Raw genomic sequence first — 55351 nt, 5'->3', positions numbered from 1 at the left:
ATGCACTATGATCTTGGATACTTCGACCTGGAGCAGAAAACCCTGCAACCCCTCGACAACCCGTTCGGCACGAGGTTGTCACCCATGTCTTAGGTACGACCCGTTACCTATGTCTCCGGGCTGGACACAGGAATGAAATGGAGCGGGTGAAGGGAATCGAACCCTCGTATTCAGCTTGGAAGGCTGCTGCTCTACCATTGAGCTACACCCGCGCTGGCGTTGACCTAACACGCCGTGCAGGCGGCCTCAACCCGCCCCGCCGCCCTGGTCCGAACATCCTGGGGAGCGGTCCATCGGCCGGTCCGGGGCCTTAACAGGGCCCGATTCGCCGCCTATATTGATGTTTCCATCAACAAAGAAAGGAGGTGATCCAGTGTCTTATACCAAGCGCTGTCACCTCGCTGGGATCGCCCGCTAGGCCTGTTTGAAGGTCTGGCTCCGGGCGCTCTCAGGCCTGGACCAGCGAGCACAAGAGTTGGAGCGCGGCGGGAGCCATCCCGCCGCGTTTTTTCATTTGCTTTGATGATTTGCCGGGCGGCTCGCCGAAGAAGTCAGAAACCGCAGAGATTGACGAAACGCGGGCGGCGGCGGTCTTCGACGATGCGCTCGCCGCCATTGATGGCCGAACTGCCGTAGTAGCGGTGATGGCCGGTGACGTCGTGCCAATCGCCCGCTTGCGATGACGCCGGCTGCGGTGCACGCAATCTGGCGGCATCGCAGATGATCGTGGCAGGCTGGCGTCGCATGACCGTCTCCTTGAATGGTGTGCGTTGGCTCGCGTTCTGCCCATCAGTCGAGAGCCCGCCACCTCTCGTTCAAGGGCAATCCGATATATCGTGTTTCCGGAATGTTTCGTGGGCCGCCGGAATGTCGGGACCGGGCGCGGCAAAACGTCCTCGGGAAGCAGCCAATCCGGCCGCCGCATAAAGGAGAAAGCGATGCTCTACGCCATGCTGGCCTACCACGTCGAAGCCGAGGTCACGTCCTGGACGGCGGAGGAGGACGCGGCCCTGATGACCGAACTGCTGGCCGTGCATGACCGGCTGAACGCGAAGAAGCTGCTCGGGCCGGCGGCACGGCTGGGCGCGACGGCAGAAGCCCGCACCTTGCGAGGTCCGGGCGCCGGAATGGTCATCGACGGGCCGTTTGCCGAAACGAAAGAGCAGTTGCTGGGTCTATATGTGCTGAATTGCGCCGACGAGGAGGAAGCGATTGGCATTGCGCGCGACCTGCACCGGGTCAATCCGTCCGCCGTCTACGAAATCCGCCCGATCAGGCTTTATCTCCCCGGAGAATCCTTGCCGGAAACCGCGGCAGAAGGCGGTTAGCCCGATCGCGGCGATCATCGAGAATCGTGATCAGCAGAACGACCGCGATCAAGGGCGATCAGCCATTCGAACATGATGTGCTCTCCTGCCCGCTTCGTCGCGGTGGCCGGCGGGAGTGCAAGGGGGCGGCTTGCCGCCAGGGGAACAAAAGCGGTTTCGTTGACACAACCGATCGACGGCGTACGCTTGTCGCATCACGTTGTGCGGGAACCTGCTCGGGCCTGCCGCCAGCTATCGATCACGCTGCCGTCAATTTGTTGGCGCTTGATCTAGATCACGTTGAGGGCCTCCCATAGGTCTCGAAATCTGGCTGCACTCTTTGTAACGGAGTTCATCCGATGCAAACCATGCTCCGAATGCTGATTGCTCTTGTCCTGGCGCTTACGTCATTGGGCGCGATCACCGAGCGGGTGCGCGATCCAGGCGTGACCGACACTGAAATTCGCATCGGCAACGTTATGCCCTATAGCGGGAGTTTGGAGGTCTTCGGCGCGATTGGAAAAGCCGAAGCTGCGTATTTTGAGATGATCAACGAGCGCGGCGGGATCAACGGCCGCAAGGTGCGCTTCATCTCATATGACGACAAATCCGATCCATCGACGGCTCTAAGCCTCACGCGCGACCTCATCGAGAAAGACGACGTGCTCTTGATGTTCGGTTCGTTCGGAACGCCGGGGAATTTTGCCGTTCGCGCATACTTGAACGAAAGGCAAATTCCCCAACTCTTTGTCGCCTCCGGAGACGATCATCTGAGCGATCCATCGCTGTTTCCGTGGACAATGGGCTGGCAGCCCTCCATTCGCGAAGAGGGACGCATCTACGCCAACTACATCCACGCGTTCTACCCCGGAAAAAGAATCGTAGCCCTTTGGCAGAACGATCATTTCGGTCGAGAACTGTTCAAGGGGTTGGAAGACGGGCTCGGTGACATTGCCCGGATGATCAGGGTCGACATCGCCTACGATATCGCAGACGAGCATCTGGACACGCACGTATCGATCTTGAAGCGATCAGGAGCCGAAATTTTCGTATTCGCAGGGGTGCCGGAAAACGCAGCGAAAGTCGCCCGAATAGCGGCGGATCTCAATTGGCACCCGGTGTTCATCTTGAACCATATGGCGTCATCGATCGCGACGGCGCCAAAGCCCGCCGGCCAGGAAAGATCCTTGGGCGTCATTACAGCCACTTTCTTGAAGGATGCGAATGATCCGGCCTGGAAGGACGAGCAAGCCGCCAAGGACTGGCAGACATTTGTTGAGAAATATAATCGGGCCGGCGGCACAGACGACAGTAACGCCGTGTTCGGCTACGCCGCCGCCGAGACATTGGCCCAGGTGCTCAAGCAATGCGGCAACGACCTGTCTCGCGAGAACGTCATGAAGCAGGCAGCGGCCCTGAAAGACTATCAAGGCTCCATGTTGTTGCCCGGGATCAAAATCAGCACGGGACCTTGGAACTTCCGGCCGATCAAACACCTGCGGCTCATTCAATTCGACGGCCGCACCTGGCAGCCGATCGGCGACGTGCTCGAAACGGCTTTCTCCAACGCGCAGAAGTAGGTGGTGTGTGTTTGAGCGGGCGGGCGGTGGGAGAGTTGAAGGTGGATGGCTTGCCTTGCCGTAGCTCGCGTATGGACGGCACCAGTCCGTCTACGCCTTCGCTGCGCGGCCGGTGACGTCGTCCACATTGGCAACCAGCTCGCGGACGGGGCCAAGATCGAAGATCCGGTCAAGACCGCATTCGCGGCGGCGAAGCCCACTCTGGACGCACTGGCGAAGCTCCGGCCGGCCCGAGATTGGCTCGCCGAGTGCAAAAGCGGGACCCGCACCACAATCGCCAGCTTTTCGATCTGCGGCGCAGCGATCTCTATGAATTTGTCGATGCGGCGAACGAGCGTCTGGGCATCGTGCCGGAAACCGGGGTGCTCAAGAAGGCAAAGAGCTGTTCTATGATGCGGAGCATGTCCCGGCGCCTCCCGGATAGTATGCGCTTGCGTTCGGCGCGATGCTGGCGGCTGCACCGAACACCAAGACCGTCTCGCCGGCATACTCGTTCGGCCTGATCGACTCGATTCTGTACGATGAGGAGCTGCGGGAAGGCCACAGCGCCGGCTTCAATTGCGCGGTAGTTGTTTCAGCCATCCGTCAGTTGCGGAGGGACCAGAGCTTTATTCCAGCGCCGGCTGAAGTCCTGCAGGCATGCCTTCAGCACCGGCGTGTGTTTCTCATCTGCAGTGGACTGTCGATGTGCTAATATGGGCTCGAACGAATGCTGAAGAGCTGATCGTCGAAGACAAAAGACGGTTCGAAGAGGATTTCGGACCATGGGATAACGAGCCTATCGAACCACGGCTTCCCGGCTGACGGCCTCCAGACTATCCAGCGGACGGCTCGGACTGCCCGTTCTAGGTTGCGGTCCCCAGCGCAACTCAGTTCGTCGGGAGTTTGGGTAAGCCTACCGAAGGGATCGGACTTGAAAGCCCAGGTTTTGGTAAATTTGGTGGTAGCAGAGTTTGCAGGGTCGGTAGAACCGGCGGCTTAGCACTTGGCCTTCGCAAGACGCGAGGCGTGCTTTGAGGATTGATACTTCTCACAAACGTTTCTACTTGCTTGTCGACTTCGGCCTTCGTGAATTGCCGTTCATACTTGGTGCCGTCGTACTCGAGAAAAATCGTGAACGGCACAAAGTCGTTCATAAATTTAGCTAAAGGCACGCCGTCTGCTCCGGGCAGCGTCACAGCGTTTTCAAAGGTTACGATGTCAAAGTCGGCATATCCGGGGATGCCATAGGTTTCCTGCGGGAGTGTCGGTATCCAAGAATGAGAGAAGCAAACTTTCAATTTTTCCTCATCTTGATCTTGCCCCAGCACAAAGATTGGAATCTGGGCATTGGTCAGATCAGAGCGCATATAACCGCTAAAGTGCTTGATGGGTTGGCTTGAAGTATTTCGGCCGTGCGCGCTAAATCCAGTTACACGTACTTCCCCGTTTCCCACCTTGTTCATGCTCAGGAACCAGCCGGCGCTCCGAGCCGTCTGTTCGAGGTTCCAGACGACATTTCCAATGGGGGTCGGTGAGACTGTTTGTCCTCGGCCGACAGACGCTCCAAAGAAATAGACGGATGCAAGAACCACCGTCGTCAACATGCTCAGCACTACCGGCGCTGCGCTGGACGTGACCGCGACGCCTATCCGAGCTGAGAGGATTTCTAACTTTGCCCAATATACGCCTACGAGCAGAATGACGATGGCAAGGGCGGCATAGACGCCACCTGGAAAATAGTGCCCATCCGCGATATTTTCGGTGGCCTTGATCGCGAATGGCGTCAGCAGACCCGTCGTCAGCAGCCCGCGAAGGGCCGGGCCGAACCTGTCAGGGTAGTCAGGGCGATTGTCTGGCATAATCTTCGAGGAGCCGGGTAAATACGATGCTTTCTCATTTTAGCCTGTAGAACAGGTCGGTTCCAAGCTCGTCTCGCCGCAAAGTTGTAGATAGCCGACGCGGCGCCGCGAGCTAGGCCTTCCATGAGTGCATGAGTCGCGGACGCCTCGCTCGATTATTCTTCTGCGTGACCACCACCTCGCTCCGGCGGCCCGGGTCAACATCCGGGTCAATACCGGCTTGCCCATCCCGACGGCCCGCCCGTACCCGCATCGGCGAGGGCGCGGGTGCGCTCTCTACGCCACGGCAGCCTTCGCTACGGTGGGCTTGCCGAGCCGTAGCTCGCGGAGCGAGCGAAGGAGAGATGAGAATTCGGATGACGCGTTGGGAAAAGCGGCTTGCCGAGCCGTAGCTCGCGGCCACAGCCCGCCTTCGCCCGTTGGGCTTCGGCGTGGCAGCCTTCTCTCGCTTCGCGAGCGAAGGCTGGTGGGGAAGGAAGGACTCGAACCTTCGAAGCCATGAGGCGGCTGATTTACAGTCAGCTCCCTTTGCCACTCGGGACACTTCCCCGTCCGCCAGCGTCGCCGAACCGGCCGCCCGAGTGGCGGAGGACCGGACCATGGATGACGCTGAGGCCGAAAGCCTGTTTCGAACCGGCTTCGACCGGCGCGTTTATGGGCGAAGCGGGATAGCAAAGTCAACCAACGGAGCCTGCCAAAAACGCATCTGATGAGGCCAAATTGCCATATTCGGGTCCCCGTGACACAAGCTCCCCATGAGCGATCGCGACCGAAAACCGCCGTTCCGCCGTGGCGGCGGTAAACCCTTCGAAAAAGGGCGGAAATTCGCCCGTCCGCCGGGCCGGGACCGGGATTCGAGCCCTGACGGGCCGGTGATTCTTTATGGCTGGCACACGGTTTCGGCGGCCCTGGCCAACCCGGAACGGCAGATCCGAAAGCTGTTCCTGACCGAAAACGCCGCAAAGCGCCTGGCGGACGAGAATATCGACACCCGCGTTCCCCCCGAAATCGTCCGCCCGAACGCAATCGACCAGCGGCTCGGCCCCGACGCCGTGCATCAGGGGCTATTGGCGGAGGCCGAGCCCCTGCCCTCGCCTGATATCGATACGCTGGCTCAGGAAGGCATCGTGCTGGTGCTCGACCAGATCACCGATCCGCACAATGTCGGCGCAATCATGCGCTCGGCGGCGGCATTTGCGGTGAAAGCGATCATCACCACGGCCCGGCACAGCCCGGAGGCCACCGGCGTACTGGCGAAATCCGCCTCCGGCGCGCTGGAGCTGGTACCGCTGGTGACCGTGCAGAACCTTGCCCGCGCGCTCAACGAGTTGAACGACCGCGGCTTCATGACGGTTGGGCTGGACAGCGAGGGCAGCGAGGACCTCGGCGCGGTGACGCTGCAGCAGCCGCTGGCGCTGGTGCTGGGGGCCGAGGGCAAGGGCCTGCGGCAACTGACGCGCGAGACCTGCAGCGTGGTGGCGCGGCTCGACATGCCCGGCGAGATCAAGAGCCTGAACGTGTCGAACGCCGCGGTGCTGGCGCTCTATATCGGCGCGAGCCGGCTCGGCCTGATGAAATGAAAGGACAACGCCCGCCCGCAAATCAATGCGAACGGGCGCCGAAATCCTTCACCGATCGCGAGATCAGTAGTAGCGGCGCAGCACGCGCTGGCCGTGGTAATAACGCGCCGCGTAGCCATGGTGATGGCGGTGATAGTAGCGGTGCGCGCGATAGGGCCGATTGTAGCCATAGCCATAACCGGAGATCGAGCCTTCGCGATAGACCGGACGCGGCGCCCAGTTGCCGGGACCGGTATAGGTCGGGCCCTGGTTGACCCAATAATACTGCTGCTCCGGATCGGGCAGACGTTCACGGACCCAGCCGCCGCAGGGACTGCAGCCGGCATAAGCCGCGACCGGCGCGACATAGACCGGCTGTGCACAAGCGGTGTAACCGCAGGCCATCGCGGGCGCTGCGGCCATGACGGCAACTGCCGCGATCAATCCTTTAAGTATCTGACGCATTACTCTCTCCTGTCGATATTTTCGTTGGTTAGCGTGGAAAATGCTGCGGCCCTCGCCTTCGCTCCTGCGGCGCGTAGATGATCTCGGGCGGATTGACGGGGACGTTGGATTGCGCCGGCAGCGGCGCCGATTGCGCCGACCAGGATTGATGATAGCTCTCGGCCGGCTGCGGCAATCTGCGGTTCGCCGGCGGCTCGATTTCCAGCCGCCCGTAACCGGGCATGCGGCCGGCGCTCGGATAATAACGGCCGACGTGGGGCACGGGATCGACATAGCGGCCACCGTAGACGGTCGGCTCGACATGGGTGCCTTTGCCCAGCCCCCAATCGCCCTCGACCACCGCATAGGATGCATCGACGCCGTTAATGATGACGGGTACGCCGGGGCGGCCTGGAATCACGATCTCGAAGCCACCTCCGGCAAAGGCCGTCGACGTCATCGCCGCCAAAATTGCCAGTGTCGAGGCAACGCGCATCGCTTGGGATTCCGTTTTCATGGAGTCCCAATTTAATCCGACACGCCGTTTCAGGGGTTAAGGCGGCCGGCCAAACTGCCGGTAAGGCTAACGCGCCAGCATGGATCGCCGTTCAATTGCGAGAAAAGTCGCTATCCAAACGTTAACGCCGAGGTGGATCGGAAGGCCGACCACGGGATCGGCAGGGCGACCCCGGGGAGTTGGCGCCCGCTCGATTGTCATTTGCGCGGCAATGTCGCACCATCCCGCCTTCTCCCGCTTCCTCCGAACTCCAGCCGAAATGCCTGAAATGACGACCAAAACGCCCGCAAAGAACGTGCTGTGGATCATGTGCGACCAGCTTCGCTACGACTATCTCGGCTGCACCGGGCACTCCGTTCTGAAGACTCCAAACATCGACGCGATGGCCAAGCGCGGCGTTCTGTTCTCGAAGGCCTATGTGCAGTCACCGATCTGCGGCCCGTCGCGGATGTCGTTCTATACCGGCCGCTACATGCGCTCGCACGGCTCGCACTGGAACGGCTGGCCGCTGCGCATAGGCGAACCGACGCTCGGCGATCACTTGAAGAAGATCGGCGTCCGCAACGTGCTGGTCGGCAAAACGCATATGGCGCCGGATCTGGAGGGCCTGAAGAATCTCGGCATCCCCCAGGACTCGATCATCGGCGTGCATGTGTCGGAATGCGGGTTCGAACCCTATGAGCGCGACGACGGCCTGCATCCGACGGGGCGGCCGCGCCCGGCCTACGACAATTATTTGCGCCAGCACGGCTACGACGCCCCCAATCCGTGGGAGCACTGGGCCAATTCCGGCGCGGCCGAGGACGGGAGCCTGCAGAACGGCTGGCTGCTAGTGCACGCCGACAAGGCGGCACGCGTGCCGGACGAGCATTCGGAGACGCCCTACATGACGCGGCGCGCGATGGAGTTCATTGCGGAAGCCGAGGACGACGGAAGGCCATGGTGCCTGCATCTGTCCTACATCAAGCCGCACTGGCCCTATATCGCGCCGGAGCCCTACGCCAGCATGTACGGCCCACAGGACGTGCAGCCGGTGATCCGCTCGCAGGAGGAACGCGCCAACGCCCATCCGGTGTTCGCCGCCTATATGGACATGCGCTACTCCCGCAACATGTCGCGCAACGAGGCGCGCGAAAAGGTCATTCCGACCTATATGGGCCTGATCAAGCAGATCGACGACCAGATGGGCGTCCTGATGCAGTTCCTCGAAGCGCGCGGCCTGCTCGACACCACCATGATCGTGTTCACGTCGGACCATGGCGACTATCTCGGCGATCACTGGATGGGCGAGAAGGATCTGTTCCACGAGCAATCGGCCAGGATCCCGCTGATCGTGATCGATCCGTCAAGCGCCGCCGACAGCACGCGCGGCACCGTGAGCGATGCGCTGGTCGAAGCGATCGATCTGGCGCCGACCTTCATCGACTATTTCGGCAGCAATCCGCCGGACCACATTCTGGAAGGACGTTCGCTGCTGCCGCTATTGCATGGCGAGCGGCCGGCTGACTGGCGCAAGGTCGTGTTCTCCGAATACGACTACGCCATGCAGGACGTCCGCGTGATGCTGGGCCAGCCGATCGAGCGCTGCCGGCTGTTCATGGTGTTCGATGGCCGCTGGAAATTCATCCACGCCTCCGGCTTCCGGCCGATGCTCTACGACCTCGCAAACGACCCGCAGGAATTGACCGACCGCGGCGCCGACCCCGCCTGCGCCGATATCGTGGCGCGGCTGCAATCGGAGCTGTTCGACTGGGCGCTGCATCCGAAAATGCACGTCACCACGCCGAACGCGAAGATCGCGGCATATGCTGCCCAGCAATTGCAGGTGAAGAACGGTGTGCTGATCGGCATCTGGGATGAAGCGGAACTCGGCGCGATCAGGGAAAAGATCGGGATGAAGCCATAAAACTCGCGCCCTGCACGCATGATTGGTGTTGCGGCGGAGCCACGTCGTGTTGGTAAATTGCGGCTGCTCACGCCACATTTATTGCAGTTCCAAGCGCGCGGGCGCTACGGTCGCCCGGCGAAACACTCCGCAGCCATTCGAGGAGCGCAATGAAGCCATATCGCGACGACCCAGTATTTGTCGGCTGGTCATCCGTTCCCGGCCGGGCATCGTGGCTTCGACTGCACGCAATGGCGATCGCGGTCTTGCTGCTCCTGTCGGTCGGCGCAAGCCCCGCACAAGCGATGAGAAATTCCGCGTCGGCGGCTTCGACCGCTCATGTCTACCTGCTCCGCGGTGTGCTCAACATCTTTTCTCTGGGTCTCGATGACATTGCGGCACAGCTGCGGGCGCAGGGCATCCCGGTCACTGTCGCGAACTTCGCCTCGTGGTCGTCGCTCGCCGACGAAGCCGCCGCCGGATACAAAAGTGGCAGGATCAAGACGATCATTCTGGTCGGGCATTCCTCGGGCGCGACCGCATTGCCCGACATGGTCGCCAGGCTGGACCAGCTTGGCGCTCCGGTGAAGCTTGCAATCGGCCTGGATTCGGTGTTTCGCACCAAGCTCTCGGGGCGCGTGGGACGCTACGTAAACTTCTACATCGCCAACGGCAACGGCGAGCCGGTCGCAAAGACCGCGCAATTCCAGGGCAAGCTCGAGAACATCAATGTGCAGAACGTTCCTGGCGTCGGGCACATGTCCATCGAAAAGAACCAGATCATGCAGCGGAAGGTGATAAGCGAGATCGACGCTGTCGTCTTCGGCCGGTCTGTACCGGCTTCAGGGGTGCAGAAGCCGCGGCAGGCTGGAGCGGCAAGCGCACCGAGACCTGGCACGGCAAGCACCGCAGCGGTACGTTAGTAGCGGCGGTTCGAACGCCGTCGCCAAAGCGACGAGTGCCGCAATTCCGCCAATTCCCCAGCGATAGATCGCCCACAACGCGCTGGGTGGCGTGGCCCGCCGGCATTCATGGTCCGGCGCACCTTTACGTCTAGATCGCGAGCGGAATGTACATGAGAAATCCGACGCAGATTGCGGCCGTGGTGATCCGTACAGCCCTTTCCATTTGCATCTTCTCGACCATTTGCAATCTGGCACTCGCCGGTCCGGTCGCACGCTCGACCAATGCCGCCGCGACGACCCTCCCCGCCGCGGCGCCAGCCGCGACCCAGGCGCAGGCGCGCGTCTACCTGTTCCGCGGCGCGCTCGGGCCGATCTTTTCGCGCGGGATGGACCATCTGACCAAGCGCCTCGAACAAGCCGGCATCCGGGCTGACGTCTACGAATTCACCATTTGCCGGCTGATCGCAGATCAGGCTATCCGCGATTACCGTGACAATGCCGCTCCGGTCGTCCTGATCGGTCATTCGATGGGCGGACTTTGTGCCCTGACGTTCGCCGGGATACTGAAGTCCGAAAACATCCCGGTTAGCCTGGTGGTCACCATTGATCCGGCCCACGCCAGCCCGAAGGTGCCGCTGAACGTCGAGCGCTACATCAACATTTTCCTGTCCGACAGCGTATTGGGCGGCGGCGATGTGGTTGCGGAGCCGGGATACCGGGGTCACTACGCGAGCTTCGATTTGAAGGAGCATGAGGAAGTCACCCACATCAACATCGACAAGATGGATTCCGTCCACGAGCAATTGGTGACTGCAATTGCGCAACTTGCGACGACGCCTTTGCCAACCAGTGGAGAGGCGGTGCCGCTGCGCTACGTTGTTCCTCCCAATGCCCCAATCGAGCTGTGGGACAGCGGCACGCAGCAATTCGCCCGTTCGGGCGATACGTTGCAGAGGCTTGCAGCACTTAACCATGTGCCGCTGTGGTCACTTACCCAAGTCAATCAGTACTCGGAGAGTGCGCCGCTATCAGTTGGCCAGCGCGTCTTTGTTCCGCGCCGTCTCGTTCCGCCTGTCGCGACATCAGCGGCGACGCAACCGAAACGGTAGCCTGCGGGTCAGTGGGGCGGCAGGAACGGAATCAGCATCGGAACGCGACGGCAATACGATCCATAGGCATCCGCACCGAGTTCAGCCGTGAGGAAGCCTTCTTCCATGCGGGCCTTCAACGACATCCCGAGCGAGATCAGCACCGCACCCAGCATCGCGGTCACTGTTCCGACCGCGACACCCGTCACCAACATCCCAAAGATAAGCCCCGTATAGATCGGGTGGCGCACCAGCCCGTAGGGACCGGTATCAATGACCTGATGGCCTTCCTTGTGCGTGATTGCGTTCGACCAGAAACGTCCGAGATGAATTCTCGCCCACCATGTGAACGAGATCCCCGCAAGGACCAGGCACGCCAGCGCGTAGATGCCAACGCTGCCAAACTGCCAGAGCGGCTTTTCCCCCAGAACCTTGCCGGTCAATGGCAAGAAAAGAATTGCCCCTGCGAAAATGGGGAGCCGGTATTTGAGCGAATCCCAGGTCATCACGTGTTTCTTGGTTTGACCGGACCAGAACGACGCCAAAACCCAACTGACGACCCACAAAATCCAGATGACGGCGAGCAACTGTGTGGGCCAGGTAGTGGTCCAGCCACTCAAGGCGAAAGCGAACCATTGACCAGGATCGTGCAGCATGTTGCGGACCTTCAGTGAGCGATTGAATCAACCGCCAAACCGGCGCTCGATGTGAAGCGATCGAGCGCGACTACTCGGCGTTGAGCTCCATTCAGGCTGATGGTGGCCGGCATCGAGCAGATGCGCAATGGTTTCCCGCAACACAGGTTCGACGGCGCCCGGCGCATAGCCCAGCTCTCGTTGTGCTTTCTCGATCGACAAGGCCCCGGCCCGCAATGCGATACGAACGCCCTCGGCCGTACCGGACGGGGGCCGGCGCGTCACGTGATCGGCGATGAACTCCAGCGTTCCCGTGACCATTTCGGCGACCTTGCCGTTCACATGAATGCACCGGACGCGACGACCGCTGATCTCAGCCATGAGTTCGAGAACCTGTCTTAGCGGCATGCTTTCGCCGCCGAGAACGTAGCGATGTCCAGCCTGTCCGCGCTCCATGGCAAGGATCAGCCCTTCGGCGGCGTCGCGCACATCGACGAGGTTCACGACAAAATCAAGATGCAATTGAAGGCGTCGCTTGAGAAAATACCGGAGCATTGCCGTCGGCGGCGTAACGTTGTGATCGTAAGGGCCGACCGGCATGGTGGGACAGCCGATCACCACCGGGTATCCGGATGCGGCAGCCTGCATGGCGAATCGGTCGGCGAGCATTTTCGAGCGCGTATATGGACCCGGCATGTCGTCCGGCAAGAGCGCATCGTCAGCGACAGGAACCATCGATGGCGAGGCACGGAACAGAATGGATTCCGTCGAGCAGTGCAGGAAGCGTCTTATGCCGCGCTTTCGCGCCGTCTCAATGACGATTTCGGTGCCACCGTAATTGACGGTGAGAAAATCAGCTTTTCGCGGCAGCCACATCCCCGGCAGGCCGGCCAGGTGATAGACCTCGTCGACCCCGTCCATTGCTCGGTCCACCAGGTCACGATCAAGTACCGATCCACTGATATACTGAACCTGCGTCAAGGCGCGGGGTGGTGGCTGAAGATCGAGAACCCTCACCTGCCCACCTCGCACGATCAGCGCCGCGACGAGGTGCTTTCCGATGAACCCGCTGCCGCCTGTGACGAGTATGCGCGTCATGCTGCGGGTGCACTCAAGCTGAGCTATTTGAGATCACGATGTAGCACCTCGCGGTTGCCCTTGGATGATGATAGCGAGATCGCGCCGAAAGCCCAGCGCGATAAACAGCTTCGCCATGACAAACATTGGTCCGAGCAAAAGGTGGGTCGGATTGTCGACCAGCGCCGGCTGCCGCCGCTCGAACACGCGGTGCCCAACGATCTGCGATGCGACCCCAACGACAATCAGTATGGCCGTAAGTGACCACATGCCAGCAGTCGTCGCATGACTAACGATCACGGCAGCGACGGAGAGCAACACGATTGCAGCCCCAAGGATCGCGGCTCCGAGCGCGAAGTCGAGCAGGAACCAGTAGATGAGCACCGGTACAACGGCGATGGTCGCCGCGCTGGTCTGGAACCCGAATACGGTGATGGACCACAGGCTGAGCGGAAGAACAGCGGCCAGGAACAGGAACGCGATGCCGAACACATGCATCGCGCAATTCCAGGGGTCACGATGGTATTCAACGTACTCCGCAAGCTGCCGCCGAAAATATGAACTCATGCGGTGCTCTCCCTGCCGTCGGCAGCCGCGGCCAAACTGAATCAAACAAAAAAGCCGACACCCCTGCCTCGATAGCTAGAGTTAAACTTGGGAATCATCGTCAAGTCAAAGCGCAGCCACGGTGGTATTCCCGGCACATAGAGCGCGAAGACGCCGCAACGTAGACAAATCATGCAGTAATTCAGGCAACTAACAAGGTATATGGGCCCGTGGAACCGGCACATCTTGCGACAATTTTTCCAGCAAATGTTGCCGTTCAGCCAAGCGTCCACTGAGCACTGGCGCGATTGTTCCCACGAGAAGGGGGCGACGGCTCCAGGACCTATCCGGATTGAACCAACTCATCTGGGATCTCGGCGCGATCAGGGAGAAGATCGGAACGAAGCCTACTCCGACACTACATGCGCCTGCCGCCAGGCCGCCGGCGGCGTCCCTACCGTCCTGCGAAACGCACGATTGAAGGCGGCCTCGGAATCGTAGCCTACCGCCTCTGCCACGCGCGCGATCGGATCGCGCCCCGAAGCCAGCAGACCCGCCGCGAGTTGCATGCGCCAGCGCGTCAGATACTGCATCGGCGGTTGCCCGATGAGGTGGGTGAAGCGCTGCGCGAGCGTCGACCGTGACAGCCCCACCATCCTCGCGAGTTCATCCAACGTCCAGTCAGCCGCGGGCTTGCCATGCAGGAGATTCAGCGCCTGACCGACGTGTCGATCGCGCAGGCCGGCAAGCCAGCCGGTCTGTTCGGGACCAAGTGCTTCGATATGGCATCTGATCGCCTCGACGAAGAGCAGTTCGCCCAGTCGGGCAAGGACGCCCTCTCCGCCCGTCCGGCGCCCTTCCGTCTCTGCCCGTGCGGCATTGATCAGGAAAGCAAGGCTCGAATTGCCGCGATATGAACTTCCCCGCAGATGCAGGACCGCAGGCAGCGACTCCAGCAGCGGGTTGAAGGGACGCGTGTCGCAGCCGAGAAATCCGCACAGGATGCGCGCATCGGCGGGGCCGCTGTCGCCGAGGCGGATCCTGTGGGGAAGCTGATCGGCCGTCGGCTGATGATAGTAACTCAGATCAGGGATCGCCTGCATGCCTGGCGCACTGGAAAGCACATGGGCCGCGCCTTGCGGAAATGCGATGATGTCGCCCGCGTCGAGCCGTACGGAAGGCTCATTGATCAACCCGCCCCAGCAGCAGCCATCGACCACGACGTGATACTCGATGACATGCTGTGCCCCCGGCAGCACGGCAGAAGCGCAGGCGGATGATGCCGGCGCCGCGGCCACCCACGGTGCCCGGACGTCAAGATGGAAGAACATCGCACTGCTGAGACGTACGGCGCGCAGCACATCAGACAGAGCATCTGCCCCCATAGTCGCAGCTCCAATCGGACGCTCGGTCATGCTTTCCGGACGATCGGCAAAAAAATAGGAAGGATTCAGACGTTCAGTCAAGCCATCCGGCGGTCTGATCATTCGCCGGGCGCGCGCTTGGACCTATGTCTCCTCGCGCAAACCGGAGGTTGAAATGAATAAGATAGTTAGAGAATTAAACGAGCAGAAGCTGGAAGGTTTCGTTGCGCGGATACTGGATGATCTTGGCGCCACCATGATTGCGCCTTTGGTCCGCATCGGTGATGAACTCGGGCTATATAACGCGCTCGCCGAGACGGGGCCGGTGACGCCGCAAGAACTGGCGCGCCGCACCGGAACGGTCGAGCGCCTTGTGCGCGAATGGCTCAGCGCCCATGCAGCCGCCGGTTATCTGGACTATGACGCCACGACCAGGCGCTTTGTCATGAATCCCGAGCAGGCCATGGTCTTCGGAAACCCGGAAAGTCCGGTCTACATGCTGGGCTCATTCGAAGTCTGCCAGGCGGTGATGGTTGACCAACCCAAGGTGAGCAAGGCTTTCCGCAACGGCGGCGCCGCCGGCTATCACGAACGATGCAATTGCCTGTTCAGCGGAATGTCACGCTTCTTCGGCGTGAGCTACAAAGCCCATCTCGTGCAGGAATGGCTTCCCGCATTGGACGGTGTGATTGAAAAGCTCGATAGCGGTGCGCGGGTCGCCGATATCGGCTGCGGTCATGGCATCTCCACCATTCTCATGGCGAAAGCCTTCGAAAGATCCAGATTTGTCGGGGTCGACAACCACGAAGATTCTATCGCCTGCGCCCGCGACGCCGCGAAACGCGACGGCGTAGCAGCCAGGGCGGAATTTGATGTCGCCACGGCCAAGAACTTTGTGGGCAGCAACTTCGACCTGATCTGTTGCTTCGATGCGCTGCACGACCTTGGAGACCCCGTCGGCTCAGCGCGCCGGATTCTGGAGGCTCTCGCCCCCGACGGCACATTCATGGCGGTGGAGCCCCGTGCAGGAGACAGGCTGGAGGACAATATCAATCCGGTCGGCCGGCTCTATTATGCCGGCTCCACCATGATCTGTACGCCGGTTTCGCTGGCGCAGGAGGTCGGGCTCGCCCTTGGCGGGCAAGCGGGACCGGCCCGGTTGGAAGCGGTTCTGCGCGAAGCCGGATTTGGCCGCGTGCGGATCGCGGCCGAGACGCCCTTCAACATCGTTCTCGAAGCGCGGCGATAAGTACGAACGGTGCCGTTACTTTTTGAGCCACAAGCAGCACTTGCTCACCGGTGGCAAGGATATCTTTTCATGACGCAGGCATTACGAGCAAAACAAAGCAATCGAGAGCTTGGCCAAGCAGGCTGGATACTCGACTATTGGGTCGCCTCTTTGATCGCAGCGGTGGAGCGCGCCATACGTCATCGACGCGCGAAGCATCGCGCCAGGATGCGGGCCGCCAACCCGATCTCCGCAGCATCCGCACGTAACGTTGCGGGCGCGAGCGGCGATTCTAATTCGTGATCTTGTAGCCGGTAGCCTTCACGATCGGCTGCCAGAATGCGTGATCAGCCGCGAGCCTTTGCGTCAACTGCTCCGGCGTGGAGCCAACCGGAATCAGCATGACCGCGAGCAGCTTTTCCTTCACCTCGGACTTCGCCAACACCTCGGCGACGGCCGTGCTCAGCTTCTTTGCGAACTCTGGCGAGCTGCCGGCCGGCAGCCACATGCCGTACCAGCCGTCCGCTACCAGATTGACGCCGCTCTCCTTCAGAGTTGGGATGTCCGGCAAGAACGAAGAACGGGTCTCGCTGGCCACGGCGACAATCCGCAAACCTCCGGCGCGGTGCTGTGTGATCGTGTCGGAAACCGTGGTGATGCCAAACGGGAGGTGACCTGCAATCAGATCGTTGACCATCAGCGCCGTACCACGATACGGCACCTTGGTCATCGACAAGCCCAGCGCCTGCTCGAGCTGCCAGCCGGTGAAATGCGGGATGTTGCCGCTGCCCGGAGTGCCATAAGTCGCCTTGCCGGGATTCGCCTTCAACCAGGCCGCCAATTCCTTGAAGTCTTTGACTTCGATCGCGGGGCTCACGACCACGGCGAATTCGAAGCGGGTAAGTTGCGAGACCGGCACAAAATCCCTGGCGGAGTCGAAGCTCGGTTGGTTCTCCACCATGGGCAGCAGGTACATGGTCGGGCCAGTCGTCATCAGGATCGTGGTGCCGTCGGGATTCGCGCCCTTTACCGCCCGGATGCCGATCAGTCCGTCGCCGCCGGTGCGGTTCTCCACGATGAAATTGCGGTCAAGGAGCGCAGGCAGATATTGCGCCAGCTGGCGGCATAGCAGGTCGCCGCTGCCGCCGGCCGCAAACGGGAAGATGATTTTGGTCAGCGGGCCCGATTGCGCGAACGCCTTGCCCGTCATCGCTGCGAGCGAACATGCGGCGCTTCCGGCCAGAAAATTGCGGCGATCCATTGCTATCGTTCCTTACGCGAAAGCAGTTTCATAGACAGTCATAATTCCGATCGCGACGGTGGCAAGCCCCACCGCCCCCTGCAGGCCGCGATTGGCCCAGGTGAGCGAGCGGGCGGAGACCGCGAGCGGCACCGCGATCACCGTCGACAGCGCGCCCATGCCGATCATCGAGCCGACGCCGAACAGTGCGACGTAACCGAGGCCGACCGCCGGACTGGACGCCTGCGTGACCGCCAGCACCAGAAGCGCAGCCGAGCCTGCCATGCCGTGCATCAGCCCGACCAGTAGCGTGCGCCAGCGGAAGCCATGGTCGTGGGCATGGGCCGCACGGGCATGCGGGCTGGTTTCGCCGGCATGGCTGTGGGCATGGAAATGCACCGTGCCGTCGCCATGGCCGTGCCGGTGGAAATGCACCCGGTCGCGCCACAGACGCCACAGCACATGCGCCCCGAGGCCGACCAGCATGACACCGACGGCGGTCTCGATCGGCCGGGCAACGGTTTCGGGGATTGCGCGGCCGAGCAGGATGGCACAGCCTGCAAAGACGAACAGCGTCAGCGTATGGCCGAGCCCCCAGGTCAGGCCGTGCTTGACGATATCGGCCACATGGCTGCGGCGCGCGGCGATGCTGGAGACGGCGGCGATGTGATCGGCCTCGAGCGCATGCTGCATGCCCAGCAAAAACCCCAGCCCCAGAATTCCGAACATACGCCCCCTGCTACCCGCTGTATCAGTTGAAGTTCAGCTCAAGAATGAACTTCGATTTTGATTTCACGCGAACCGGTGCCCACGGATCAAGTCAGAGGCATGCTTCGTTTGAAAACGCCATGAAATACCAGTTGGAAGCCTTTGTCAGGTCAAGACTTCATCGAACAGGCTTTTCATCGACGCCCAGGAGCGGCGGTCGGCCTGTTCGTTGTACAAGGCGGCGCGCAGCATCGAGCCGTCGGCGGCGGGGTTGGTAAAACCGTGCAGCGTGTTGCCGTAGGCGATGACCTGCCAGTCCTTCACCCTGGCGGTGCGCATCTCGTTCTCGAAATCGGCGACCTGTTCCGGCGGCGCCAAGGGATCGTCGACGCCAGTGCAGACGAGTACGCTGGCCTTCACCAGCCCCGGTTGTGCCAGCATTTTGGTCGCCAGCACGCCGTGGAAACTGACCACCGCCTTCAGCTCAACGCCCTCGCGCGCCAGCTCCAGCACCACCGACCCGCCGAAGCAGAACCCGATCGCCGCCAGTCTTTGGCTATCGACCTGCGGCAACGCGGCGAGTGTTTCGAGCGCGGCGCGACCACGGGCGCGGAGTTTTTCCGGCTCAGCGCGAAGCCCACCGACCAGGGTCGCGACCTCCTGCAGGTTGGTCGCCTGCCGACGGTCGCCGAACATGTCGGCGGCGAACGCGACATAGCCGAGACCGGCGAGCCGGCGCGCACGCTCCATCGCGAATTCGCCGAGCCCGAGCCCTTCGTGAAATACGGCAACGCCCGGCCGTGGCCCGGCAGCGTTCTCGTCAAGCGCGAGATAACCGCGCAAACTGGTTTCGCCGCAGCGGTAATCGACGTCGCGCACCTGCATGAAATTCCATGATCCTTCAAATGATAGGCAGCCGGAACTTCACACCGGTTTGACGATTGCACAACCCTCGAATCGGAACACCCGATCACGCCTCCGGTGGGGCTCTGACCTGACCTTCGGAGCAATCACAATGACAAGATCAGCGATTCTCGGCGCCGCGGCGATCCTTGCGTCCGCGCTCGCAAGCCCTGCGATGGCGCAGGAGGTCATCTACAATCCCGGCTATTGCGCGCAGTTCTATCCAAGCGCCAACTGCCAGAACAAGGGACCAGGAAATCCCTATACCGGTAGCTACCAGCGGCAGGTCTCGAGACCAGGTCTATCGGGATCGCACCCGGCGGGACAGCTACAACCGCTGGGACGACAACAGCAGCTTCTGGCCAGGCGATGTCGCGGCCGGCGTCGTCGGCAGCGCGGCCGGCACGGCGGCTGGCATCGCGACCGCTCCGATCGGCGGCGATGCCTATGCCCACCGCAACGGCTTTGTCTGTATCCCCGGCACCTGGTTCCGCGGCGAGGATGGCCGGAGGCATCTCTGCCAGTAGGGCAAGCAGAATTTGCGATGGGAAGCCGGCCAAATGTCCGGCTTTTTCATGCCGGGACGGATATCGGGGTTCTGGCCCTTTGCGGCCAAGTCTGGTATTCGAGCCGCCGAAGATCGGTATCAACGCGGGATGTTCTCACCGCTCACCGATCACTCCAATTCGCCGGTTTAGCTCAGCGGTAGAGCAGCGGTTTTGTAAACCGAAGGTCGGGAGTTCAATCCTCTCAACCGGCACCATGTCTTGCTTGAGGCCGCAACCCAGCGATCTCTGAGAGCGAAGCGAAACACGACACTATCCTCGAGCCGCGATCCGCCAGGCACTGATCGGGCACTGATGGTTTGCAGCATGGTCAGGCCGCCGTAGCCCCCCACGAGGCGGCGAACCGGATCAGCATGGTTCGCGCGGTCACTTCCCCAGATGATCCTGCGCCGCTCTGGCTGCCATCCGCTCAACAGGTCCCAAAAATTAAAAACCTCCGGCAGGGCATTGCCGGAGGTTTCGGAGGTTTATCATAAAGAAGTTTTGCGTCTCCTTGAGACTAAGAGGCCGTCAAACGATTTTGGCGGCTACCTGGAGATCAGGATACATGACTAGCTCATATTATCAAATCACATTTTAAAACTAATCCGCTCGCCCACAGATAGAACGTTCTGCTTTCCGAGGATCGTCGTCCAACATCCTAAAGCACGGATAACAGCAAAAACCCCCGGGCAGTTTCCTGCCGGGGGCTCTCTTGGACTATTGTTAGATTATGCGATCAGAAGTTGCGCTGAGCGCGAATGTTCAAGCTAACCGTATCCTGGTCCGCGTAGTTGTAGACGGCGGTCGGCTTGGGAGCCGTCGGCGTCAGAACCTTGGAACCGGTGAACTTCTGGTCGAGGTGGAAATAGAGCACTTCGGCCGAGAACGTCAGGTTCTTGACGGGAGTCCAGCGGGTGATCAGACCAATCTGCGCGAGATTGAAGTCGGGGTTGCAGCTGAAATCCGCAGACTGGGCGCCGAGGTTGCTCGCAGCGTAGGCCGCACAGTAGAAGTTCTTCGCCGTGCCATCATAGCGAATGGCAGCGTAGCCGCCGAACAGGCTGGTCGACCAGAATGGATCCCAGTTATGGTTGAACGCACCACGGAAACCAAAACCTTCGGTCAGATGCAGCGTGCCGTCACCGCCGGCAAACGTCGGCAGATAGACGGCGTCGGTCGCGTTGGCGAAGCCGATGCTCTGGTAAGCACCGCCACTGCCGCCGCCGAAGATATTGAAGGCCCGTACGCCAGCGCTGGTGCCAATGATGTTCTTCATGTTGCCCTTGCCCCAACTGACATCCATCTTGATGTCGTCGCCGGCGCCGGTCGGGATGTTCTTGATCTGCAACGCAGCCATCACCGAACCGCCCCACTTGGTGTCCGGGTGGCCAGAGATTTCAGAGAGACCATTCGCACCGAATGTCGGTCCCCCAAACGGCGTAACAAGCCCGCCTGTCACCACGTGTGTCAGAGCATTGTATGAGCCGCTAACCTCATGCAATGAGCCCGAAATCTGGAACAGACCCCAAGCCTGATCGACACGAATGTTGCCGACGATGTCGGGAGCATGCACGCCCGCATAGGCATTGGCGCTAGCGCCCGTCCCGGTAAGAGACTGGAGCGTAACGACGCCTGCGGCCGAGGTGTTGGCAAGGTTGTACACGGAGACGCGGTTGAACGCGAGCGGGTCGTCTAGACCGATCGTGCCCGACACGCCGTTGCCGAATTGCGCGGTGTACTGGATGTTGTTCGTGCCGGTGACGGTGTCATGACCACCGACCAGGAACGAGGTGTTGTTGCCTGGATACCCATGCCAAGGCGTCGCATAGGCCGAAGCCGAACGACCGAAGGTGAATCCAGCGAACTGGATGAACAGCATTTCCGTCGCGATCTGCTGGCCGTTGTTCAGGCCACCGGCTTGGCCTGTTGGCCCCACTTCTCTGACGCTGCCGCTCGGCGAGGCGAACGACCAGTCCAGCTGACCGAAGGTGCGAACCACACCGTATTCAGTGGCGGTGCGGGTATCGACCGTCAGCGCCATACGGGAACGGGAGGCGAAGTAATCGCGAAAGCGATTGCCCTGGCCCAGATCGCCGGCCCAAGCCGGTTCATCGTAAGGAGCGCCGTTGAACGTTGTATCAACGCGCAGATAACCACCCAGCTTGATGCAGGTGTCCGTGCCCGGGATGTAGAAGAAACCGGCACCATACAGGGAGCAGATCCTCACGTACTCGACCGCTTTGGCCTTGACGGGAAGATCGGCTGCCTGAGCTCCACTCATGGCGATCAGACCCGCCGCTGAGCCGAGAATAAGGCTCTTAACCATCTTCATGTTAAACCTCCAGTTGCTCTGTAGGGAAGGTTCCGGATCCGCTGGGTGAAGCACCCCAAGGTTGGTTCCCTTGTCCCCCATAAAAACCCGCCCAGCCGCTTCGCGCCTTCGAACACTCCCGCATCAGCGCGAGGGACTTAAGCGAACCACCTAGAACGGGACGATCTAGGACCCCCCAGTCGTCACGAGGACTATGCCTTCACAACTAAGTTAATCAAAATACTTTATGAACTCACACATCGTTATGGTCGGCGTCTGTGTCCTTGCGGCAACAGGCCAGAATCAGGGCAATTGCCGGGAATCATACTGATGTTTAAGGTGATTTAGTTCAGTGATTTCATTATTGAATTTTGCAATGTGCATCGATGCAAGATCGGTGAAAAAAGGGGCATCGAAAAGCAAATGAATTCACCGGTCGTGGAGAAGAATTCCAATCAACCTCAGCCCTCTGCAAGGAATCAGGACCTGGCAAAGCGATTCGCGTGGGAGATCGCTTCAATCAATGTGCACCTCCAGCAACTCCGGCATTTTTGGGCGAAGACCCTTGGCGTAAGTGGCCCGCAGTGGATGATCCTGATGGCTCTGGCGGACTTGGACAAAGGCGACGGAGTTCCGGTGAAGGTGGTGTCAAAGATGCTTCACGTCGACTCGTCGTTCGTGACAACCCAGTCGAAAATGCTTGAAAAGAAGGGCTTCATGCGCCGAAAGACCTGGGAGGACGACGCCAGAGTCGTAAAAATGTCACTGACGGACAAGTCATACAAGCACATCGCAAACCTGGCCTCCCAGCAGGAAGCCCTTAACAAATTTATCTTTGCGGAATTCAGCGATAGCGAACTCACCGAGTTCACCGGCAAACTCGCGTCCCTCAAGGATCAATTTGAGAAGGCCTGCTTGAAGGTTGCCATGGACATCTGAGTCTCGGGCGTTGGTGAGTCTGGTGAGTCTTGGGTGTTAGTAAGTCTTGGGCGTCAGTGAGTCTCGGGCATGGGCCTGAACTCACAAACGGCCGACCTCGTGCCCTGCTAGAGATCTCACGAGGGTACTATCGAATTCGCTTGCGCTGCGCGGCTCGTTTCGAATCGGTCAGAAAGCGAACACCGAACTCCAGCCTGGACGATGTCCACTGTTCCGCAGGGGGCGCATTCCAAAGTTCCACGCGCCGTTTCCGGCTGCTATGCGTATTGATCCATATCAAGCAAGCCATCGATTCTTCTTCTTTGAATGATCCCCGACAGGGAATGGGGAGCTTTCATGGAAGATCTGGTATGCCACATTGATCAGCGGCGGAAGGCCAATCGCAGCACACTCGACCGCACCGCGGAGGCGCGAATTGGCTTGCGAAAACGCACGCGTTGGTTGAGTATTGATCAACCTAAGTAATAAAGTCAGATTTGATGGCCATTCCGGTCGGTCACTTTGACCAAAAAGGGTGGATTCAGTGGCCGGACAGCGAAGATCTGTCTGCCGAATTTCTGCGGCTTTTGGGTGCTGCTCAAGAAGGCGGCTCGACTGTTTCTGAATGCTTCCTCACGGCAAGCCGGATAGACCCGAAGGACCACGAATCCTGGTACCGGGAATGGAACAAGACGGCCGACGCCAACAATGAGCGAGGCAATACAGCTCTCAGTGCTGGACATTTTCTGACGGCCCAAAGCAATTGGCTGCGCGCCCTAAACTATTACAGCGCGGCCGTGTTCGATCTTGAATTCGCGGACAAGAGACTGCAGGCCGGTCTCGCCAAGATGCGGACCTGCGCCCGTCGCTACCTGGAGTATCGAACCCCTGCTGGCGAAGTTGTCGAGATTCCCTGGCTGAGTCGCTATCCGTTGGAGGGCTATTTCCTGCCAGCCCCAGCCGCGTCGGCTCAAACGCCTGTCATCATTTGCATCGGCGAACCGGGACATCGAAAGGAAGAGTACCTCTACAAGATGGCGCGCCACGCCCGCAATCGCGGAATGTCGCTGCTGGCCGCCGACCTTCTGGGAACGGATAACGGCGCACAGTTCGAAAATGTGGTCGGCCGTTCTGATCTGGAGACGGCTGTCTCCTATATAATGGACTATCTCACAACGAGGGACGATGTTGATAAACGTCGAATAGCGATTCTCGGCGATGGTTCGGGCTCTTTTGTCGCGCGCGGTGTTGCGCTTGACCATCGATTCGCTGCCGCCGTTTGTGACGGCGGCATTTGGGATTTGCAGGAGCGGGCGTTTCTGGCAAACCACATTGCGCCGCCTGCTGCGGGCGCAAATCTCATACGCAACGGAATCGCACGAAATCTAAAGTGCCCGATCTTGATTACCATCGGCGAGCATGGCTGGCTGGAGCCAGAGCACGTGAACGTCCTGATCGAGCATTTCAGGACGGATCAGCAGGATATCACGTGGAAAATTTTTACGGGGGCGGAAACGGCTGCCTCCCAAGGGCACGCCGACAACCCAACGCTTGCCAGCGAATTCATTTTTGACTGGATTGCGGACCGCTTGGAACAGCAAGCGCGAGAATCGCAATGAGGCCGCGGAAGCGATCCGGGGCCTGGTTGAGGGATCATGCTGCGGCCGGCCCTAACCGCAGCGAAATTGACGCCACCATGTGCACGTTGCCAGTCACGAACTGTCACCGTTTTGTCACCTAGCGCGCAAAAGCGCGGCAGTTATCCCCGGCCACCTCTCCACCCGCTTGATTCCACAAAAGGCGTTTGATGGAGTGACTTGGGCCGAGGTGTTTCATGAAATGGATGAGGGAACGCGATCTCCTGATCGCGCAAACGATGGCGTTCGTTCAATCGGTGACCGGCAAGACGCCGGAGGCCGAGAATACGGTTACCACGTCGGTTGCCCCGCTCTCCGTCGAGAGATCCGAAACCACACGCGCGGCCGCGGCCCTTCCCGACATTGAGTTTCTGCTGGCGGCGACCCCGTCCGTTGCCCAGGCGCCAAAAGAAGCATCACAAGACATATCAACAGAAGTACCTCAGGAAATACCGCGGGGGATATCGAGGCCGGCCCCTCCTGCGCGTCCCGATCTGCGGGAGGAATTCCAGTCCGAGATCAGGGCGCGGGTCGCCAGTTTCCGCGCCCATCAGGAGCGGTTCAACCGCGAGCGCGAGGCCTATTGCAGCGCGACCATGGCGAAGGTCCACGCGGCTCTCAAAGAAGGCGAGCAGCCGACGCGGCCGGGCAAGTAAACCCAGGGAGACCCAGCGCGCAAAAACCGCGGCTTCCCCAGCATCCGCACGATGTTCAGAGCCAAGCCTTTCAGAGCCAAGCATAGACCAGTGCCACGTTGGCCGCGCAGGCGACCAGCAGGCAGACGGTCAGCGTGAGTTGGACACGCTCGCAGGAGGTCTGGAGGCTCGTTCTCATGGCCGGAAACATCCGGCGATTCTGGCGGTCGAGTCTCGGGGATTCTTTTTCCCGGGATTTACGACTCGTTAAAGACTCAGAGACTCCACGAAAATGGGCCGAAGCGAGCCAATTTGCTCCCGAAACGGCCTGTCGAATGGCTGCATGGCAGCCAAGCCTGAAACCCGGACCCCGCTTCCGCGTTGACCGTTTTACCGGAGTCGACAATGCCCTACGCGCTGTTCTCAAACGATGCCAAGCTGAGCAAGGCCTATCCCACCGCAGCCGACGTCTGGAAGATTGCCCAGAAGAGCGGCCTCGTGGTCGATGTCGTCTCCGAGCAAGACAGCACCGCCCCTCGCCCGGTGCTGGACCATGATTACGAGATCAAGCCGTGCCAGCTCGAGCCGCATGAAGACCCCGCACGAAACAAGGCCGACGCCGAGCGCGACGCGCAGACGGAATTGCAGTTGGCGTCGTAAGGGCGACGGCGGCGGGGTAGGCAACCCGGGCAAACGACGGCTCTCGGCGTATAGGCCCCGCTCGCCGGGGCACGACATCCGAGGCGGAAAGAAAATCGATTTACGGCGTCGCCGAGACCAGCGATGCCTGCTCCGAAGCCAGAGTGACACAGGCCTTGCGCCGCTGCAGTCCCCTGATCGCGCCGGTTACCTTGCGCACCTTGCCGGCCCCGCACGCGGGATCCTGCACGAAGGCGACTTCATAGGGAGCAAGCATAAGCGGTTCGGATTTCAGGACAGTTTGGGCAAGGCACGGAAACGCCGCTGCGGAAAAGATCAGCCCTAACGCAAAAGCACGCATGTTCGTTGTCCCACCAGCCGGCCGGAACCATAATATCGGATCGTGACGAAAAGTTGCATGCAGCGCGAAAATTTTTTCGCACCCGCCAAAAAGCAACCGAGGCACGCTCGCCCCCGACAATTCCCCCAACAAAAAGGCCGGCGTGAAGCCGGCCTTTGTCGTGTCGATACGAAGCGCCGTATCAATATCTGGCGGCAGCAGGCCCACCCCAACCAAACCGGTAGTTCACGCCGACCTTGGCGGTGTGTTCGTCGTTGCGGAAGCTGCGACCGGCGATATCGGCAGGACCCGTCGTGAAGGTGGTGTTGCCGAAATTGTAATACTGGTACTCGGCCTTGGCCGACCAGTTCGGGGCGAACATATATTCGAGGCCGCCGCCGACGGTGTAGCCGTCCTTGTGGCTGCCATTGGTGGTGAAGCCTTGCGGCACGCCGGCCACCGAAACACCGAGATTGTTGCCGTCGCGCCAGGCGTAACCGCCCTTGGCGTAGAGCAGCGCCGGACCCCAGGTGTAGCCGAGCCGGCCGGTCACCGAGCCGAGCTGGTCGGTGTTTGACGTCACGAGGGTGCCGCCCGGAAACAGCACGCCATTATTATTGTTGTTCGGCAGCCAGCTATACTGGGCTTCGGCACCCATTACCCAGTTCGGCGCGAACTGATAGTCGAAGCCGCCCTGCACGCCGCCAAGGAAGCGGGCGTCGCTGCCCTGCAGGGAGTTGTCACCCGCAAAGGCGCCGCCGACATGGCCGCCGACATAGAACCCGGTCCAGTTATAGACGACCTGAGGCGCGGTATAGGCAGGCGCCTTGGTATAAGGCCGCGGCGGTATGTCGGCCGCAAAAGCTGGAGCCGCCATGGCGGCCAGCGCGGCAGCGCCGAGCAAAATCTTCTTCATACTCATTCCCCGTTGCGGACGTTGCGGACCCAATCCAAACAACGTGACTTCATTTAGGTTGCTTTGCGGCAAGTGCCCGCGACCCGATGGCGCGCCGCTGTGACGGCACAGCAACAAAACGCTTTAGTTCCCTCGCACGTAAGGCTTTTCCCTCCGTTAAGGAGGTGGTCTCCCACTTAGTTGATGTCCGGGAGGGCTAAAGCAAGGTTCACCCCTCGCCGAAAAGTGATCCGAATTCGTTCACGGTTCCGTCCCGGGAACAGCGCAAATGCGGACGCCCCGCCGGCAGGCTTCACGGCCGCCGGCGGGGCCTTGTTCCCTTGGCGGGGCTTGCTCCCTTGGCAGGACCTTGCTCCCTTGGCGGGGTCTGGCTCCCTTCAAGAGCGAGCCACTTCGATGACGGCGTCGGCAAAGGCCTGCGGCGCCTCTTGCGGCAGGTTATGTCCGATGCCGCCGGTGACCAGGCGATGGGCATATTTGCCGGAAAACTTCCTGGCGTAGACCTTGGGGTCCGGATGCGGCGCGCCGTTGGCGTCGCCTTCAAGGGTGATGGTGGGCACGGCGATGGCGGGAAATTCGGCCAGCCGCTTTTCCAGCTCGTCGTATTTCGCCTCGCCCGGGGCGAGACCGAGCCGCCAGCGATAGTTGTGGATCACGATGGCGACATGGTCTGGGTTGTCGAAGGACGCCGCGCTGCGCTCGAAGGTGGCGTCATCGAAATTCCACTTCGGCGAGGCGAGCTGCCAGATCAGCTTTGAAAATTCGCGCCGGTATTTTTCGTAGCCCAGCCGCCCACGTTCGGTCGCGAAGTAATACTGGTACCACCATTGCAGTTCAGCCGATGGCGGCAACGGCTTCTTGTTGGCCTCCTGGCTGCCAATCAGATAGCCGCTGACCGAGACCAGCGCCTTGACCCGCCCCGGCCAGATCGCCGCGACGATGTCGGCGGTCCGCGCGCCCCAGTCGAAGCCGGCGACCACCGCTTTGTCGATCTTCAGGGCATCCATCAGGGCGATGACGTCGGTGGCGAGCGCGCCCTGCTGGCCGTTGCGCGGCGTATCGATCGAGAGGAAGCGCGTCGTGCCGTAGCCGCGCAGCCAGGGCACGATCACCCGGAAGCCGGCCGACGCCAGCACCGGGACGACGTCGACGAAGGCGTAGATGTCATAGGGCCAGCCGTGCAGGAGGATGGCGACAGGACCATCGGCTGGCCCGGCTTCGGCATAGCCGATCGTGAGGACGCCGGCCTCGATCTGTTTCAGTGCGGCAAACGAGGTGTGGGCGCCCGGCCTGATTGCGCCCGCGCCGGGCTTGGCGTCGCCGGACTGCGCAAAGAGCGCGCCGCTCATGGCAAACGGCGCCGCCGCAAGCGTCACGCCGGCGGTACCGAGGAAGCGGCGCCGGTCTGGATTGGTGTGCTGGGACATGGATTCTCACTCCGGCTACATCTGATGCGATTGAATCGTATGCGCTATAAATGATGCATCAACCCCGATGTCAACCCTTCCGATTTAATCGTATGCGATGCAGATGGGGTACAAGGCATCACAGTCTCGTGTGGAGGCCAGCATGGAATTCGCGAAGGAAAGGACTCTGCCACACCGGCCCGGCCCAAGCCGCAAGCTTGTTGCGCTCTCAGCCAGACGCGCGCGATCAGCGCGTCATTTTCTCCAGTTCCGCGAATGGCGCGTACGCCATCCCCGCACAGGGCTCGACGGCGTTTTCGATGATGCGGTCGAGGCGACCGTCGACGAACAGGATGGCGCGTTCGCGCGGCTCGCGGTAGCTGCCGTCGGACTCGCGCGGACTAAACCGGAGACAGGCGACATAGCGCAGCCGCCCGCCGATGACGCGCTCGACCGGCTCGGCCATCACGGCGTCGCGCACGCCGACGGGATCGTTGAGATAGGTCTTCAGGAACGACAGTATTTCGGTGCGGAAATTTTTGGGAAACGGCTGGCTGGAGACGCCGCGATCGTCGGTATAGGTGATCGGCTTGCTGTCATCGATGGCGGCGGCACAGGCCGACAGCATGATCGGCAGCAACATCATCGCCGCGAATTTGGCCGAACGTTTCAAGCGAACTCTTCCCCTGCCCTTCGCCGTCTCTTAGACCGCCCGGCGGCGAAATGGAATTCGCAACTCGGTTATCTCCTCGCTTCGCTCTCGAAAAGTTGAGCGCGCGCGCCAGCCCACGGCCATTAGCGAAGCAAATGGCGCGTGGGCTGGTCTGTCATTCGCAAGGCGCGGGGGGCAATGGGGGCGAAACACGCGCCAGCGAATCAGATTCAGCTGCGTTTTGCGGCCGGCGTCACGTGCTTGACCGCGATGTGCTTCGCATGCGTCTTGTGCAAGCCGATGTGCTTGTGGTGGCGATGATGCCGATAATGCTTGTGATGGCGGCCCATCCTTGCATTGGCGTTCAGCGCCTTCGATTTGCCCTCAGCCTTGATGACGGGTGCCTGCGTGGACTTGGTCACCGGAGCCTGCGCGGTCTTGCCAGTCGTGCCGGCAAGTGCAGGCGCGGCGAGAACGGAAACGGCGACGAGCGCTGCGGTAATGGTCTTGAGCATGGTTGTCTCCTTCTCCATGGGACCCGCGGGCATTTCCGGTCGAAAGGCCGGGCTCGCCGATCATGCAGGCGACGCTAGCGGTTGCGCACTGAACCCCTCCTGAATCGGACTTTTCGATTCCGTTCATCTGAATGACATCTTCGTCATGTCCGTTGACGGCGACCGCCGATGAAAATTGGCGAAATCGGGTGAAGCGGTGCGGGAATGTTCTCGACCGCCGGGGGTTCAAATCAACGGGCTTCGGTGTAGGATTGCCGAACCGGCCATCAGGAGAGATGCATGAATAGACTTGCGATCAGACTTTTGACCCTTGCCATGTTGTCGCTCACGCTCGCGGCGGCCCCCGTCGTTAGCGTCGTCTACGCCGCACCCGATAACGATCCGCCGCCGCCGCCGAAGAAGAAGAAATCCAGCGAAGCCCGCCCGGGCATCGAGCAGACCGCATTCGCTGACGGTTATCGCGCCGCCTACGCCGCGATCTACGACCGCCACGACTACACCTCGGCGATTACGCAGCTCAAGGCGCTCGGCCGTGACGACCAGGCCGCCGTCGCCAACCTGATCGGCTACTCCTATCGCAAGCTCGGCGACTACAAGGTCTCGCAGATCTGGTACGAGCGCGCGCTCAAGGCCGATCCGAGCCACGTCAAGACCTGGCAGTATTACGGCCTGTGGCAGGTCGAACAGGGCAACCGCGACCAGGCGCAATATCACCTGAACCGGATCGCTCAGCTCACCGGCACGACAAGCGAGGAATATCGCTCACTCGCCGCCGCGCTGGAAAAGCCGCCGGGCACGGGGCTGGTTTATTGATGCACTAACCTCTCCACGTCATTGCGAACAGCCGGCGCAGTCGTAAGGACGCGCCGGTTTTTTGTTGTCACTTCATTACCGCCTCGACTTCCGCGCGGAACGCCTGACGTGCGCCGTCACGCGAATAGAACATGTGGCCGCCGGGATAGACGACGAGCTTCACCCGGTCCGCACTCGCATAGGCCGGCAACTGGTCGAGAAGGACCTTGGAAGCGAAATACGGCGTGGCGAGATCGAACAGCCCGTGACCGACCAGCAGTTTCATTTTCGGATCGAGCGCGAGAACCTCGCGAAGCTGTGAAACCGACTCGGCCGGCCCGCGGCCGAAATCCCACGACCTGTTCACGCTGTTGCTGAGCAATTGGTACGAGCCATCCGGCCGCCAATTGAGCTTGCGCGCTGCGAGGTCGACGGCTGCGCTCGTCAGCGGCGCCATCAGGGGATCGCCGGATGGATCACCGAAATGCGCGGTGTTGGAATCCGGATAGGGGTCGAAGCCTGATACCGAGCCGTCGTAGCGCCCGGTCACCCGGCCGTTGCGCCGGTCGAATTCGCGGCGAAATTCGCCAACCTCGAAGCGCCCGGCAAGCCTGCGGCTTACCGCCTGATCGATCCCGGTGAGCGTTGCCACCCTGTCCGTGAGCCGCGCCGTTGCCTCCTTGTCGGCCTGCCCCTTGAGGAGATCGACGATGAATTCGCCTTGCGCGTAACGCTCGACATCGGCGAGATCGGCGCGCGTCACCCGCCCCCTGGTCTCGCCCCTGGCTTCACGGGCCACCGCCGTCATGCTCGGCAGGCTGTACATATATTTCAGCAGGCTCGAGCCGGAAAAGTCGCGGAAGTCGAGCAACGGCGACACCAGGATCAGCCCACGCACCCCGATACCCTGCTCGGTCTGCAGATTACGGACGATCTTCGGCCCGCGAATGCCGCCATAGCTTTCGCCCGCGACGAATTTCGGCGACAGCAAACGGTCGTATTTTTCCAGCCAGCGCCGGATCACGAGCGCGATCGAATTGACGTCGCCATCGACCGAAAAGAACCGCTTGCGCACGTCCTCGCCGGACGCAACGAAGCGGCTGTAGCCGGTGCCGACGGGATCGATGAAGACGAGATCGGTAAAGTCGAGCCAGGTCTCGGCGTTGGGCAACAGATCAGGCGTCGCTGACGATACGGCGCCCGCACCTGATATCGACACGCGCCAGGGGCCGGCGGCGCCGAACTGCAGCCAGGCCGAGGACGCGCCCGGACCGCCGTTGAACAGAAACGTCACCGGCCGGCTTGCGCGATCGGCGCCGTCGAGTTGATAGGAGGTGTAGGCGATATCGGCTTGCGGCTCGCCCTTGTCGTCGAATATTCGGATCGAGCCTGCGGTGGCTGTGAAGTTGAGCGTGCGGCCGGGCAGCGCCAGCGTCTGCGTGGTGGTGGAATCCGGCGGCAGACGGTGTTGTTCGGCGGCAGAGGGAGCTGGCGCAGCGGCGCCCCGCCCTGCTCCGCCCTTCTGGCCCGATGGCGAGGGTGTGGCCGCGGCCGGCTGCTGCGAGGTTGGCGAACTGGCCTCCTCGGCGCGCGCACTGCTTGCCCAACACACGACCAGAAGGGCAGCGGCAAGACGCGCGGGGCGCGTCGCCGTGAAACGAAAAGCCATGCCGTTTGCTCCCTGCGCGCCCCGCGATCCAGCCGCCCCGCGGATTCTGCCGTAACACTGCGACAATGAGGCCCTGATGCACAACAAGCACAAATCTTTCCGAAAATCACAATCCCGACAGCATCGCGTGAGAAAGCGATCAGTGCGTCCGGTGGTTGTCCTCGCCGGCCGTCAGGTGCTATCGGTCGGTTCCACCGGCGCACCGGCCAGGTATTTTTGATCATCCATGCAACCATTCAGGCGCTGGCGCGACTAATGAACCTGCGCTTTTCAATGGGGACTTAAAAATGAAACGTTCGATTGCTGTTTGTCTTGGCCTGCTGGCGCTGGCCTCCCCGGCGATCGCAGATTCGCCGGTCGCGGTGGTCGAGGACGTCCAGGGCAAGGTCACCGGCGCGGAATTCATGGACTATGTGACGCCCAAGGCGGTCATCAAGATCGGCGACGGCGGCTCGGTCATTCTCAGCTACCTGAAGTCATGCCGGCGCGAGACGATCAGCGGTGCCGGCACCGTCGTCGTCGGCACCGAGGAGAGCGCCGTCCACCTCGCCGAGGTCAAGGCCGAGAGGACGAATTGCGATCCCAGCCAGGCCAACGCGACGACGCGCGAGACCAGCGGCGTCGCCGCCACCGTGCTGCGCAGTGTCGACAACACGGCCTCCTTGCCGCAGTCGCAGCTCACGCTTTACGGAGCGTCGCCGCTGGTGGAAGCCAAAGGCCGCGGCAAGCTGGTTATCCGGCGCCTCGACGTGCCGGGCGAGCGTCAGGAGATTAGTCTTGGCGGCACCCAGCTCAAGGGACGGTTCCTCGATTTCGCCAGCGAGAACGTCGCGCTGGCTCCAGGCGGCCTCTATGCCGCAACGTTCAAATCATCGCGGATCGTCTTCAGGGTAGACCCGCAGGCCAGGCCCGGCGTGACGCCGATCGTCGGCCGGTTGCTGCGGATGGAATAGGCGTGACGGGCCATCCCGCTTGAGAATCCGGCGCAGCACGCGCAACAGGATGGTGGTTGCCGCCATCGCGCTGGTCTGCGCGGCGGCTTCGATTTCTCCGGTGGCCAGACCGATCCGCGGGCTCTCCCTCGATATCCTCACCGCCCTGCGCTGGGAGATGTTCGGCCGCAGCCATGATCCGGCCGCTTCGCCGGCGGTCGTCGTCGCGATCGACGAGGAAAGCATGCGCACCGCCCCGTTCAAGGGTTCGCCGATGCTGACCTGGACCGGCGAGATCGGCCGCGTGTTAGCTGCGACCCTGGAAGGCGGCGCCAAGGTTGCCGGCTTCGACGTGGTGATTCCGAACTCGCTCGAACAGTCCGAGATACCGTTTGGCGACGGCATGCTGGGCGAAAAGATCCGCGGTTTCGACCGCGACTTTTTGCGTGCGCTTGCCGGAGCGTCCACCAAAGGCAAGGTGGTGCTGGGCCAGGTTCTGGGCGACCGCTCGATCATGCCGTCGTCAGGACAGCGGATCGCGGTACGCCAGCAGCAGAATATCCGGCCGCTCAACGACCATACCGACAGCGACGACGTTGTACGCCGAGTGCCGCTGACCTTTACCATCGACGGCGCGAAAATGCCGACCATGGCGGTCGAGCTGGCGGCACGGGCGCTGGGGACCGCGCCTCAATTCGACGAGCGCGGAAGGATGACGCTTGCGGGATACCCAGTTCCGGGCCGCGTGCCGAACACGATGACGCTGAATTTCGAAGGCGGCGCCGACGACATCCCGACCTTCTCGTTTGCCGATCTGCGTGCGTGCGCCGTCAAGAACGATAAGGATTATTTCCGGCGTTGGTTCGACGGCAAGGTCGTCATCTTCGGTACTGTTCTTGATATCGAGGATCGCCGGCAGACCTCCAAGCGCTTCGCGACCGGCATCGAAGGCGCGCGCGCACCGCGCTGCGCGGCCGAGAGCACGCCGGTCATGGCCGGCTTCAGAATCAGCACGATCGCGGGCGTCTATATCCATGCGACAGCGGTCAACAATCTGATCTCGCGCAACGCCGTGGTCGAACCCGGCCCGCTGGTGCGCTTCCTGATCTCTACCCTGTTTGCGGTGCTGGCGGCGGCTGCCGCGTGGCGGTTTCGGCCGCTCAGCGCAGCACTGGCCTGGATGGCCGTGATCGTGGCCAGCATTGCCGGCGCCACGATCGCCTTCAACCATGCGCTGGCGCTGCCGATCGCCGAGCCGCTCCTGGCGAGCCTGTTCGCGCTTGCCGCCACGATCGGCTTCCGCTTCGTCATCGCCGACAAGGACCGCCGCCTGCTGCAGAAGAGCTTTGCGCTCTACCTCGCCCCGCACGTCATCAACCGCATGCTGTCGTCGAACAAATTGCCGGAACTCGGCGGCGAAACCCGCGACGTGACGGTGTTCTTCTCCGACATCGAGGGATTTTCGCTGATCGCGGAAAAGATGTCGCCCGACAACCTGATGGAGCTGATGAACGAATATCTTTCGGCGATGACCGACGTCATCGAGCGTCACGGCGGATATGTCGACAAATATATCGGCGACTCCATCGTGGCGGTGTTCGGCGCGCCGGCGGACGACCCCGATCATGCCGCCAATGCGGCGCGCGCCGCACTGGATTGTTGCGCGCAACTGGCCGAACTCAACGCCTCCTCGCCCCTCTTCCACGAATACAAGCTGGCGCAGCGGATCGGCATCAATTCCGGCGAGGCGCTGGTCGGCAATTTCGGATCGCGGCGGCGCTTCAACTACTCGGTGATGAGCGACGCCGTGAACCTGGCGTCGCGGCTGGAGGGCGCCAACAAATTCTACGGCACCACCGTCATCGCTTCCGAGACCACCGTAGCCCTCACCGGCGAAGCCTTCGCCTGGCGCGAACTCGACGCCATCAGGGTCAAGGGGCGAACCCAGGCGCTGAAAATCTACGAATTGCTGGCGCTGTCGGCCGGGCTGACATCCTCGCAAGCGGTATTGATCACCGACTACGCCGACGGGCTTGCGCAATGGCGCGCCCGCGAATTCGAGCGCGCCGCGCAGTATTTCGGCCGGTCGGCCGACATCGACCGGCCGGCATCGTTGTTTGCCGCGCGGGCCCGGGAATTGGCCCAAAACCCGCCGGGCGAGGATTGGGACCCGATCCGGACGTTGCAGGAAAAATGACGCCCTGATGACCAGCGGTTTACGTTACCGGCGCGAAAGTGCCGCCGGGCTATCTCGACAAGCCTGCCTAAGGTGTATAGACGAGCGCGGCGCAATCCGGCGCCACCCAATCCTGGCGCTACCCGAGAGTTCGTCGTCCGATGGCCACCCCCAAGCGATACGACCGGATCGCCTTTGTCGCGAGCGCAAGCACCGAGGCGCAGGCCGCGCTGGCGCAGCTCGTCAAGCTCTACGGCAATCATGATGCCGACGATTCCGACGTCGTGGTGGCGCTCGGCGGCGACGGATTGATGCTGCAGACGCTGCATCGCCACATGCGCTCGGGCAAGCCGATCTATGGCATGCATCGCGGCACCGTCGGCTTCCTGATGAACGAATACACCACGCACGACCTGCAGACGCGGCTGGCGGCGGCGCGGGAATCCCTGATCAATCCGCTCCTGATGCGCGCCACCGACATCCATGGCACGGTGCACCTGCATCACGCCATCAACGAGGTCGCGCTGTTTCGCCAGACCAACCAGGCCGCGCATCTGCGCATCCTGATCGACGAGCACGAGCGGATGGCGGAATTGATCGCCGACGGCATCCTGGTGGCGACGCCGGCCGGCTCCACCGCGTATAATCTCTCGGCCCAGGGGCCGATCCTGCCGATCAACGCCGCGCTGTTGGCGCTGACCCCGATCAGCGCGTTCCGCCCGCGCCGCTGGCGCGGCGCCCTGCTCCCCAACTCCGCTTTCGTTGTCATCGAGGTGCTCGAGGGCGAGAAACGTCCGGTCGCGGCCGCCGCCGACCATGACGACGTGCGCGATGTATGCCGCGTCGAGGTGCTGTCCGACAAGACGATCTCGATGCGGATGCTGTTCGATCCCGGTCACAGCCTCGAGGAACGCATCCTGCGCGAGCAGTTCGGGTCCTGACGCCCGCCCGGTGACCGCCCGTTGACCTTGAACCGGGTTCCTATCCGAAAAAAGTAGCGCCATCGGGTATTCGCGCGAGCCTGATAGGCCGGCTTCGCAACCATTCCTTAACGAGCGCCGCGATATGGTTAACACCAGTATACTGTTTTGCTGGGCCGGGCCGGACCATGTATCGCATCGACTTCAACAAGCTGCGGTTTCTGATTTGCGACGACAATCCGCACATGCGCCGCATCTTGCGGACGCTGTTGCATTCGTTCGGCGCGCGCGAGGCCTATGAGGCCGAGGACGGCGCCACTGCACTGGAAATGTACAGCCATTACGTGCCCGATATCGTCATCACCGACTGGTCAATGCCGATCTTCGACGGCCTCGAACTGGCGCAGATGATCCGGCAGCCGGAATCGAAGGGCAATCCCTACGCGCCGATCATCATGCTGACCGGGCATTCGGAGAAGCGCCGCGTGACCGTCGCACGCGATGCTGGCGTCACCGAGTTTTTGGCGAAGCCGATCTCGGCCAAGGGACTCTACCAGCGCATTCTCAACGTCGTCGCCAACCCGCGCCCCTTCATCAAGACCAAGACCTATTTCGGCCCCGACCGCCGGCGCAACACCAACAACGCCTATATCGGCCCCGAGCGCCGCGTCGGCGGCGAGGTGGAAGTCATGCAACAGCCGTCGCTGCTCGACAAGGCGCGCTCGGCCGTCTAGCGCCGGCCTGGAGAGACCATCATGGCGAAAGAAAAGCCCGGGACGATACAGGTCAAGTCGTTTGGCGATCACCACGTGATCACGCAGCCCAACTCCCTGCGCAAGGCATTGCTGCGCGTTCCCGAATCCGACCTCGACGATCCCGTCGGGCGCGCGGAAAAGGCGCTCGCCGGACTGTCCGGCGAATTCAAGAACTGGATGACTATCGAGGCCGACCGGCTCTCGGCGGCGCATGCGGTCGTCCTCCGCGACGGCTTCACCGTCGACAACCGCGAAGAGCTGTTTCGCGCCGCCCACGACATCAAGGGCGACGCCGCCACGTTCGGCTTCCCTTCCGCGGGTGCTGCCGCCGAAAGCCTCTGCCGCATCATCGAACACGCGCCCGACCTCGACCAGGTCCCGGCGGAGCTGATCACCCACCACATCAACGCCATTCAGGCGATCGTGCGCGAACGCACCAAGCTCGACACCGCCACGATGGCGAGCAAGCTGAGCAAGCAACTGCGCGGGGTCGCGGACGAATTCCTGCTCAAGGTCAACCGCGACCGCCCCGAACATCTCGAAGCGATCCTGGCGCCGAGCATCGTGCCGGCGGAGTGAGAGAGTCGCCACTCTCTCACGTTGTCGTCCCTGCGAACGCAGGGACCCATACGCCGCGGCCGGCGGAATGGGCACATTGGAAGACGGCTTCGATTCAGCAATCCACAGCGCGTGTTGGACAACACAAAGCGTCTGCCATCGCACTTCATCAATAGATTACGCGGTATGGGTCCCTGCGTTCGCAGGGACGACAGCCGATGTGTTGCAATAGCAGCTTACGCCGCGATCAGATCGCGCTCGGGCGGCACAAACGCTTCGTCGGCGACCAGTTCCTCGCAGAACATGCGGGCTTCTTCGCGCGCGGACTCGGTCGCGAAGCGCCGCAGCAGAATCAATAGCGGCTCGGCGGCCTTGCGGTCGGTCTCGCAATGGGTCAGCACGCGCTCGACCATGCGGCGGCGCAGCCTCGCCGCGCCTCCAATGGTATCAACATAGCCGGTTTCATGGCTGACCTCGAGCGCCACACGAAACGCCGCGAAGGTCGATTCGGGAAGGCCCGCGCGGATCAGGAGCGCCTGCAGGCTGGCGCCGCCGCGATCGTGCAGCAGCGCCGTCACGCGGGCCAGCGGCAGATCGGCCAGTTCAGCCAGCGCCGCATCGAACAGCTCGATATTGCCCGACAACAGCGCGCGCAGGATCAAGCCTGCCGTCAATTGCCCGGTGGCGCGCAGGTGCTGCACCAGGCCCTGCATGTCCTCACCGCGCGAACGCGCCGCGATATTCATGGTCGAGCGCTCGCGCGCTTCGCTCGCAAGCCGCCCTGCCCGGTCGGCGCTCAGCCAGTTACGCGCGACGACGAATTGCGCCAGCGTGTCGGAGAGTTTGGCGATCAGCGCAACGCGGGTGGCGGCGGGAAGGCCTTCCAGCACCAGCATCGATTCCCGGATCGCGGCGAGATGGCCGTGACGTTCGACGATGCGGTCCCAGGAAAACGGCGCCAGCTCGGCGTAGGCGTTTTCGATCAGTTCGAGCGCTGCAGCCGCCGAGCCGACTTCGGCAATCGCGGCGGAGACCGAGGGCGGCAGGTTGATGCGGCGGGCAATGGCGCATTGCATGTCGCTGTTGCCGGTCGCGACGATGTCGACGAGGTCGGCATCGATCAGGAGCGGTGAGTGTTCGAGCACCGGCAGCGCGATCGAGGGCTGGTCGAGCGAGAGCGCCTGCACGATCGCTGCCGGCGCGTCCGGGCTGCGCGAAAATACCTCCGCCATGGCCTGGCGGACCAGCGGCGACGGATCGTCGAGCAGCATCAGCAGCGCGCCTTCGGCGGCGATGCGATCGTCCTCGGAAAGATCTGAAATCAACCAGGCCCGCGCCAAAGCCCGCGTCGCCTCTGCCCGCTCGCCTGCCGGAGCGGTACGAATCCAACTAATGAACTGCCGAACGATCATGGTCCTGGCTTACGCAACCTGTGACGACACCGTGACGCGGTGCCACTATTAGAAAAAATAAACCACGACGCTTAACAAAGGGTTCACCATAAACGGCTGGTTTTATTGACGTTTTGTTAAGGGCGTGACAACGCCTCGTTAATGTTTGATGGCGTCGTCGGGATAATGGAACCTTTCCTCTCCCGGCTTCCGCGAGCCAACAACGATGAAGATCGCCGAAGCGTTCGAGCGGTTCACCAGATGATGGGCGTTGGCACATCCGGTAGGGAATCCCGCGAAGGCCCCTGCTCCATCATATGCTCACCATTGTCGTCGATCAGGGTGAGTTGCGTAGCAAGGGTGGGCAAAGGCGCTTTTGCGCCGTGCCCGCCATCTATCCACATCGGTGTTCTTGAATGGTGGGCACGCGGAGCCTGTCATCGGGCGCGCATTCGCGCGACCCGGGGGCTTTGCCCATCCTACGAACTAGCTGCTGAACGTGCCGTTGCGGTCGCTAAAGAGATCGAGCCGGCCGGGTGCGCGCACCTCGGGCTTGTGCCCCGACAACACGGTGCTCGCGGAGGCAACCGAGGTTGCTGACGCAACCGAGGTTGCTGACGAATTACTGCCCCACAATTCCTGCACCGCCGGCGAAATCGGCTGCGTGCGTTCGCCGGCCTGGAACAGCGAGCGGAAGATCGGTTCGGGTGACGCAGCGGCAGTTTGCGACGTTGCCGCAACCGGCGTCACGCTGCGCTGATCCGGGAAGCTCGACAGATAGGCGGCGTTGTCGATCGCCGTCGTCGCCGGCGCGGCGTTGCTCGCGACCGTGATGCGCCTCGGCAGATCGCCGCCGGCGGCCGCCATCGCGGTGCGCGTCACCGGCGAACTGGCGGCGGCCGCGTAGCGCGTGTTCAGCACCGAATAGACCTGCGAGACGCTGCGGGCCTGTCCCGAGCGATCGTAGAAGATCGACTGGTTGGCCGCGGCCGCGTTCGGAAACATCCGCGCGGCGGAAGCGTTCGGATTGTCTTCGGCGCTCTGGATCAGCTTGCCGGCGCCGCCGACGCCCATGAAATGCGCCATATAGAGTTCGGCGTCGGTCGGGCGGCGGCCGATCTTGCCGGTCAATTTGAAACTGTTGGACTGGGTCAGCACCGCCGCCATCGACGAGGCGGCTTCCGGATCGTCGCGCAGCTTCATGATTGCCGCGCGCGCGTCGGGGTCGCTGACCGAATAGCTGCCGGAAGGATCTTTGGTGATGGCCTCGGCATATTTGCCGTAGCCGAGATGGGCGCCTGCTTCCTTCACGGTGCCGAGCCAGGTCTGGTCGATGAATTGAAACAGCCCGCGCGCCGACGAGGTGGTGGCGGCGGCCTTCGGGTTGAAATTGGATTCCATCTTCGCGGTGGCGAGCAGATATTCGAAGCTGGCGCCGGTGGTCGAGGCCGCCTGCCTGATCGAACCCGTGATCTTCACGCGCGTGGGATCGACACCTGCCGCAGCCATGGCGCTTGTTGTGTCGACCGACATGTTTCTGGTGCCCCGCTCCTCGCGAAACGACCGCGCGGGCTCTCAAGGCCCTGGCAATCAGCGCCTGTACACGGTCGAGACTGCCGCAATTATGGTTAATGGCGCGTTAAGGGCGTCCTCGCCTCAAAAAAACCGCATCGCGGGTTGAACATTTCGGTCGATCGACCGACCTATTAATAGCGGTCGGACGGCCGCGGAATGACGGGGAAGTGCCGGGCGACGGCTTCCCCGACCGATGAACATTGCACGGGCATCCGCCTTCAACTTTCCGGAAACAGGATCAGCTCATGAGTGATCACGCCATCAATCCTCCCTCTGCAAAGACCACCGCCGGCGGCCTGGTTGCGATGCTCTACGGCATCGTTACCTACCTGTTGTTTCTCGCCACCTTCCTCTATGCGATTGCCTTCGTGGGAAACCTGCCGGTACCCAAAACCATCGACAGCGGCCAGCCGGGGCCGTTCATTCCATCCCTGATCATCAACGTCCTGCTGCTCGGCCTGTTCGCTATCCAGCACAGCGTGATGGCGCGTCCCGCCTTCAAGCGCTGGTGGACACGCCTCGTGCCGCCTGCGATCGAGCGCACGACATTCGTGCTGTTTGCCAGCCTCGCATTGCTCCTGCTCTATTGGCAGTGGCGGCCGATGACAGACGTCATCTGGTCGGTGACCGATCCCCTTGGCGCGATCGTGCTTGAGGCGATCTCCTGGATCGGCTGGACCGTGGTGCTCGCCAGCACTTTCATGATCAACCATTTCGAGTTGTTCGGCTTGCGTCAGGTGCTGGCGCGCCTGCTCAGGCAGGAGTTGCCGCCGGCCAAATTCAAGACGCCGATGCTCTATAAGTCGGTCCGGCACCCGATCTATCTCGGGTTCTTGATCGCCTTTTGGGCGACGCCGGTGATGACGGTCGGACATCTGCTGTTCGCGATCGCGACCACGGGCTACATCCTGATCGGCATCTGGCTGGAGGAGCGCGATCTCATCGCGCTGTTCGGCGACCAGTACCGCCGCTACCGGGAGCAGGTATCGATGCTGATCCCGCTGCCGGGACGCAAAGCGCGTGCGGATGATTTGGGTTAGTCGCAGCCACGATGCCCGGCGTCGCGCCGGGCATCGACGCCTGGATATCAAGACTGCAAGCCGCAGGCGAGACGGCGCGCCTAGCCTTTGCGGCCGGAATTCATGTAGCGTTTGGCTGAGATCAATCACATCGCGAGACAATATGGCGCGCACCGCAGTGAAGAAGATAGAGACCAGCACGAGCCTGCTCGAGGCGGCCAAGAAGGTGCTGCGTCATGCCGGCTATGCGGGCCTCTCGACCCGGGAGGTCGCGGCGGAAGCAGGTGTGCCGCTCAGCCAAATTCACTATCATTTTGGTTCCAAGCAGAACCTGGTCCTCCAGCTGTTCGAATATCTCAATGCCCAGCTTCTGGACCGGCAGAACAGATTGTTCGGAGACCCATCCCTGAAACTGTCCGAGCAGTGGGACCGCGCCTGCGACTACCTCGATGAGGACATTGCCTCAGGCTATGTGCGGGTGCTGCAGGAGTTGATCGCCGTGAGCTGGCATGACGCGGAAGTCGCCAAGGTGATCCGCGCCGGCATTATGGGTTGGGTCGATCTGATCGTCGGCCTGGCACGGGCGGCTGAAGCGAAGATCGGCCCCCTCGGCCCCTTCTCGGCGGAGGAAGCCGGCGCGATCGCCGCCGCCAGCTTCATCGGGGGCGAAAGCCTGTTCCTGCTTGGCCTGGAGAAGAAGGGTTCGCCGATACGGGCGTCGCTTCGCCGCGTCGGCGATCTCATCCGGATTGCGGAAGGATCCTCGTCAGACAAGAGGTGAAGCATGCGCGCAAAACTGCCGGATCGTGAGGGGCTGGTTACCCGCGACGGCGTGAATCTCGCTTACGAAATCTACGGCGACGCGCCTGAAACCATGCTGTTCATCCCGGCCTGGAGCATCGTTCACTCGCGAATCTACAAGGCGCAGCTACCCTATTTCAGCGAGCGCTTCCGCTGCATCACCTATGACGGCCGGGGCAACGGCAAATCCGACCGGCCGAAGGATGTCACCGCCTACACGCTGGACAATTACCTGGCCGACGCACTCGCCGTCATGGATGCTCTCGACGTCGGCCAGTCGATCCTGGTCGGACTTTCGTTCGGCGGCCTGCTCGCCTCCATCCTGGCGGCGTATCATCCCGAGCGCGTCAGGGCAGCGGTTCTTGTCGGTACGGTCTCAACCATCGGACCTCCGCCCTATGCAAGGTTGGCCGCCTCGCACTTTTCGGCGGAGCGGGAAAGTTACGAAGGTTGGAACAAGTACAACCGCGATTACTGGCTGAAGAACTATCCTGACTTCGCCGAGTTCTTCATTCGCAATATCTGCAGCGAGCCGCATTCAACCAAGCAGATCGAAGACGGAATCGGCTGGGCCGTCGAGACCAGCGGGCCGACGCTGATCAACACGGTGGAAGCGCGCAACATTCCACCCCGCTTCGACGTCAGCGAAGAGATGTACCGCAAGATCCGTTGTCCGGTGCTGTTCATCCACGGCGACAACGACCAGATTCAGCTCCACGCGCGCGCGGAGGCCGCGCACGCCGAGGTGAGCGGCTCGGAGTTCGTCACGATCAAAGGCGGCGGCCATAACCCTCTCGGGCGGTATCCTGCAAAGGCGAACACCCTGATCAGCGACTTTATCGACCGACGGCTCGGCATCACGGCGCCGGCGCGCGGGACTGTCCGGCGCAACGGGGCCGGGAAACGTGCCCTCTACCTTTCGTCGCCGATCGGCCTCGGGCATGGCCGCCGCGATATTGCCATCGCGCGCGAGATGCGCAGGCTCCATCCCGATCTCAGCGTGGACTGGCTGGCGCAGGACCCGGTCACGCGCCTGCTAGAGGCCAGCAACGAGCACGTTCATCCGCTTAGCGCCCGGCTTGCCAGCGAGACGCGACACATCGAGCTCGAAAGCGGCGAGCACGAATTGCACTGCTTTCAGGCGCTCCGCCGCATGGATGAAGTGCTGATCAAGAATTTCATGACCTTCCAGGAGGCGGTCGAGCAAGGCGCCTATGACCTCGTGATCGCGGACGAGGCCTGGGACATCGATCATTACTGGCACGAGCACCCCGAGCTGAAGAAGGCGAAGCTTGCCTGGCTGACGGACTTTGTCGGTTACGTCCCGATGCCATCCGGCGGCGAGCATGAAGCGTTTCTCACGACCGACTATAATGATGCAGGCTTTGTCGAGCCCGGATAAGCCGAAACCAGTCGAGGCCGAAGGGGCAAGGCGTGCCGCCCGCATGATCGCCGAGCTGCTGGAATGATCCGGCTGTCGGCCGGACGAACCGAAGCTATTCGCGGTAAACCGCCTTTGGATCGAACAGGCGGTCGGCGTCGACGAATGACAATCGCGCGCCGCCATCGGCAGAATCGACCTTGCGGTAGAAACACGAGCGCCGGCCGGTGTGACAGGCCGCGCCGATCTGCTCTACCCTGATCCAGACCGCGTCCTGGTCGCAATCCAGGCGCATCTCGACCACGCGCTGGGTCTGACGCGACGTCTCACCTTTTCGCCACAACGCGTTGCGCGAACGGCTGAAGTACCAGGCCTCGCCGCTCGCGATCGTCTTGCGCAGCGCCTCGTCATTCATGTGCGCGACCATCAGCACGTCGCCGGTCGCAGCGTCGGTCGCGACAACAGTCACGAGCCCGGACGCGTCGAATTTGGGCTGGAATTCCAGCCCTTCTTCGCGATCGTGATCATGTTTTGAGGTGGACACGGCTGGCCTCGCCAAAATTCAAGCGAGGTTACCGGCTCGGTCCTCGCACCAGGGACAGGAAACGCTGCTGCTCCGCCGGATTGTCGCGGAACATGCCGGTGAACCGGCTGGTGAACGTCATCGCGCCATGCTTGGCGACGCCGCGCACCGACATGCAGGTATGCTCCGCCTCGATCAGCACGGCAACGCCCCGGGGCTTCAAGACCTCGTCGATGGCGGCCGCGATCTGGGCGGTCAGGTGCTCCTGGGTCTGCAGGCGACGGGCGAAGATATCGGTCAGCCGCGCCAGCTTGGACAATCCCACCACCCGCTCGACCGGCGTATAGGCGATATGGGCCCTGCCGTAGAACGGCATCATGTGGTGCTCGCATTGCGAGGTGAATTCGATGTCGCGGACCAGGACGAAATCGTCATAGCCGGCGGTTTCGCCAAAGGTGCGGTCGAGCACTTCGGCCGGGCATTGGTGGTAGCCCTGATAGAGTTCGTCGAAGGCTTCGACCACCCGGCGCGGCGTATCCAGCAGGCCCTCGCGGCCGGGATTCTCGCCGATATAGCTGAGCAAGACGTGCACGGCCTGTTCGGCCTCCGCGCGCGACGGGCGCGGCAGGTCGGCGCGAACGGCAGCCGCCAGGAACTCGGCCGGATCGAGCTCGGCCGGGCGGGTTTCCGGAGCCACATCGGGCGATTTGACTTCAGAAGGCTTCAAGTCAGGCGCCTTGCCGGGGCGGAGGGATTTGATCAATGCGTCCATGTCTTCTCCGTTCGACCGGCCCGAAGGACCGGAGTGTCACCGGGCAGACGGGGCGGGTTTGCCGCCGGACGCCTGAGTCCCATCACAATACGTTGGCGGGCGAATTGGTTTCCATTTCGGCACGCCTCGGCGAAAGGCCGGGCTGTTTTTCGGCCGTTCCTGTCCATATATAGGACGATGAAACCCAGCCGCCAAGGGCGCTCAGACCGTCGCCCGGGACACCGATTCTCATGCTGAACGACATCTACAACAAGCGGATCATCGAACTGGCGGGCAATATCCCCCGCCTCGGCCGCCTCCCCGACCCCCATGCCAGCGCCACCGCCCACTCCAAGCTGTGCGGATCGACCGTCAAGGTCGACCTGAAGATGGAGGGACCCGTGGTCACCGACTTCGCCCATGACGTGAAGGCCTGCGCGCTCGGCCAGGCCTCTTCCTCGATCATGGCAAGCCATGTGGTCGGCTCGACGGCTGGCGAGTTACGTGAACTGCGAGAAACCGTGCGCAAGATGTTGAAAGAAAACGGCGGTCCCCCGCAAGGCAAATGGGCCGACATCGCCTTGCTGGAACCGGTGCGCGACTACAAGGCCCGCCATGCCTCGACCATGCTGACCTTCGACGCCGTGGTAGATGCCATCGGCCAGATCGAGGCCAGAGCGAAGCAGCCGGCGCAGGCGTAAGGGGCGTCCCCACATACCGCCGTCATACCCCGCGAAGGCGGGGTATCCAGTACGCCGGGAATTCTCGATTTATCACCAGCGCCGCGGCGTACTGGATCATCCGCCTTCGCGGATGATGACACCGTCTGCCAGAATACGGCTTACTTCTGCTGCGGCTGAGCCGGCTGCTGCGGATGCGCCGGCGCAGTCGCGGAGCCACCGGTCGGAGCCGCGGCCTCGGCGGTCTTGGTGGACTTGCCCTGCGGTTGCGCGTCGCCCCCGACGGTGGAACTGACGAAGCGGTCCTGCGGCTTGGCAGGCTTCGCCTCGGCCATCGGCACCGTTGCATTGTCCTGCGGGAACACATCGGCGACCGCATCGGTCGTGACGAGATTGGTCAGGCGCAATTCACCGCGCGACATCTCGTGCAGATCTTCCCACGGCGGCACACTGAGCGCGAGCGAGAGCAGATCGCCGGTGCCGCCCATGTCGAAGGTAAATTTCGCGAGCCGGCCGATGTCGCGCTCCACGATCATCAGGTCTTGCGCGGTGTAGGTCGCGGCCTTGGCGTCGTCGGCGCGATCGCCCATCCAGATCTGGTGCACGCGGACATGCGCGCCCGGCGGCACGTAACGGGTCTTGCCCGAGAGAAGCAGGAACACGCACATCGACTCGCAATGGGCTTCCGGCGTCACGCTCGCGCGTTCGCCTTGCGGGGCCTGCGTGCGCACGGTGGCGCCGACCGTGGTCAGCGCGCCGAGACCGCGGAACCGGCGGCCAAGCGCGATGGAATCGTTGACCGAGCCGCCGCTGGAATCCAGCACGATGGTCGCGCCGGCGAGCTGCCGGCCCTTGGCGAACTCGTCGAACTCCCTCGGACTATCTGATGTCACGATGCCGACCGCTGAGACCCAGCCCCTGCAATCGGGCTGGCAAGCATTCCACTTGAAATGCATCGGCAGCTTGCGTTCTTCGAGGGTGCCGCCGGCGTGCGCCGAGTTGCCCAGCGTCGTGATCGCGCCAGGCAATGCGAGACAAAAGGCGGTGGCGCCAAGGAGCGCCCAGCCGCGAGCTTTCAGCGACCTCACAAACCTCAATTTGGTTCCTTCCCCCAAGCCCCCTTTAGGGAGCGATGGCAACGGCCCCACTTCAGCGCGACATGATTCTGTCATCGAAGCGTGGCTCAAACGGTAACTGTCCTGTCCTGTGTCGTCCATAATACCTTGGCGTACTCCGGTATACTGCGGTGCGATAGTTGCGAACTGTGGCGTAAATATCTGCACGCATTGAGTTCCGCGCTTGGGAACACCCGAAAAACTACGTACATAGTTCAGCATGGCGCCCGCGGATCATTCATCATCACCTCCAAAACACTGCACGGATTGTGCCAACATTGTCCGTCGTCTGCCGCGCAATGCAGGGCGCGGACTGATCTGGATCTACCGCCACACACTATCGCTGCTGGTCGGCTACAACTGCCGGCATCTGCCGACATGCTCGGTGTATGGCGACGAAGCAATCGAACGCTTCGGTCTATGGGGCGGCGGATGGATGACGCTGGCGCGGATCCTGCGCTGCCAACCCTGGGGCACATCCGGCATCGACAATGTGCCGCTGATCACCCCCCCGGGCGCGCGATGGTATCTGCCGTGGCGTTATGGTCGATGGCGCGGCGTCAACGGCGGATGAATACGAAGCTTGCGGCACGCCTGCGTTCCGTCGCTCACCGCCAGAAGAAAAATCCGCCTCTCGGCTGCGGTCCGATGTCCGCCGGCGGACGCGGCTTTCGCACGCGCGGCGGCGGCGGTGGTGGGAGTTCGGTCGACGACGTCGCATCGGAACTGGCCGGGCCGTCGTCGGGCAACCTCACCGACAGCAGCAAATTCGTTTCGGGCGTCCGCCAGCGATAGCCGATGCCGAAATCGATCGGCTGCGCGCGCCGGAACAGTGCGGCATATGAATCCTGATAGCGTCCCGGGAATTCGTCGATCGGCCCCAGATAACGGCCGAACGGGAAGAAGCGCCACTTCTTCGTGCTGTAATAGCCAAGCGGAATTCCGGAATCGTCCTGGATGATGGTGGCGCTGTTATTGAGCAGGAAGTCGCGCACCGTGGTGAAGTTGCCGGAATGCAGCAGATAGGAGGCGCTCTTGATCAGGCTGTTGCCGGGCGCGAGCGTCGCACAGAACTTCAGGAACCCGCTCCCCTTCACGCCGGAGTTGGAAAGATCGGTCGAGAAATAATACAGGGTCTTTTCCTGACCGTCGCTGCCGGCGAACATGATGCGCACGCCGCGCACGGCATTCGGTCCGGCATTCTCGCCTGCGAGATATGCCGCGCCCTGGTCGTCCAGCGAGATCGGACTGACGCTCTTCACGGTCATGCCCGAGCGCGCCAGGAACACGTAGAGGATCGGCAAGGTACCGCTGATCTGGCCCGCCTGCAGATCGGTCTTCATATCCTTGGTGATGAAGAAGCTGAAGCTCAGGATCGAACCCAGCGAGCGCTCGACATTGTAGAGCGCTGACGCAATGCCGCCGCGCGGCAATCGCGAGAGGTCGGGCACCGAGCCGACCGGCTCGAGCGCACTCAGCACGTAGGTCGACGCCTTGGAATGGAACGCGTTCGCGTAGAGAAAGTCCGGGCCTGAGAACATGTAGAACATGGTCGGCTTGGGCGCCGCCAGATTAGTATCCACCCAGGCACGGATCCGCGACAACTGGCGCTGCTCGAGTTGCCCAAACGCGGTGTCGAAGAATTTGGCGTGACGCTGCCAGGCCGGCTCCTTGGTGAGCGGCGCCAGCGGCGAATCCACGGAAGGCATCATGCCGGCCAGAAATTTCGCGGTATCGTCCACCGTTGCGGTTTGGGCATGGACGGTAGCCACAGCCGCCAGCAGCATGACAGCAGCAAGCGTCGCCGTTTTCAGGGAATGCAGCATGTTCATTCGCGACCCGCGGATACGGCCGCGGGGGCTTGATCTGCCCGCTTGCGGAAGACGGCGTAAATCAGGAGACCTGAACACATGATCAGAAGACCCAGCAGCGACTGCAACGGCCGTTCGGTCAAAAGGTAGTACATCATGAACCCGGTCACGAGCAGGAAAACCACAGGGGTTACCGGGTAGCCCCAGGCACGGTAGGGCCGCGGCAGATCGGGGTGTGTGATGCGCAGCTTGATCACACCGAGCACGGTAAAAAACGAGCAGAACAGCAGCGCAAACTGGATGAAGTCGAGCACCGCCTCGAAGCTGCGCGTAAACAGCATCAGGCTCGCGACCGTGAGCTGAAACAGAATGGCGTAAGCCGGCGCGCCGCCGGTCGAGCGGCGAGCGAACGCCCGCAGCACCGGAAGGTCCTCGCCCATCGTCATCATGACGCGCGGCCCGATCCACATCATCGCGCTGATCGAGGAGATCAGACCGAAGCAGATCATCGCGCCGACGATGCGGCCGCCGAATTCGCCGAAGATGTAGCTGCCGGAGATGCGTGCGACGTCGAGTTGGCCTGCCAGCTTGTCGATCGGCGCGGTGTGCAGGAACACCGCGTTGAGCGCCACATACAGCACCAGCACGATCAGCGTTCCGAACAGCATCGCCCGCGGCACGTTGCGCTCGGGCAACCTCACCTCACCGATGATGTAGGTTGCCGCGTTCCACCCCGAGAACGAATACATCACGAACACGAGGCTGATCGCGAACGGCGCGCTGACGATATGGGTGAAGTCGGAAGCCGATGGCGCGAACGATACCGGCTGCGCCGTGCCGATCACAAAGCCGCTGACCAGGAAGGCTACGATCAGCAACACCTTCAGAATGGTCGCGATCAGTTGAAAGTTCGAGGAATGCCGCACGCCGGTGAGTTGCACCAGCGACACCAGCCAGACCACGCCGACCGCAAGCACGAGCGGCGGCGCGTTGGGCACGACCGACTTGCCATACTCGCCGAATGCCATGGCGGCCAGCGCCACGGGCGCGGCGAAGCCGACGGTTGCCGAAACCCAGCCCGCCACGAAACCGAAGGCCGGGTGATAGGCCCGGCCGAGGAAATTGTACTCGCCGCTCGAGCGCGGAAACATCGCGCCCAGTTCACCGTAGGAAAACACCCCGCACAACGCGACGATGCCGCCGATCGTCCACAGCAACAGGATCGAAAAGCCCGAGGGGATGTCCTTGACCTGAAAGCCGAGGCTGGTGAAGACGCCGACGCCGACCATGTCGGCAACGACGATGGCAACCGCCACCAGTACCGAAACGCTGGAGCCGCTGCCGGAGCGCGAGCCGGGCCACGCCGGGCTTCCCGTTTCTGATGCCGCCATCTCGGACCGTACCTTCAGCGCCGCAGCCAGGAGCTGCCATCGTGCAGGCACACGCGCTTCAATTCAAGCAATGTTAACAATGGTTTAAATTGAGAGACAAAATAGGTTCTATGGTACCGCCAGCCTCCCCGTGGCACTACCGGATTGCGAAAACATCGTGACGGTCCCACAATCGCGACACGATTGCATGGTCTCCTCAGGGCTTCCGGACGTGGGGAGTTTTTCCGGACGCTTAATGTCGCCTAAACGCGTGCGAGCTTACGCCGGTTGACGGTCGATCTTGGGACATTGGGGTGGATGGTCGGAGCAATTCCGAAATTCCTGACAGCTGATCGCGCCAACCGGGCAGCGTCCCCGGTCATGCCGCGCCGCGCCTTGCCGTTCCCCTTGCCGCTCCGATGGCATTGGGTTGCGATGGCTGCGCTGTGCATGCCGCTGGCGTTTGTCCTAGTTCAATGCGGCAAGGCGCCAAGCGCGGGAATGCTGGCGGCGAACACGGATGGCGCAAAATCCCGGGCCGCAAAGTCCCGGACTTCAATCGATACGTTTGACGACCGTTTCCCCCAGCCGCGATTTGCCGACCGTTTCCCGACCGCCAATGAAAGCCTGCCGCAGGTCCAGCGCCAGGTTGCGCTGGCGCCTCAGCCGCGCGCCGCGCGTACCGAGCCCGTGAGGGTCGCGTCGCTGACGCAGACGCTGGCGCTGCCCCGCAGCGAGCGCGAAGAATTGACCACGCTGGTCAGCATGAAGTCCTCGGCCTTCCCCTATTTCGGCACCAATCCGCGCTCCGAAGAACCGTTCCTCAACATCTCCAAGGGCGACCGCAAGGGCCACCGCAGCTATGGCGGCCGGGTCTATTGGCAGGACGAGACCTACAACGACAGCCGCGTGCTGGTGCATGTCCCCGAGACGTTCGATGCCAGGAAGCCGGGCGTGATCGTGGTGTTCTTCCACGGCAATGGCGCGACGCTGGAGCGCGACGTCCGCGACCGGCAACTGGTGCCGCAGCAGATATCGGATTCCGGCGTCAACGCCGTGCTGCTCGCGCCCCAGCTCGCAGTGAACGCCGCCGATTCCTCGGCCGGCAAGTTCTGGCAGCCGGGCGGCTTCAAGCGCTTCATCGATGAGTCGGCGAGCCACCTCGCCCGCCTCTACGGCGATCCAAAGTCGGCGCAGGCATTCGCGAACCTGCCGATCGTGATCGTCGGCTATAGCGGCGGCTTCCTGCCGACCGCGTGGAGCCTCGAGGTCGGTGGCGTCCCCAACCGGGTCCGCGGCGTGTTCCTGCTCGACGCCGTCTACGGCGAGCTCGACAAGTTCGCGTCCTGGATCGAGAAAAACCGGACCGGCTTCTTCGTCAGCTCATATACCCGCTACACCAAGCGGCACGACCAGGAACTGATGCAGATGCTCCGCGACAGAGGCATCACGGTCACCGAGAGCATGGACGGGCCGCTGCTGCCCGGCAGCGTCGTGTTCGTGAAGACGCCCGACGGCGTCACCCACCGCAACTACGTCACGCAGGCCTGGACCGAGCATCCGGTGAAGGACGTGCTGGTCAAGATGGCGGCAACGCCCGCTTTGACCCGGGTCGCCAGCACACCCTACGCAAACCGGTAACCGCCTCTTCGCCGCGCCATCGCGGCGTGTGAGCCGTCATCCGCTTTGATCATGTTCCGCTAAAGACTATTTTTCGGTTTGGTCAGGATCACCGTCACCAGCGCCAACGCAACGAAGGCCGAGGCGACGTAGCCTGCGGCGTAGAGAAGATCGTGCGCGTATAGAAAGCCGCCGATCGCCGATCCCACCGCCTGCCCGATGTAGAGCACCGACGTGTTGAGCGACACCGTAGCGGATGAGAGCGCAGGTGCCGCGCCGACCAGCCGCACCTGCTGCATCGAATTGGTGGAGGCAAAACCGAGGCCCCAGATCGCGACCGACACAGCCATCAGCGGATAGATGCCGGCGCTGAGCGCCCAGCCGGCCACGCCCGCCAGCAACAGCACCGTGAAGAATACCGACGTCTTCCAGGCGCCCCAGGAATCGACGATGCGGGCTCCGATCGCCGTGCCGATGACGCCGCACACGCCGTAGACGGCGAACACCAGCCCGATCGCATCCGGCCCTGCCCCCGTCAGCCTCGCCAGCAGCGGCGCCATGAAGGTGAACACCACGAACTGACCGGACATCTGCAGCGTGGTGATTAACAGCAACAGCACGATCAGCCTGTTGCGGCCGATAGCGGTCCATGTCTTGAGGTCGACCGGCGCACCCATCAGCCCACGCGGCAGGCGCCAGGCCAGAAGAAGGAAGCTTACGCAGCCGATCAGGCCAATGCTGCCATAGGCTGCGCGCCAGCCATACCGACTGGCAATGAAGGTGATCAGCGGCAGGCCGACCGCCGCCGCCAGCGACCAGCCGAGAAAGATGTAAGCGATGGTGCTGCCGCGCTTTTGCTCCGGTACGATCAGCCCGGCCGTTCCCGCCGCCTGCGGCGTGTAGAGCGCGCCGACCGCGAGCATCACCAGGCGGATGATCAGAAGACTGGTGTAATCGGGCGCGAGGGCGGAGGCGAAGTTGGTAAGCGCAAGCACTGCGAGCGTCGCCGTCAGCAAGGTGCGACGATCGATCCTGGAAGTCAGCCACGCCGTAACGGGTGAACCGATGCAAAGCATGATCGCACCGAAGGTGATCAGAAGACCCGCAGTGCGAATGCTGACGTCAAGATCGGAAGATAACTCGCCAAGCATGCCTGCCGGCGCCAGCACCGAGCAGCCGATGACAATGTTGCCGAGCATGAGTGCGCTGGGCGCAAAGCGGCGTTCGGCATGGACGGGCATGGGCACATGTTTCATGCACATGCATGTACGCGGCGAGCCCCGCCAAGAAAAGGCCGCGATGCCGGACTATTTGTCATCGCTGTCATGAGATTTATTGATTTGATTCCGCTGATGCCTCGCGGGCTCTGCGTGCGTTGACTGTGAAGAAGTAATCCGTTTTTCCGGGCAACGAGGCTCAGGCTGCAGCCCCCCGCGGCGGCTTCCATCACGCCCAATTTAGCAAATTGCCCGATTGCAGGCGCCGAATCCCCTGCTATACCGCAGCATTCCGCTTACCTGCGCTCGTTCGCAGGAGTGAGCTTTAGGAGACTGATATGCCTGACCAGAATACGCCTGCATCCGGATTCCAGTTCGGCCTTGCAAATTTGAAACCGGCCGAGCCCTTGGAAAAGATCACCCTCACCTTCCCCGACGGCGCCAAGCGCGAATACGCCAAGGACATCACCGGGCTCGACATCGCCAAGGGCATCTCGCCCTCGCTGGCCAAGCGCACGGTGGCGATGGCGCTCGACGGCGTGGTCGCCGACCTCAACGATCCGATCGCGCACGACGCGAAGATCGAGCTCATCAACCGCGACGATGCGAGGGCGCTGGAACTGATCCGGCACGACTGCGCGCATGTGCTGGCGGAAGCCGTGCAGTCGCTGTGGCCGGGCACGCAGGTCACCATCGGCCCGGTGATCGAGAACGGCTTCTATTACGACTTCTTCCGCAACGAGCCGTTCACGCCGGAGGATTTCGCGGCGATCGAAAAGCGGATGCGCGAGATCATCGCGCGCGACAAGCCCTTCACCAAGGAAGTGTGGGACCGCGAGAAGACCAAGCAGGTGTTCCGCGACAAGGGCGAGGCCTTCAAGGTCGAGCTGGTCGACGCCATTCCCGGCGACGAGCCGATCAAAATCTATTTCCAGGGCGACTGGTTCGATCTCTGCCGCGGCCCACATATGAGTTCGACCGGCAAGGTCGGCAACGCCTTCAAGCTGATGAAGGTGGCGGGCGCCTATTGGCGTGGCGACTCGAACAACCCGATGCTGACGCGCATCTACGGCACGGCGTTTGCCAAGCAGGAAGAGCTCGACGCTTACCTCAAGCAGATCGAGGAAGCCGAGAAGCGCGACCACCGCAGGCTCGGCCGCGAGCTCGACCTGTTCCACTTCCAGGAAGAAGGCCCCGGCGTGGTGTTTTGGCACCCGAAGGGCTGGACAATTTTCCAGGCGCTGATCGCCTATATGCGCCGCCGCCTCACCGGCGACTACAGCGAGGTCAACGCGCCGCAGATCCTCGACAAGGCGTTGTGGGAAACCTCGGGCCATTGGGACTGGTACCGCGAGAACATGTTCGCGGCGCAGTCCGCCGGCGATGAGGCCGAGGACAAGCGCTGGTTCGCGCTGAAGCCGATGAACTGTCCGGGCCACGTGCAGATCTTCAAGCATGGCTTGAAGAGCTACCGCGACCTGCCCTTGCGCCTTGCCGAATTCGGCGTGGTGCATCGCTACGAGCCGTCGGGCGCCATGCACGGCCTGATGCGCGTGCGCGGCTTTACGCAAGACGACGCGCACGTTTTCTGCACGGAGGCCCAGCTTGCCGACGAGTGTCTCAAGATCAACGAGCTGATCCTGTCGACCTATGCCGATTTTGGCTTCGAGGGCGAACTCACGATAAAACTCTCGACCAAGCCGGACAAGCGCGTCGGCACCGACGAGATGTGGGACCATGCCGAGCGCGTGATGGCCACCGTGCTGGCAGAAATTCAGGCCAGCGGCAGCAACCGTATCAAGACCGCGATCAATCCCGGCGAAGGCGCGTTCTACGGACCGAAGTTCGAATATGTGCTGCGCGACGCCATCGGCCGCGACTGGCAATGCGGCACCACGCAGGTCGACTTCAACCTGCCGGAACGTTTTGGCGCGTTCTATATCGATGCCGACGGCTCCAAGAAGGCGCCTGTGATGGTGCACCGCGCGATCTGCGGCTCGATGGAACGCTTCATCGGTATCCTGATCGAGCATTTCGCCGGCAACTTCCCGCTCTGGCTGGCGCCGACCCAGGTGGTGGTCACGACCATCACCTCCGAAGGCGACGAATACGCCAAGGTGGTTGCGGCCGCCGCCAGGCGTGCCGGCCTGCGCGTCGAGATCGACCTGCGCAACGAGAAGATCAACTACAAGGTCCGCGAGCATTCGCTGGCGAAGATCCCTGCCCTGCTCGTCGTCGGCAAGAAGGAAGCCGAGACCCATTCGGTCTCGATCCGCCGGCTCGGCAGCGATGGACAGAACGTCATGCCGACCGCCGAGGCGCTGGCCGCGCTCGTCGAGGAAGCAACCCCGCCGGACGTGAAGCGGGCGCGGTCGGCGGTCTGATCATAATCGGTCTAAATCGGCTTCCGCTGGACCGGCTGTGCCACTATCTCTGGCACAGCCACTTCCGACGAAAGAGACCCTTGTGCCCGACGCCATTGAACTCCTGAAGATCCGCCGCTCGGTCAAGCCCCGCGAGATGAGCGGGCCTGGCCCGACGGCCAGCGAACTTGAGACCATCCTGACCATCGGCGCGCGGGTGCCGGACCACGGCAAGCTGACGCCGTGGCGCTTCATCGTGTTCGAGGGCGACGGACGCCTCCGCGCTGGCGAGGTCATCGCGCGAGTGTTCGCGAAAAAGAATCCGGCAGCGCCGGCCGCGGACATCGAGATCGAAAAGCGCCGGCTGATGGATGCACCGCTGGTGATCGGTGTGATCAGTTTCACCAGGCCGCATCCAAAAGTACCCGCCCTGGAGCAGGAACTGTCGGCCGGCGCCAGCGCGATGAACATCGTCAACGCGGCCACCGCGCTCGGCTACGGCGCCTGCTGGCTCACCGGCTGGTTCGCGTTCGACCGCGAGGTGCTCGACGGGCTAGGACTGAAAGCGGATGAAAAGCTCGCCGGCTT

Annotated in this window: 54 protein-coding genes and 3 tRNA genes (1 of these 57 running past the window's edge); 28 read left to right on the top strand and 29 right to left on the bottom strand. The window is 62.2% G+C overall.

The features are described from left to right. Positions 1-138 precede the first annotated feature (138 nt). Positions 139-212, bottom strand: a tRNA-Gly gene (locus tag C7G61_RS18675). Positions 213-551: 339 nt separating this feature from the next. Continuing rightward, complete coding sequence (locus C7G61_RS18670; RefSeq protein WP_108516890.1) at positions 552-746, bottom strand: hypothetical protein; 195 nt, start codon at positions 744-746, stop codon at positions 552-554. 192 nt (positions 747-938) lie between these two features. On the opposite strand from C7G61_RS18670, the gene C7G61_RS18665 reads away from it, so the two are divergent. The 3 genes from C7G61_RS18665 to C7G61_RS18650 all read left to right on the top strand — a co-directional run bounded on the left by C7G61_RS18665 (position 939) and on the right by C7G61_RS18650 (position 3581). Next, positions 939-1328 carry a YciI family protein gene (locus C7G61_RS18665; RefSeq protein ID WP_108516955.1) on the top strand — a complete coding sequence of 130 codons (390 nt, stop codon included), beginning with the start codon at positions 939-941 and terminating at the stop codon, positions 1326-1328. Between the two features lie 338 nt (positions 1329-1666). Beyond that, positions 1667-2887 carry an ABC transporter substrate-binding protein gene (locus C7G61_RS18660; protein ID WP_108516888.1) on the top strand — a complete coding sequence of 407 codons (1221 nt, stop codon included), beginning with the start codon at positions 1667-1669 and terminating at the stop codon, positions 2885-2887. Between the two features lie 445 nt (positions 2888-3332). Further along, entirely contained in the window at positions 3333-3581 is a 249-nt protein-coding gene (locus C7G61_RS18650; protein ID WP_108516884.1) for a hypothetical protein, read from the top strand. A 175-nt stretch (positions 3582-3756) separates the two neighbouring features. Here the strand turns inward: C7G61_RS18650 and C7G61_RS18645 are convergent, their stop codons facing one another. After that, on the bottom strand, positions 3757-4728 hold the full coding sequence (locus tag C7G61_RS18645) for a hypothetical protein (protein ID WP_108516882.1): 972 nt from the start codon (positions 4726-4728) through the stop codon (positions 3757-3759). Between the two features lie 464 nt (positions 4729-5192). Beyond that, a tRNA-Tyr gene (locus C7G61_RS18640) sits at positions 5193-5278 on the bottom strand. A 205-nt stretch (positions 5279-5483) separates the two neighbouring features. Between C7G61_RS18640 and rlmB the strand changes: the two genes are divergently transcribed. Then, positions 5484-6308, top strand: coding sequence for a 23S rRNA (guanosine(2251)-2'-O)-methyltransferase RlmB (gene rlmB, locus C7G61_RS18635; protein ID WP_108516880.1), 825 nt, complete (start codon positions 5484-5486; stop codon positions 6306-6308). 63 nt (positions 6309-6371) lie between these two features. Here rlmB and C7G61_RS18630 read toward each other — a convergent pair whose 3' ends face one another. Together C7G61_RS18630 and C7G61_RS18625 are read right to left on the bottom strand one after the other, a co-directional pair. Then, entirely contained in the window at positions 6372-6752 is a 381-nt protein-coding gene (locus C7G61_RS18630) for a hypothetical protein (protein ID WP_108516878.1), read from the bottom strand. Positions 6753-6780: 28 nt separating this feature from the next. Then, entirely contained in the window at positions 6781-7227 is a 447-nt protein-coding gene (locus C7G61_RS18625) for a hypothetical protein (RefSeq protein WP_108516953.1), read from the bottom strand. Between the two features lie 289 nt (positions 7228-7516). Between C7G61_RS18625 and C7G61_RS18620 the strand changes: the two genes are divergently transcribed. The 3 genes from C7G61_RS18620 to C7G61_RS18610 all read left to right on the top strand — a co-directional run bounded on the left by C7G61_RS18620 (position 7517) and on the right by C7G61_RS18610 (position 11147). Continuing rightward, positions 7517-9154 carry an alkaline phosphatase family protein gene (locus C7G61_RS18620; RefSeq protein ID WP_108516876.1) on the top strand — a complete coding sequence of 546 codons (1638 nt, stop codon included), beginning with the start codon at positions 7517-7519 and terminating at the stop codon, positions 9152-9154. 149 nt (positions 9155-9303) lie between these two features. After that, a complete protein-coding gene (locus C7G61_RS18615) occupies positions 9304-10056 on the top strand; it encodes a hypothetical protein (protein ID WP_108516874.1) in 753 nt (250 codons plus the stop codon). 152 nt (positions 10057-10208) lie between these two features. Continuing rightward, positions 10209-11147 (top strand): LysM peptidoglycan-binding domain-containing protein, encoded by a 939-nt coding sequence (locus C7G61_RS18610; protein ID WP_108516871.1) that lies wholly within the window; start codon positions 10209-10211, stop codon positions 11145-11147. An 8-nt stretch (positions 11148-11155) separates the two neighbouring features. Here the strand turns inward: C7G61_RS18610 and C7G61_RS18605 are convergent, their stop codons facing one another. The 4 genes from C7G61_RS18605 to C7G61_RS18590 all read right to left on the bottom strand — a co-directional run bounded on the left by C7G61_RS18605 (position 11156) and on the right by C7G61_RS18590 (position 14769). Beyond that, positions 11156-11782, bottom strand: coding sequence for a methyltransferase family protein (locus tag C7G61_RS18605; RefSeq protein WP_108516868.1), 627 nt, complete (start codon positions 11780-11782; stop codon positions 11156-11158). A 27-nt stretch (positions 11783-11809) separates the two neighbouring features. Continuing rightward, positions 11810-12859 carry an NAD-dependent epimerase/dehydratase family protein gene (locus C7G61_RS18600; protein ID WP_108516866.1) on the bottom strand — a complete coding sequence of 350 codons (1050 nt, stop codon included), beginning with the start codon at positions 12857-12859 and terminating at the stop codon, positions 11810-11812. Positions 12860-12892: 33 nt separating this feature from the next. Further along, positions 12893-13405 (bottom strand): Mpo1 family 2-hydroxy fatty acid dioxygenase, encoded by a 513-nt coding sequence (locus tag C7G61_RS18595; protein WP_108516864.1) that lies wholly within the window; start codon positions 13403-13405, stop codon positions 12893-12895. A 386-nt stretch (positions 13406-13791) separates the two neighbouring features. Beyond that, positions 13792-14769: an AraC family transcriptional regulator gene (locus C7G61_RS18590; protein ID WP_108516951.1), complete on the bottom strand. Its 978-nt coding sequence runs from the start codon at positions 14767-14769 to the stop codon at positions 13792-13794. Positions 14770-14923: 154 nt separating this feature from the next. Between C7G61_RS18590 and C7G61_RS18585 the strand changes: the two genes are divergently transcribed. Beyond that, positions 14924-15997, top strand: a complete 1074-nt coding sequence (locus C7G61_RS18585; RefSeq protein WP_108516861.1) for a class I SAM-dependent methyltransferase — start codon at positions 14924-14926, stop codon at positions 15995-15997. Positions 15998-16066: 69 nt separating this feature from the next. Continuing rightward, the gene (locus tag C7G61_RS43950; RefSeq protein WP_145963643.1) at positions 16067-16279 is read left to right on the top strand and encodes a hypothetical protein; all 213 of its coding nucleotides are present in this window, start codon (positions 16067-16069) and stop codon (positions 16277-16279) included. On the opposite strand, the gene C7G61_RS18580 is transcribed toward C7G61_RS43950, so the two are convergent. The 3 genes from C7G61_RS18580 to C7G61_RS18570 all read right to left on the bottom strand — a co-directional run bounded on the left by C7G61_RS18580 (position 16269) and on the right by C7G61_RS18570 (position 18809). Continuing rightward, positions 16269-17186: a Bug family tripartite tricarboxylate transporter substrate binding protein gene (locus C7G61_RS18580; protein WP_244608346.1), complete on the bottom strand. Its 918-nt coding sequence runs from the start codon at positions 17184-17186 to the stop codon at positions 16269-16271. The two genes, C7G61_RS43950 and C7G61_RS18580, sit on opposite strands and share 11 nt — an antisense overlap. Before the next feature lie 63 nt (positions 17187-17249). Beyond that, on the bottom strand, positions 17250-17945 hold the full coding sequence (locus C7G61_RS18575) for a sulfite exporter TauE/SafE family protein (RefSeq protein WP_108516855.1): 696 nt from the start codon (positions 17943-17945) through the stop codon (positions 17250-17252). A 144-nt stretch (positions 17946-18089) separates the two neighbouring features. Next, positions 18090-18809: a dienelactone hydrolase family protein gene (locus C7G61_RS18570; RefSeq protein ID WP_108516852.1), complete on the bottom strand. Its 720-nt coding sequence runs from the start codon at positions 18807-18809 to the stop codon at positions 18090-18092. A gap of 706 nt (positions 18810-19515) precedes the next feature. Between C7G61_RS18570 and C7G61_RS18560 the strand changes: the two genes are divergently transcribed. Beyond that, positions 19516-19590: transfer RNA gene (locus C7G61_RS18560), tRNA-Thr, on the top strand. 521 nt (positions 19591-20111) lie between these two features. Here the strand turns inward: C7G61_RS18560 and C7G61_RS18555 are convergent. Beyond that, entirely contained in the window at positions 20112-21707 is a 1596-nt protein-coding gene (locus C7G61_RS18555) for a porin (protein ID WP_108516849.1), read from the bottom strand. A 402-nt stretch (positions 21708-22109) separates the two neighbouring features. Here C7G61_RS18555 and C7G61_RS18550 point away from each other — a divergent pair, with 402 nt between their 5' ends. The 3 genes from C7G61_RS18550 (at position 22110) to C7G61_RS18540 (ending at position 24897) form a co-directional block, all read left to right on the top strand. Beyond that, the gene (locus tag C7G61_RS18550) at positions 22110-22625 is read left to right on the top strand and encodes a MarR family winged helix-turn-helix transcriptional regulator (RefSeq protein ID WP_108516847.1); all 516 of its coding nucleotides are present in this window, start codon (positions 22110-22112) and stop codon (positions 22623-22625) included. A gap of 479 nt (positions 22626-23104) precedes the next feature. Further along, a complete protein-coding gene (locus C7G61_RS18545; protein WP_108516844.1) occupies positions 23105-24223 on the top strand; it encodes an alpha/beta hydrolase family protein in 1119 nt (372 codons plus the stop codon). 215 nt (positions 24224-24438) lie between these two features. Next, positions 24439-24897, top strand: coding sequence for a hypothetical protein (locus C7G61_RS18540; RefSeq protein ID WP_108516842.1), 459 nt, complete (start codon positions 24439-24441; stop codon positions 24895-24897). A 70-nt stretch (positions 24898-24967) separates the two neighbouring features. Here the strand turns inward: C7G61_RS18540 and C7G61_RS44710 are convergent, their stop codons facing one another. After that, on the bottom strand, positions 24968-25075 hold the full coding sequence (locus tag C7G61_RS44710; protein WP_190241878.1) for a glucose transporter: 108 nt from the start codon (positions 25073-25075) through the stop codon (positions 24968-24970). 206 nt (positions 25076-25281) lie between these two features. Here C7G61_RS44710 and C7G61_RS18535 point away from each other — a divergent pair, with 206 nt between their 5' ends. Further along, positions 25282-25536, top strand: coding sequence for a hypothetical protein (locus C7G61_RS18535; RefSeq protein ID WP_108516840.1), 255 nt, complete (start codon positions 25282-25284; stop codon positions 25534-25536). Positions 25537-25636: 100 nt separating this feature from the next. Here the strand turns inward: C7G61_RS18535 and C7G61_RS47450 are convergent, their stop codons facing one another. The 5 genes from C7G61_RS47450 to C7G61_RS18510 form a co-directional block, all read right to left on the bottom strand. Beyond that, a complete protein-coding gene (locus tag C7G61_RS47450) occupies positions 25637-26083 on the bottom strand; it encodes a hypothetical protein (RefSeq protein ID WP_244608345.1) in 447 nt (148 codons plus the stop codon). Further along, positions 26058-26771: an outer membrane protein gene (locus C7G61_RS18525; RefSeq protein ID WP_190241873.1), complete on the bottom strand. Its 714-nt coding sequence runs from the start codon at positions 26769-26771 to the stop codon at positions 26058-26060. The genes C7G61_RS47450 and C7G61_RS18525 overlap by 26 nt, the downstream gene beginning before the upstream one ends. A 377-nt stretch (positions 26772-27148) precedes the next feature. Next, positions 27149-28198: an alpha/beta fold hydrolase gene (locus C7G61_RS18520; protein ID WP_108516834.1), complete on the bottom strand. Its 1050-nt coding sequence runs from the start codon at positions 28196-28198 to the stop codon at positions 27149-27151. Positions 28199-28424: 226 nt separating this feature from the next. After that, the gene (locus C7G61_RS18515; protein ID WP_108516831.1) at positions 28425-28850 is read right to left on the bottom strand and encodes a hypothetical protein; all 426 of its coding nucleotides are present in this window, start codon (positions 28848-28850) and stop codon (positions 28425-28427) included. A 209-nt stretch (positions 28851-29059) separates the two neighbouring features. Continuing rightward, positions 29060-29344: a His-rich protein BRANT gene (locus C7G61_RS18510; protein ID WP_108516949.1), complete on the bottom strand. Its 285-nt coding sequence runs from the start codon at positions 29342-29344 to the stop codon at positions 29060-29062. Between the two features lie 279 nt (positions 29345-29623). Between C7G61_RS18510 and C7G61_RS18505 the strand changes: the two genes are divergently transcribed. Continuing rightward, positions 29624-30157, top strand: a complete 534-nt coding sequence (locus C7G61_RS18505; RefSeq protein WP_108516829.1) for a tetratricopeptide repeat protein — start codon at positions 29624-29626, stop codon at positions 30155-30157. Between the two features lie 67 nt (positions 30158-30224). Here C7G61_RS18505 and C7G61_RS18500 read toward each other — a convergent pair whose 3' ends face one another. Further along, on the bottom strand, positions 30225-31805 hold the full coding sequence (locus tag C7G61_RS18500) for a S10 family peptidase (RefSeq protein WP_108516826.1): 1581 nt from the start codon (positions 31803-31805) through the stop codon (positions 30225-30227). Between the two features lie 287 nt (positions 31806-32092). On the opposite strand from C7G61_RS18500, the gene C7G61_RS18495 reads away from it, so the two are divergent. The 5 genes from C7G61_RS18495 to C7G61_RS18475 all read left to right on the top strand — a co-directional run bounded on the left by C7G61_RS18495 (position 32093) and on the right by C7G61_RS18475 (position 37167). Then, positions 32093-32758 (top strand): hypothetical protein, encoded by a 666-nt coding sequence (locus C7G61_RS18495; protein ID WP_108516824.1) that lies wholly within the window; start codon positions 32093-32095, stop codon positions 32756-32758. Between the two features lie 49 nt (positions 32759-32807). Then, complete coding sequence (locus C7G61_RS18490) at positions 32808-34934, top strand: adenylate/guanylate cyclase domain-containing protein (RefSeq protein WP_108516822.1); 2127 nt, start codon at positions 32808-32810, stop codon at positions 34932-34934. A 140-nt stretch (positions 34935-35074) separates the two neighbouring features. Next, positions 35075-35854, top strand: coding sequence for an NAD kinase (locus tag C7G61_RS18485; RefSeq protein WP_108516819.1), 780 nt, complete (start codon positions 35075-35077; stop codon positions 35852-35854). 167 nt (positions 35855-36021) lie between these two features. Next, positions 36022-36567, top strand: a complete 546-nt coding sequence (locus tag C7G61_RS18480; protein ID WP_025590237.1) for a response regulator — start codon at positions 36022-36024, stop codon at positions 36565-36567. 21 nt (positions 36568-36588) lie between these two features. Further along, complete coding sequence (locus C7G61_RS18475; RefSeq protein WP_108516817.1) at positions 36589-37167, top strand: Hpt domain-containing protein; 579 nt, start codon at positions 36589-36591, stop codon at positions 37165-37167. A 215-nt stretch (positions 37168-37382) separates the two neighbouring features. On the opposite strand, the gene C7G61_RS18470 is transcribed toward C7G61_RS18475, so the two are convergent. Together C7G61_RS18470 and C7G61_RS18465 are read right to left on the bottom strand one after the other, a co-directional pair. Next, entirely contained in the window at positions 37383-38558 is a 1176-nt protein-coding gene (locus C7G61_RS18470; protein WP_108516815.1) for a DUF2336 domain-containing protein, read from the bottom strand. Between the two features lie 465 nt (positions 38559-39023). Beyond that, the gene (locus C7G61_RS18465; RefSeq protein ID WP_108516812.1) at positions 39024-40070 is read right to left on the bottom strand and encodes a transglycosylase SLT domain-containing protein; all 1047 of its coding nucleotides are present in this window, start codon (positions 40068-40070) and stop codon (positions 39024-39026) included. Between the two features lie 287 nt (positions 40071-40357). Here C7G61_RS18465 and mddA point away from each other — a divergent pair, with 287 nt between their 5' ends. The 3 genes from mddA to C7G61_RS18450 all read left to right on the top strand — a co-directional run bounded on the left by mddA (position 40358) and on the right by C7G61_RS18450 (position 43334). Then, positions 40358-41152 (top strand): methanethiol S-methyltransferase, encoded by a 795-nt coding sequence (gene mddA / locus C7G61_RS18460; RefSeq protein WP_108516810.1) that lies wholly within the window; start codon positions 40358-40360, stop codon positions 41150-41152. A gap of 142 nt (positions 41153-41294) precedes the next feature. After that, on the top strand, positions 41295-41912 hold the full coding sequence (locus C7G61_RS18455) for a TetR/AcrR family transcriptional regulator (protein ID WP_190241872.1): 618 nt from the start codon (positions 41295-41297) through the stop codon (positions 41910-41912). A gap of 3 nt (positions 41913-41915) precedes the next feature. Continuing rightward, positions 41916-43334 (top strand): alpha/beta fold hydrolase, encoded by a 1419-nt coding sequence (locus C7G61_RS18450; protein WP_108516806.1) that lies wholly within the window; start codon positions 41916-41918, stop codon positions 43332-43334. Between the two features lie 94 nt (positions 43335-43428). On the opposite strand, the gene hisI is transcribed toward C7G61_RS18450, so the two are convergent. Beyond that, on the bottom strand, positions 43429-43857 hold the full coding sequence (hisI, locus tag C7G61_RS18445; RefSeq protein ID WP_108516803.1) for a phosphoribosyl-AMP cyclohydrolase: 429 nt from the start codon (positions 43855-43857) through the stop codon (positions 43429-43431). A gap of 28 nt (positions 43858-43885) precedes the next feature. Beyond that, positions 43886-44608 (bottom strand): GTP cyclohydrolase I FolE, encoded by a 723-nt coding sequence (folE, locus tag C7G61_RS18440; RefSeq protein ID WP_108516801.1) that lies wholly within the window; start codon positions 44606-44608, stop codon positions 43886-43888. Positions 44609-44838: 230 nt separating this feature from the next. On the opposite strand from folE, the gene C7G61_RS18435 reads away from it, so the two are divergent. Then, on the top strand, positions 44839-45288 hold the full coding sequence (locus tag C7G61_RS18435) for an iron-sulfur cluster assembly scaffold protein (RefSeq protein WP_108516799.1): 450 nt from the start codon (positions 44839-44841) through the stop codon (positions 45286-45288). A 140-nt stretch (positions 45289-45428) separates the two neighbouring features. Here C7G61_RS18435 and C7G61_RS18430 read toward each other — a convergent pair whose 3' ends face one another. Beyond that, on the bottom strand, positions 45429-46364 hold the full coding sequence (locus C7G61_RS18430) for a COG3904 family protein (protein ID WP_108516797.1): 936 nt from the start codon (positions 46362-46364) through the stop codon (positions 45429-45431). A 238-nt stretch (positions 46365-46602) separates the two neighbouring features. Between C7G61_RS18430 and yidD the strand changes: the two genes are divergently transcribed. Beyond that, positions 46603-46956, top strand: coding sequence for a membrane protein insertion efficiency factor YidD (gene yidD, locus C7G61_RS18425; RefSeq protein WP_108516795.1), 354 nt, complete (start codon positions 46603-46605; stop codon positions 46954-46956). A 34-nt stretch (positions 46957-46990) separates the two neighbouring features. On the opposite strand, the gene C7G61_RS18420 is transcribed toward yidD, so the two are convergent. Together C7G61_RS18420 and C7G61_RS18415 are read right to left on the bottom strand one after the other, a co-directional pair. Next, a complete protein-coding gene (locus C7G61_RS18420) occupies positions 46991-48208 on the bottom strand; it encodes a hypothetical protein (RefSeq protein ID WP_108516793.1) in 1218 nt (405 codons plus the stop codon). A gap of 2 nt (positions 48209-48210) precedes the next feature. After that, positions 48211-49584 (bottom strand): APC family permease, encoded by a 1374-nt coding sequence (locus C7G61_RS18415; protein WP_108516791.1) that lies wholly within the window; start codon positions 49582-49584, stop codon positions 48211-48213. 297 nt (positions 49585-49881) lie between these two features. On the opposite strand from C7G61_RS18415, the gene C7G61_RS18410 reads away from it, so the two are divergent. After that, positions 49882-51204 (top strand): alpha/beta hydrolase, encoded by a 1323-nt coding sequence (locus C7G61_RS18410; RefSeq protein ID WP_420836771.1) that lies wholly within the window; start codon positions 49882-49884, stop codon positions 51202-51204. A gap of 59 nt (positions 51205-51263) precedes the next feature. Here the strand turns inward: C7G61_RS18410 and C7G61_RS18405 are convergent, their stop codons facing one another. Then, positions 51264-52424 (bottom strand): MFS transporter, encoded by a 1161-nt coding sequence (locus tag C7G61_RS18405; protein WP_420836770.1) that lies wholly within the window; start codon positions 52422-52424, stop codon positions 51264-51266. A gap of 314 nt (positions 52425-52738) precedes the next feature. Here C7G61_RS18405 and thrS point away from each other — a divergent pair, with 314 nt between their 5' ends. Then, positions 52739-54784, top strand: coding sequence for a threonine--tRNA ligase (gene thrS, locus C7G61_RS18400; protein WP_108516788.1), 2046 nt, complete (start codon positions 52739-52741; stop codon positions 54782-54784). 82 nt (positions 54785-54866) lie between these two features. Further along, on the top strand, positions 54867-55351 hold the 5' portion of the coding sequence (locus C7G61_RS18395; RefSeq protein WP_108516785.1) for a nitroreductase family protein. 79 nt of this gene lie beyond the right edge of the window; the window shows 485 of its 564 coding nt (coding positions 1-485); the start codon lies at positions 54867-54869; the stop codon falls past the right edge of the window.

Origin of the sequence: Bradyrhizobium algeriense, assembly GCF_003062295.1 — a bacterium.
Classification (GTDB): domain Bacteria; phylum Pseudomonadota; class Alphaproteobacteria; order Rhizobiales; family Xanthobacteraceae; genus Bradyrhizobium; species Bradyrhizobium algeriense.
This window is presented reverse-complemented; position numbering and strand designations above follow the sequence as displayed.

Bases quoted from the DNA above. Each gene is read 5' to 3' on its own strand.
- C7G61_RS18630 (WP_108516878.1), bottom strand. From the start codon at position 6,752: ATGCGTCAGATACTTAAAGGATTGATCGCGGCAGTTGCCGTCATGGCC.
- C7G61_RS18625 (WP_108516953.1), bottom strand. From the start codon at position 7,227: ATGCGCGTTGCCTCGACACTGGCAATTTTGGCGGCGATGACGTCGACG.
- C7G61_RS18450 (WP_108516806.1), top strand. From the start codon at position 41,916: ATGCGCGCAAAACTGCCGGATCGTGAGGGGCTGGTTACCCGCGACGGC.
- C7G61_RS18590 (WP_108516951.1), bottom strand. From the start codon at position 14,769: ATGGGGGCAGATGCTCTGTCTGATGTGCTGCGCGCCGTACGTCTCAGC.
- C7G61_RS18650 (WP_108516884.1), top strand. From the start codon at position 3,333: ATGCTGGCGGCTGCACCGAACACCAAGACCGTCTCGCCGGCATACTCG.
- C7G61_RS18410 (WP_420836771.1), top strand. From the start codon at position 49,882: ATGGTCGGAGCAATTCCGAAATTCCTGACAGCTGATCGCGCCAACCGG.
- C7G61_RS18435 (WP_108516799.1), top strand. From the start codon at position 44,839: ATGCTGAACGACATCTACAACAAGCGGATCATCGAACTGGCGGGCAAT.
- C7G61_RS18570 (WP_108516852.1), bottom strand. From the start codon at position 18,809: ATGCAGGTGCGCGACGTCGATTACCGCTGCGGCGAAACCAGTTTGCGC.
- C7G61_RS18470 (WP_108516815.1), bottom strand. From the start codon at position 38,558: ATGATCGTTCGGCAGTTCATTAGTTGGATTCGTACCGCTCCGGCAGGC.
- C7G61_RS18660 (WP_108516888.1), top strand. From the start codon at position 1,667: ATGCAAACCATGCTCCGAATGCTGATTGCTCTTGTCCTGGCGCTTACG.
- C7G61_RS18455 (WP_190241872.1), top strand. From the start codon at position 41,295: ATGGCGCGCACCGCAGTGAAGAAGATAGAGACCAGCACGAGCCTGCTC.
- C7G61_RS18495 (WP_108516824.1), top strand. From the start codon at position 32,093: ATGAAACGTTCGATTGCTGTTTGTCTTGGCCTGCTGGCGCTGGCCTCC.
- C7G61_RS18535 (WP_108516840.1), top strand. From the start codon at position 25,282: ATGCCCTACGCGCTGTTCTCAAACGATGCCAAGCTGAGCAAGGCCTAT.
- C7G61_RS18520 (WP_108516834.1), bottom strand. From the start codon at position 28,198: ATGTCCCAGCACACCAATCCAGACCGGCGCCGCTTCCTCGGTACCGCC.
- C7G61_RS18510 (WP_108516949.1), bottom strand. From the start codon at position 29,344: ATGCTCAAGACCATTACCGCAGCGCTCGTCGCCGTTTCCGTTCTCGCC.
- C7G61_RS18545 (WP_108516844.1), top strand. From the start codon at position 23,105: ATGGCCATTCCGGTCGGTCACTTTGACCAAAAAGGGTGGATTCAGTGG.
- thrS (WP_108516788.1), top strand. From the start codon at position 52,739: ATGCCTGACCAGAATACGCCTGCATCCGGATTCCAGTTCGGCCTTGCA.
- C7G61_RS18475 (WP_108516817.1), top strand. From the start codon at position 36,589: ATGGCGAAAGAAAAGCCCGGGACGATACAGGTCAAGTCGTTTGGCGAT.
- C7G61_RS43950 (WP_145963643.1), top strand. From the start codon at position 16,067: ATGACGCAGGCATTACGAGCAAAACAAAGCAATCGAGAGCTTGGCCAA.
- C7G61_RS18485 (WP_108516819.1), top strand. From the start codon at position 35,075: ATGGCCACCCCCAAGCGATACGACCGGATCGCCTTTGTCGCGAGCGCA.
- C7G61_RS18480 (WP_025590237.1), top strand. From the start codon at position 36,022: ATGTATCGCATCGACTTCAACAAGCTGCGGTTTCTGATTTGCGACGAC.
- C7G61_RS18585 (WP_108516861.1), top strand. From the start codon at position 14,924: ATGAATAAGATAGTTAGAGAATTAAACGAGCAGAAGCTGGAAGGTTTC.
- C7G61_RS18670 (WP_108516890.1), bottom strand. From the start codon at position 746: ATGCGACGCCAGCCTGCCACGATCATCTGCGATGCCGCCAGATTGCGT.
- mddA (WP_108516810.1), top strand. From the start codon at position 40,358: ATGAGTGATCACGCCATCAATCCTCCCTCTGCAAAGACCACCGCCGGC.
- C7G61_RS18580 (WP_244608346.1), bottom strand. From the start codon at position 17,186: ATGACGGGCAAGGCGTTCGCGCAATCGGGCCCGCTGACCAAAATCATC.
- C7G61_RS18420 (WP_108516793.1), bottom strand. From the start codon at position 48,208: ATGCTGCATTCCCTGAAAACGGCGACGCTTGCTGCTGTCATGCTGCTG.
- C7G61_RS18490 (WP_108516822.1), top strand. From the start codon at position 32,808: ATGGTGGTTGCCGCCATCGCGCTGGTCTGCGCGGCGGCTTCGATTTCT.
- rlmB (WP_108516880.1), top strand. From the start codon at position 5,484: ATGAGCGATCGCGACCGAAAACCGCCGTTCCGCCGTGGCGGCGGTAAA.
- C7G61_RS18405 (WP_420836770.1), bottom strand. From the start codon at position 52,424: ATGCCCGTCCATGCCGAACGCCGCTTTGCGCCCAGCGCACTCATGCTC.
- folE (WP_108516801.1), bottom strand. From the start codon at position 44,608: ATGGACGCATTGATCAAATCCCTCCGCCCCGGCAAGGCGCCTGACTTG.
- C7G61_RS18525 (WP_190241873.1), bottom strand. From the start codon at position 26,771: ATGAAGAAGATTTTGCTCGGCGCTGCCGCGCTGGCCGCCATGGCGGCT.
- C7G61_RS18665 (WP_108516955.1), top strand. From the start codon at position 939: ATGCTCTACGCCATGCTGGCCTACCACGTCGAAGCCGAGGTCACGTCC.
- C7G61_RS44710 (WP_190241878.1), bottom strand. From the start codon at position 25,075: ATGAGAACGAGCCTCCAGACCTCCTGCGAGCGTGTCCAACTCACGCTG.
- C7G61_RS18620 (WP_108516876.1), top strand. From the start codon at position 7,517: ATGACGACCAAAACGCCCGCAAAGAACGTGCTGTGGATCATGTGCGAC.
- C7G61_RS18500 (WP_108516826.1), bottom strand. From the start codon at position 31,805: ATGGCTTTTCGTTTCACGGCGACGCGCCCCGCGCGTCTTGCCGCTGCC.
- C7G61_RS18615 (WP_108516874.1), top strand. From the start codon at position 9,304: ATGAAGCCATATCGCGACGACCCAGTATTTGTCGGCTGGTCATCCGTT.
- C7G61_RS18600 (WP_108516866.1), bottom strand. From the start codon at position 12,859: ATGACGCGCATACTCGTCACAGGCGGCAGCGGGTTCATCGGAAAGCAC.
- C7G61_RS18605 (WP_108516868.1), bottom strand. From the start codon at position 11,782: ATGCTGCACGATCCTGGTCAATGGTTCGCTTTCGCCTTGAGTGGCTGG.
- C7G61_RS18645 (WP_108516882.1), bottom strand. From the start codon at position 4,728: ATGCCAGACAATCGCCCTGACTACCCTGACAGGTTCGGCCCGGCCCTT.
- C7G61_RS18465 (WP_108516812.1), bottom strand. From the start codon at position 40,070: ATGTCGGTCGACACAACAAGCGCCATGGCTGCGGCAGGTGTCGATCCC.
- C7G61_RS18595 (WP_108516864.1), bottom strand. From the start codon at position 13,405: ATGAGTTCATATTTTCGGCGGCAGCTTGCGGAGTACGTTGAATACCAT.
- C7G61_RS18610 (WP_108516871.1), top strand. From the start codon at position 10,209: ATGAGAAATCCGACGCAGATTGCGGCCGTGGTGATCCGTACAGCCCTT.
- yidD (WP_108516795.1), top strand. From the start codon at position 46,603: ATGGCGCCCGCGGATCATTCATCATCACCTCCAAAACACTGCACGGAT.
- C7G61_RS18415 (WP_108516791.1), bottom strand. From the start codon at position 49,584: ATGGCGGCATCAGAAACGGGAAGCCCGGCGTGGCCCGGCTCGCGCTCC.
- C7G61_RS18550 (WP_108516847.1), top strand. From the start codon at position 22,110: ATGAATTCACCGGTCGTGGAGAAGAATTCCAATCAACCTCAGCCCTCT.
- C7G61_RS18540 (WP_108516842.1), top strand. From the start codon at position 24,439: ATGAAATGGATGAGGGAACGCGATCTCCTGATCGCGCAAACGATGGCG.
- C7G61_RS18555 (WP_108516849.1), bottom strand. From the start codon at position 21,707: ATGAAGATGGTTAAGAGCCTTATTCTCGGCTCAGCGGCGGGTCTGATC.
- C7G61_RS18575 (WP_108516855.1), bottom strand. From the start codon at position 17,945: ATGTTCGGAATTCTGGGGCTGGGGTTTTTGCTGGGCATGCAGCATGCG.
- C7G61_RS18505 (WP_108516829.1), top strand. From the start codon at position 29,624: ATGAATAGACTTGCGATCAGACTTTTGACCCTTGCCATGTTGTCGCTC.